Annotated in this window: 52 protein-coding genes (2 of these 52 only partly in view); 21 read left to right on the top strand and 31 right to left on the bottom strand. The window is 59.5% G+C overall.

Going from position 1 to position 57671, the window contains the following annotated elements; all coding sequences use genetic code 11:
• A protein-coding gene (locus KBP52_RS06000; RefSeq protein WP_212622353.1) for a DUF1624 domain-containing protein crosses the window boundary here: on the top strand, positions 1–440 show its 3' end. 730 nt of this gene lie to the left of the window's left edge; the window shows 440 of its 1170 coding nt (coding positions 731–1170); its start codon lies beyond the left edge, outside the window; its stop codon occupies positions 438–440.
• A 3-nt stretch (positions 441–443) separates the two neighbouring features.
• Here the strand turns inward: KBP52_RS06000 and KBP52_RS05995 are convergent, their stop codons facing one another.
• Positions 444–1334, bottom strand: coding sequence for a LysR family transcriptional regulator (locus KBP52_RS05995; RefSeq protein ID WP_212622352.1), 891 nt, complete (start codon positions 1332–1334; stop codon positions 444–446).
• A gap of 131 nt (positions 1335–1465) precedes the next feature.
• Here KBP52_RS05995 and KBP52_RS05990 point away from each other — a divergent pair, with 131 nt between their 5' ends.
• Together KBP52_RS05990 and KBP52_RS05985 are read left to right on the top strand one after the other, a co-directional pair.
• On the top strand, positions 1466–2296 hold the full coding sequence (locus tag KBP52_RS05990) for an oxidoreductase (protein ID WP_212622351.1): 831 nt from the start codon (positions 1466–1468) through the stop codon (positions 2294–2296).
• A gap of 132 nt (positions 2297–2428) precedes the next feature.
• Complete coding sequence (locus KBP52_RS05985) at positions 2429–3973, top strand: MFS transporter (RefSeq protein ID WP_212622350.1); 1545 nt, start codon at positions 2429–2431, stop codon at positions 3971–3973.
• Between the two features lie 79 nt (positions 3974–4052).
• On the opposite strand, the gene KBP52_RS05980 is transcribed toward KBP52_RS05985, so the two are convergent.
• Together KBP52_RS05980 and KBP52_RS05975 are read right to left on the bottom strand one after the other, a co-directional pair.
• A complete protein-coding gene (locus KBP52_RS05980) occupies positions 4053–5000 on the bottom strand; it encodes an IS110 family transposase (protein ID WP_212622349.1) in 948 nt (315 codons plus the stop codon).
• A 304-nt stretch (positions 5001–5304) separates the two neighbouring features.
• Positions 5305–6696 (bottom strand): aldehyde dehydrogenase family protein, encoded by a 1392-nt coding sequence (locus KBP52_RS05975; protein WP_212622348.1) that lies wholly within the window; start codon positions 6694–6696, stop codon positions 5305–5307.
• A gap of 103 nt (positions 6697–6799) precedes the next feature.
• On the opposite strand from KBP52_RS05975, the gene KBP52_RS05970 reads away from it, so the two are divergent.
• The 5 genes from KBP52_RS05970 to KBP52_RS05950 all read left to right on the top strand — a co-directional run bounded on the left by KBP52_RS05970 (position 6800) and on the right by KBP52_RS05950 (position 11350).
• The gene (locus KBP52_RS05970; RefSeq protein ID WP_212623109.1) at positions 6800–7687 is read left to right on the top strand and encodes a LysR family transcriptional regulator; all 888 of its coding nucleotides are present in this window, start codon (positions 6800–6802) and stop codon (positions 7685–7687) included.
• Positions 7688–7699: 12 nt separating this feature from the next.
• Positions 7700–8548: a hypothetical protein gene (locus KBP52_RS05965; RefSeq protein WP_212622347.1), complete on the top strand. Its 849-nt coding sequence runs from the start codon at positions 7700–7702 to the stop codon at positions 8546–8548.
• Entirely contained in the window at positions 8545–9192 is a 648-nt protein-coding gene (locus tag KBP52_RS05960; RefSeq protein WP_137218134.1) for a hypothetical protein, read from the top strand. Before KBP52_RS05965 ends, KBP52_RS05960 begins: the two co-directional genes overlap by 4 nt.
• 62 nt (positions 9193–9254) lie before the next feature.
• Entirely contained in the window at positions 9255–10571 is a 1317-nt protein-coding gene (locus KBP52_RS05955; protein ID WP_212622346.1) for a hypothetical protein, read from the top strand.
• A gap of 116 nt (positions 10572–10687) precedes the next feature.
• On the top strand, positions 10688–11350 hold the full coding sequence (locus KBP52_RS05950) for a M24 family metallopeptidase (RefSeq protein WP_212622345.1): 663 nt from the start codon (positions 10688–10690) through the stop codon (positions 11348–11350).
• Between the two features lie 141 nt (positions 11351–11491).
• On the opposite strand, the gene KBP52_RS05945 is transcribed toward KBP52_RS05950, so the two are convergent.
• On the bottom strand, positions 11492–13060 hold the full coding sequence (locus KBP52_RS05945) for an aldehyde dehydrogenase (NADP(+)) (RefSeq protein ID WP_212622344.1): 1569 nt from the start codon (positions 13058–13060) through the stop codon (positions 11492–11494).
• Positions 13057–13695 (bottom strand): isochorismatase family cysteine hydrolase, encoded by a 639-nt coding sequence (locus tag KBP52_RS05940; RefSeq protein WP_212622343.1) that lies wholly within the window; start codon positions 13693–13695, stop codon positions 13057–13059. The genes KBP52_RS05945 and KBP52_RS05940 overlap by 4 nt, the downstream gene beginning before the upstream one ends.
• Before the next feature lie 98 nt (positions 13696–13793).
• Between KBP52_RS05940 and KBP52_RS05935 the strand changes: the two genes are divergently transcribed.
• Positions 13794–14291, top strand: coding sequence for a helix-turn-helix domain-containing protein (locus tag KBP52_RS05935; protein ID WP_212622342.1), 498 nt, complete (start codon positions 13794–13796; stop codon positions 14289–14291).
• Positions 14292–14297: 6 nt separating this feature from the next.
• Here KBP52_RS05935 and KBP52_RS05930 read toward each other — a convergent pair whose 3' ends face one another.
• The gene (locus KBP52_RS05930; protein WP_212622341.1) at positions 14298–14921 is read right to left on the bottom strand and encodes a glutathione S-transferase; all 624 of its coding nucleotides are present in this window, start codon (positions 14919–14921) and stop codon (positions 14298–14300) included.
• Between the two features lie 100 nt (positions 14922–15021).
• Entirely contained in the window at positions 15022–16437 is a 1416-nt protein-coding gene (locus KBP52_RS05925) for a cytosine permease (RefSeq protein ID WP_134173764.1), read from the bottom strand.
• Between the two features lie 235 nt (positions 16438–16672).
• On the opposite strand from KBP52_RS05925, the gene KBP52_RS05920 reads away from it, so the two are divergent.
• Positions 16673–17584, top strand: coding sequence for a LysR family transcriptional regulator (locus tag KBP52_RS05920; protein WP_077573310.1), 912 nt, complete (start codon positions 16673–16675; stop codon positions 17582–17584).
• A gap of 18 nt (positions 17585–17602) precedes the next feature.
• Here KBP52_RS05920 and argE read toward each other — a convergent pair whose 3' ends face one another.
• The 5 genes from argE to KBP52_RS05895 all read right to left on the bottom strand — a co-directional run bounded on the left by argE (position 17603) and on the right by KBP52_RS05895 (position 22418).
• Positions 17603–18751: an acetylornithine deacetylase gene (gene argE / locus KBP52_RS05915; RefSeq protein ID WP_212622340.1), complete on the bottom strand. Its 1149-nt coding sequence runs from the start codon at positions 18749–18751 to the stop codon at positions 17603–17605.
• A complete protein-coding gene (locus KBP52_RS05910) occupies positions 18748–19425 on the bottom strand; it encodes a DUF1028 domain-containing protein (protein ID WP_095050052.1) in 678 nt (225 codons plus the stop codon). Before KBP52_RS05910 ends, argE begins: the two co-directional genes overlap by 4 nt.
• A 120-nt stretch (positions 19426–19545) precedes the next feature.
• Positions 19546–19962, bottom strand: a complete 417-nt coding sequence (locus KBP52_RS05905) for a RidA family protein (RefSeq protein ID WP_099758743.1) — start codon at positions 19960–19962, stop codon at positions 19546–19548.
• Between the two features lie 58 nt (positions 19963–20020).
• Positions 20021–21340 (bottom strand): NAD(P)/FAD-dependent oxidoreductase, encoded by a 1320-nt coding sequence (locus KBP52_RS05900; protein ID WP_212622339.1) that lies wholly within the window; start codon positions 21338–21340, stop codon positions 20021–20023.
• A gap of 259 nt (positions 21341–21599) precedes the next feature.
• Positions 21600–22418: an alpha/beta hydrolase gene (locus KBP52_RS05895; protein ID WP_212622338.1), complete on the bottom strand. Its 819-nt coding sequence runs from the start codon at positions 22416–22418 to the stop codon at positions 21600–21602.
• Positions 22419–22602: 184 nt separating this feature from the next.
• Here KBP52_RS05895 and KBP52_RS05890 point away from each other — a divergent pair, with 184 nt between their 5' ends.
• Both KBP52_RS05890 and KBP52_RS05885 read left to right on the top strand, forming a co-directional pair.
• On the top strand, positions 22603–23052 hold the full coding sequence (locus tag KBP52_RS05890) for a helix-turn-helix domain-containing protein (RefSeq protein WP_212622337.1): 450 nt from the start codon (positions 22603–22605) through the stop codon (positions 23050–23052).
• A gap of 376 nt (positions 23053–23428) precedes the next feature.
• Positions 23429–24436, top strand: a complete 1008-nt coding sequence (locus tag KBP52_RS05885) for a glycosyltransferase family 2 protein (protein ID WP_212622336.1) — start codon at positions 23429–23431, stop codon at positions 24434–24436.
• An 84-nt stretch (positions 24437–24520) separates the two neighbouring features.
• On the opposite strand, the gene KBP52_RS05880 is transcribed toward KBP52_RS05885, so the two are convergent.
• On the bottom strand, positions 24521–25564 hold the full coding sequence (locus tag KBP52_RS05880) for an LLM class flavin-dependent oxidoreductase (protein ID WP_212622335.1): 1044 nt from the start codon (positions 25562–25564) through the stop codon (positions 24521–24523).
• A 152-nt stretch (positions 25565–25716) separates the two neighbouring features.
• Positions 25717–26202, bottom strand: a complete 486-nt coding sequence (locus KBP52_RS05875) for a flavin reductase family protein (RefSeq protein WP_016987069.1) — start codon at positions 26200–26202, stop codon at positions 25717–25719.
• 324 nt (positions 26203–26526) lie between these two features.
• Here KBP52_RS05875 and KBP52_RS05870 point away from each other — a divergent pair, with 324 nt between their 5' ends.
• Both KBP52_RS05870 and KBP52_RS05865 read left to right on the top strand, forming a co-directional pair.
• Positions 26527–27933 carry a cytosine permease gene (locus tag KBP52_RS05870; protein ID WP_212622334.1) on the top strand — a complete coding sequence of 469 codons (1407 nt, stop codon included), beginning with the start codon at positions 26527–26529 and terminating at the stop codon, positions 27931–27933.
• A 249-nt stretch (positions 27934–28182) separates the two neighbouring features.
• Positions 28183–29283 (top strand): polyamine ABC transporter substrate-binding protein, encoded by a 1101-nt coding sequence (locus tag KBP52_RS05865; RefSeq protein WP_077573301.1) that lies wholly within the window; start codon positions 28183–28185, stop codon positions 29281–29283.
• A gap of 116 nt (positions 29284–29399) precedes the next feature.
• On the opposite strand, the gene KBP52_RS05860 is transcribed toward KBP52_RS05865, so the two are convergent.
• Positions 29400–30374 (bottom strand): TerC family protein, encoded by a 975-nt coding sequence (locus tag KBP52_RS05860; protein ID WP_212622333.1) that lies wholly within the window; start codon positions 30372–30374, stop codon positions 29400–29402.
• Between the two features lie 164 nt (positions 30375–30538).
• On the opposite strand from KBP52_RS05860, the gene KBP52_RS05855 reads away from it, so the two are divergent.
• The gene (locus KBP52_RS05855) at positions 30539–31483 is read left to right on the top strand and encodes a Dyp-type peroxidase (RefSeq protein ID WP_212622332.1); all 945 of its coding nucleotides are present in this window, start codon (positions 30539–30541) and stop codon (positions 31481–31483) included.
• Here KBP52_RS05855 and KBP52_RS05850 read toward each other — a convergent pair whose 3' ends face one another.
• Complete coding sequence (locus KBP52_RS05850) at positions 31484–32272, bottom strand: helix-turn-helix transcriptional regulator (protein ID WP_077573297.1); 789 nt, start codon at positions 32270–32272, stop codon at positions 31484–31486.
• An 84-nt stretch (positions 32273–32356) separates the two neighbouring features.
• On the opposite strand from KBP52_RS05850, the gene KBP52_RS05845 reads away from it, so the two are divergent.
• Entirely contained in the window at positions 32357–33355 is a 999-nt protein-coding gene (locus tag KBP52_RS05845) for a bile acid:sodium symporter family protein (RefSeq protein WP_064587897.1), read from the top strand.
• 10 nt (positions 33356–33365) lie between these two features.
• On the opposite strand, the gene KBP52_RS05840 is transcribed toward KBP52_RS05845, so the two are convergent.
• The 12 genes from KBP52_RS05840 to KBP52_RS05785 all read right to left on the bottom strand — a co-directional run bounded on the left by KBP52_RS05840 (position 33366) and on the right by KBP52_RS05785 (position 48491).
• Positions 33366–34121, bottom strand: a complete 756-nt coding sequence (locus KBP52_RS05840; protein ID WP_212622331.1) for an ABC transporter ATP-binding protein — start codon at positions 34119–34121, stop codon at positions 33366–33368.
• Entirely contained in the window at positions 34115–35176 is a 1062-nt protein-coding gene (locus KBP52_RS05835; RefSeq protein WP_077573294.1) for an iron ABC transporter permease, read from the bottom strand. The genes KBP52_RS05840 and KBP52_RS05835 overlap by 7 nt, the downstream gene beginning before the upstream one ends.
• On the bottom strand, positions 35173–36354 hold the full coding sequence (locus tag KBP52_RS05830) for an ABC transporter substrate-binding protein (protein ID WP_116029209.1): 1182 nt from the start codon (positions 36352–36354) through the stop codon (positions 35173–35175). The genes KBP52_RS05835 and KBP52_RS05830 overlap by 4 nt, the downstream gene beginning before the upstream one ends.
• A gap of 62 nt (positions 36355–36416) precedes the next feature.
• The gene (locus tag KBP52_RS05825; protein ID WP_212622330.1) at positions 36417–38831 is read right to left on the bottom strand and encodes a TonB-dependent receptor; all 2415 of its coding nucleotides are present in this window, start codon (positions 38829–38831) and stop codon (positions 36417–36419) included.
• Positions 38832–38928: 97 nt separating this feature from the next.
• The gene (locus KBP52_RS05820) at positions 38929–39906 is read right to left on the bottom strand and encodes a FecR domain-containing protein (RefSeq protein ID WP_212622329.1); all 978 of its coding nucleotides are present in this window, start codon (positions 39904–39906) and stop codon (positions 38929–38931) included.
• Positions 39907–40422 carry a sigma-70 family RNA polymerase sigma factor gene (locus KBP52_RS05815; protein ID WP_016987079.1) on the bottom strand — a complete coding sequence of 172 codons (516 nt, stop codon included), beginning with the start codon at positions 40420–40422 and terminating at the stop codon, positions 39907–39909.
• A gap of 85 nt (positions 40423–40507) precedes the next feature.
• On the bottom strand, positions 40508–41692 hold the full coding sequence (locus tag KBP52_RS05810; protein ID WP_212622328.1) for an aminotransferase class V-fold PLP-dependent enzyme: 1185 nt from the start codon (positions 41690–41692) through the stop codon (positions 40508–40510).
• Between the two features lie 15 nt (positions 41693–41707).
• The gene (locus KBP52_RS05805; protein ID WP_212622327.1) at positions 41708–42949 is read right to left on the bottom strand and encodes an MFS transporter; all 1242 of its coding nucleotides are present in this window, start codon (positions 42947–42949) and stop codon (positions 41708–41710) included.
• 13 nt (positions 42950–42962) lie between these two features.
• Positions 42963–44813: an IucA/IucC family siderophore biosynthesis protein gene (locus tag KBP52_RS05800; RefSeq protein WP_212622326.1), complete on the bottom strand. Its 1851-nt coding sequence runs from the start codon at positions 44811–44813 to the stop codon at positions 42963–42965.
• Between the two features lie 36 nt (positions 44814–44849).
• Complete coding sequence (locus KBP52_RS05795) at positions 44850–46010, bottom strand: NAD/NADP-dependent octopine/nopaline dehydrogenase family protein (protein WP_212622325.1); 1161 nt, start codon at positions 46008–46010, stop codon at positions 44850–44852.
• Between the two features lie 28 nt (positions 46011–46038).
• Positions 46039–47082, bottom strand: coding sequence for a cysteine synthase family protein (locus KBP52_RS05790; protein WP_212622324.1), 1044 nt, complete (start codon positions 47080–47082; stop codon positions 46039–46041).
• 14 nt (positions 47083–47096) lie between these two features.
• On the bottom strand, positions 47097–48491 hold the full coding sequence (locus tag KBP52_RS05785; protein ID WP_212622323.1) for a Y4yA family PLP-dependent enzyme: 1395 nt from the start codon (positions 48489–48491) through the stop codon (positions 47097–47099).
• Positions 48492–49106: 615 nt separating this feature from the next.
• Here KBP52_RS05785 and KBP52_RS05780 point away from each other — a divergent pair.
• From KBP52_RS05780 to KBP52_RS05765, 4 genes are all read left to right on the top strand, one after another.
• On the top strand, positions 49107–49997 hold the full coding sequence (locus KBP52_RS05780) for a CoA ester lyase (RefSeq protein WP_077573285.1): 891 nt from the start codon (positions 49107–49109) through the stop codon (positions 49995–49997).
• A 26-nt stretch (positions 49998–50023) separates the two neighbouring features.
• Positions 50024–50425, top strand: coding sequence for a ParB N-terminal domain-containing protein (locus tag KBP52_RS05775; protein WP_212622322.1), 402 nt, complete (start codon positions 50024–50026; stop codon positions 50423–50425).
• A 109-nt stretch (positions 50426–50534) separates the two neighbouring features.
• Positions 50535–52751 (top strand): TonB-dependent siderophore receptor, encoded by a 2217-nt coding sequence (locus KBP52_RS05770; protein WP_212622321.1) that lies wholly within the window; start codon positions 50535–50537, stop codon positions 52749–52751.
• A gap of 132 nt (positions 52752–52883) precedes the next feature.
• On the top strand, positions 52884–53264 hold the full coding sequence (locus KBP52_RS05765) for a fe2+ zn2+ uptake regulation protein (protein ID WP_212622320.1): 381 nt from the start codon (positions 52884–52886) through the stop codon (positions 53262–53264).
• A gap of 14 nt (positions 53265–53278) precedes the next feature.
• Here the strand turns inward: KBP52_RS05765 and KBP52_RS05760 are convergent, their stop codons facing one another.
• A complete protein-coding gene (locus KBP52_RS05760; protein ID WP_212622319.1) occupies positions 53279–53884 on the bottom strand; it encodes a response regulator transcription factor in 606 nt (201 codons plus the stop codon).
• 114 nt (positions 53885–53998) lie between these two features.
• Here KBP52_RS05760 and KBP52_RS05755 point away from each other — a divergent pair, with 114 nt between their 5' ends.
• Positions 53999–55621: a hybrid sensor histidine kinase/response regulator gene (locus KBP52_RS05755; protein WP_212622318.1), complete on the top strand. Its 1623-nt coding sequence runs from the start codon at positions 53999–54001 to the stop codon at positions 55619–55621.
• A 101-nt stretch (positions 55622–55722) separates the two neighbouring features.
• Here the strand turns inward: KBP52_RS05755 and yecR are convergent, their stop codons facing one another.
• Positions 55723–56031: a YecR family lipoprotein gene (yecR, locus tag KBP52_RS05750; RefSeq protein WP_008082757.1), complete on the bottom strand. Its 309-nt coding sequence runs from the start codon at positions 56029–56031 to the stop codon at positions 55723–55725.
• A 510-nt stretch (positions 56032–56541) separates the two neighbouring features.
• A protein-coding gene (locus KBP52_RS05745) for a cystathionine gamma-synthase (protein WP_137218167.1) crosses the window boundary here: on the bottom strand, positions 56542–57671 show its 3' portion. Its footprint extends 43 nt past the window's final position; 1130 of the gene's 1173 nt are visible here — the last part of the coding sequence; the start codon falls outside the window, past its right edge — the gene reads right to left on this strand; it ends in the stop codon at positions 56542–56544.

The following is a 57671-nucleotide window of genomic DNA, read 5'->3' as shown; positions in this document are numbered from 1 at the left end:
TTGTCGGACTGCGGCTGATCAACGGCTATGGCGAGAAACCATGGGCCGTGGGCGACACGTCGGTGCAAACCCTGATGAGCTTTTTCAACATCACCAAGTACCCGCCGTCGTTGCTGTTTATCGCGCTGACCGTGAGCGTCGGGCTGTTGCTGCTACTGGCCTTCGAGCGTGTACAGGATCGTCGCTGGATTCGCTGGTTGACCGTGTTCGGTTCGGCGCCGATGTTTTTCTACCTGCTGCACCTGTACACGTTGAAGGTGTTGTACCTGATCGGCGTGGCCTTGTTCGGGCTGAATCAGGACAGCTATTTCGGTTTTTCGTCCGTCTCGGCAATCTGGCTGGCCGCAGTCATTCTGGCGATTGCGCTGTTCCCGGCCGTACGCTGGTTCTCGGCATTGAAGGCCCGCCGCCGCGACATCGCCTGGCTGAAGTACCTGTAAGCGCTAGTGCCGGTTGCGCACGAAGTCGATAAACGCCTTCAGCGCTGCCGGCACATGACGCCGGCTCGGGTAGTACAAGTGCAGACCCGGATAGTACGGGCACCAGTCAGCCAGCACTTGCACAAGGCGCCCGCTGGCGAGGTGTTCGCTGACCATGTCTTCGAACACATAGGCCAGGCCCAGCCCTTGCAGCGCGGGCCCGATCATCAGGCTGACATCGCCAAGAGTCAGCGGGCCATTGACTTCGATTTCCTGGGCGATGCCGCCGCGCTCGAGCTCCCAGCGATACATCGAACCGCTGGGGTAACGGTGGCGGATGCACGGCAGTCCGTGCAGGTCCTCGGGCTTTTGCGGTGCCGCGTGGCGCTCGAAAAATGCCGGTGAACCGACCACCACCGAACGCATTGTCGGACCGATCGGCAGCGACACCATGTCGGCCTCCAGGCGATCGCCGAAGCGCACACCGGCATCGAAGCCGTTGGCGACGATGTCCAGCAGCGCATCGCTCTCGACCACTTCCAGACGAATGTCCGGGTACAGCTGCAAAAACTCACTGGCAATCGGCAGCAACACCAGTTCGCAGGCTTGCCGCCCCGAGGTGATGCGCAAGTTGCCCGAGGGTTTATCGCGGAAATGGTTGAGATCTTCCAGCGCATCGTCGATGTCGCGAAACGCCGGTTTCAATCGCGCGTACAGGCGTTCGCCAGCCTCGGTCAATGCCACGCTGCGGGTGGTGCGATTGAACAGGCGTACGCCTAGACGGTTTTCCAGCGCTTTGACCGAATGGCTCAGGGCCGAGGGCGTGAGGCCGAGTTCGATGGCCGCTTTGCTGAAGTTCAAGTGCTGCGCGGTGTACAGAAAGACCGACAGATCGGCTGCCGAAGGTGATTTCATCTGTGAATACCTTTCACAAAGTCATGCAAAATTGTTGGGATTATCACATCAGTAGCACGGCCTTAAAGTCGCATCAACTCATCAAGAAGACCTGGCACCCTCGCCAAAGGTCGCAGACAGGAGGAGTTGAAATGCGTACCTGGTTTATTACTGGCGCTTCCCGTGGTTTTGGCACCCTCATCGCAGAACGCGCCTTGCGTGCCGGTGACGCGGTGATCGCTACCGCGCGCAACCCGCAAGACATCACCGATCGTCTCGGCGAGCAACCGAACCTGCTGGCGGTGCGTCTCGACGTCACCCGTGAAGACGAAGCGCACCAAGCGGTTGCCGAAGGCATCAAGCGTTTTGGCCGTATCGATGTGCTGATCAACAACGCCGGGTTTGGCGTACTCGGCGCGGTGGAAGAAACCAGTGCCAGCGAGACCGAGCGCCTGTTCGCCACCAACGTGTTCGGCCTGCTCAACGTCACCCGCGCCGTGCTGCCACACATGCGTGCTCAACGCAGTGGCCGGGTGATCAACATCTCGTCGATCGGCGGCTACCAGGCTTATATGGGCTGGGGTGTTTACGGCTCGACCAAGTTCGCCGTCGAGGGCATTACCGAGGCATTGCATCAGGAACTGGCGCCGCTGGGCATTCAAGCCACGGTGGTCGAGCCGGGCTTCTTCCGCACCGATTTCCTTGATGAACAGTCGCTGATCAAAACCCGGCTTGAACTGGCGGACTATGACGAAACCGTTGGCAAGATGCGTGCATTCGCCGAGGCGGCCAACCATGCGCAACCGGGTGATCCGCAGAAGTTCGCCGAGGCGATGCTGACGCTGGTCAATGCGCCGAACCCGCCGCTGCGACTGGCATTGGGCAGTGACACGGTGGCGCGGATCGACGCGAAGAATCGGTTGGTGGCGCAGGAGTTGGCCGATTGGAATGAGCTGGCGCTGTCCACCGACTTCGCCAACTGAACGCCTGAGCTGTGAGAGCGAGGTTGCTCGCTCTCATCTTTTTCGTGCGCAAACTGCGGTGGATTTTTCTGTGTATTTCGCGCCTTATTCGCTGCGTGACGCAGCTTTGTGATTTCTCAAAGGATGGAACGAATGATTTCTTTGACTCAGCCGCACGGAACGCGCAACAAGTTGCTCATACTCGCGGCCGTTTGCCTCTCGGCACTGGTCTTGCCGTTAAGTTTTACTGGCGGCGCGGTAGCGACACCGGCCATCGGCCGTGACTTGGGCGGCAGTCCGGTGGCGCTGACCTGGATCACCAATGCGTTCATGTTGTCGTTCGGCAGTTTGCTGATGGCCGCCGGCGCATTGGCTGACGTGTACGGACGCAAACGCCTGTTCACCTACGGCATGTTGCTGTTTACCGCCGCCTCGATCGCGCAGAGCCTGGCGCCTTCGGTGTTCTGGCTGGATGTATTGCGCGCCGTTCAAGGTGTGGCGGGGGCAGCGGCGCTGGCCAGCGGTTCGGCGGCACTGGCGCAAGAGTTCGAGGGGCATGCCCGGACCCGCGCGTACAGCGTGCTTGGCACGACGTTCGGCATCGGTCTGGCATTCGGGCCTCTGGTAGCCGGGGCGCTGATAGAAGTCTTCAACTGGCGGACAATTTTTGTCTTCACCGCGTTGATTGGAATCATCGCGTTGGTTTTCGGGGTGCCGCGCATGCGCGAAACCCGCGACCCGCATGCCAAAGGGCTGGACTGGCCGGGCACGCTGCTGTTCAGCGCAATGCTGGCGCTGTTCACGTTTGGCCTGATCCAGGCACCGGACAGTGGTTGGGACAGTCCGCAGGTGATCGGTTTGCTGGGCGCTTCGGCCGTGTTGCTGGCAGCTTTCGTGATCGTCGAAATGCGTGTCGAGCGGCCGATGCTCGATCTGACCCTGTTCCGTTATCCGCGATTCATTGGCGTGCAGATGCTGCCGATCGGCACTTGTTTCTGCTACATCGTGCTGGTGGTGATGTTGCCGCTGCGCTTCATCGGCGTTGAGGGCTTGAGCGAGATCGATGCCGGTCTGCTGTTGCTGGCCTTGTCGGCGCCGATGCTGGTGGTGCCGATGCTGGCCGCGTCGCTGGCGCGCTTCGTTTCCCCCGGCATCTTGTCCGGTGCCGGTTTCCTGATTGCCGCTGTGGGCCTGCATTGGCTGAGTTTGTTCAACGTCGGTGACGCGAAATTTGCGCTGGTGGTGCCGATGTTGCTGATCGGTATTGGCGCCGGTTTGCCGTGGGGGCTGATGGATGGTTTGTCGGTCAGTGTCGTGCCGAAAGAGCGCGCAGGCATGGCGGCGGGCATCTTCAGCACTGTGCGAGTGGCGGGTGAGGGGATTGCCTTGGCGATTGTCGCGGCGGTGCTGGCGTCATTGCTGCACGCCGATCTGTCGAGTGCCGTGCATGTGGTGGTGGGTAGCGCCGAGGCCTCGTTGATTGCCGAGACCGCGCACCGGGTGACCACCGGCGATATGGCGCATGCGATCAACACCGTTCCGGGGCTGGCCAACGGACGTCTGGTAGAAGGGTACGCTGCGGCGTTTCAGTATCTGCTGCACATCCTGACGGTGATCACGCTGGTGTCGGCGGCGGTGGTGCTGGGGTTGTTGAGCAAGGATCGCAGCGTCGCAGCACCACAACAGGCTGCCGCATAAACCCACTGCGGGGGCGAGCCACCTATTTTCAATCTGTCCGCGAATCCCTGTGGGAGATTCTATGGTTCATGCCTAGCCCCTAAACGGCTTTAGGTGAGTATTCGCTCTGGTTTTTCAACAGAGCAAATACCACCCGGGCAAGCTTGCGGGCTAGTGCGACCAGTGCTTGGGTAGTGCTCAATCCGCGCTCTCTTAAAGCCTCATAAAACCCTTTCCACGCCGAGGTCCGGCTCGCTGCCATTGCAGCGTTGTGCAGCAGCCGACGCGCCTCTGAGTCGCCTCGTTTGGTCAGGCAGCGACGGCCTTTCTTTTTGCCTGAGTCCGATATGCGCAGATCCAGGCCTAGAAAAGCGATGAAAGCGTCGGCGTTTCTGAAGTCCCCACGCTGAAAGGATGCGAGCAAGCGGGCGCCGGTCAACGTACCGATGCCTTCTACCTTCATGCAACGCTTGAGCTGAGCGCCTAAACCGGCTTCGTCTATCTGCGCCAGGATCGTTTTCTCCAGCAGAATTTCCAGTCTTTGCATGGCGTTTATCTGATTTTTGAAAGCGGTTTTGAGCAATGGCTCATTCTCCCAGCTCTGCTTGAGGCTGACACGAGCCTGGACCAGAGCCGCACGGCGCCGGAAAAGACTGATGAGCCGGCAATACAAGGGCGACGGCGGTGTCCAAGGGCGTAAGTGGTCCCCTTCGTTTGTCAGATAACGGGCCAGTAATCGGGCATCCAGCGCATCAGTTTTGGCGCGAACGTTCACGCCTTTGCGGTAATGGCTGAGCTCATAACCGCCAACCATATAGATCACGCAACCATCGGCATACGCCAGATCAGCAAATTCCTGGTGATAGATATTGGTGGCTTCGATGGCGATTGCCACTGGCTTGGCTACAGTTTTGAGCCATTTTTTGATTGCTGCTTTGGTGTTAGAGATTGTCTCGAGCTGATCTGATTCGGTGCAATAAATCACCAGTTCATCCTTGGCGACATCAACCCCGATGATCGACTGAGTAGTAACGACGGGCATTGCCATGAGAAATCCTCCGGGCTAAGGTTTGAACACTTGAAGGGTTCACCCAGAGGCGCAGGCTTGTTCCTATCGTCGGTCTAGGCCAGATGCATTCTTTATCGGCGCTTGGGTGAAAGGAGGAGGGTGAAATCTCCCACGGTCTGTACTGCGCTAACAGTCAGAATCGAGCCTTGTCCCTCCTCCTCCCTTCAAGTCCTACCATACAAGCGAGCCTGCTCGCGAAAGCGGTGAGTCAGCAACGGATGTGTTGACTGACATTGCCTCTTCGCGAGCAGGCTCGCTCCCACAGGTTTTCCAAGTGTGTGGATTATTTGCGATCCAGCCACACGGTCTGGGCGTTGCAGAATTCGCGCACGCCGAAATGCGACAGCTCTCGGCCGAAGCCGCTCTTCTTCACACCACCAAAGGTCACGCGCGGGTCACTGGCGGAGTAGCCGTTGATGAACACGCCGCCGGTGTCCAGTTCGCTGGTCAGTTGCTGGGCCAGTGCGACGTTGGCGGTGTAAATGGTTGCGGTCAGACCGAACTCGCTGTCGTTGGCCAGGGCCACGGCATGCGCGCAATCGCGGGCGGTGATGATCGAGGCGACCGGGCCGAACAGCTCCTGTTTGAACGAGGTCATGCGGTCGGTGACATTGGCCAGTACGGTCGGCTCGTAATAGTTGCCCGGGCCTTCGGATTTGCCGCCGCCGAGCAACAGTGTGGCGCCTTCTTCCAGAGTGTCGCGCACTTGCTGGTCGAGCTCATCACGCAGGTCGAAGCGTGCCATCGGGCCGATGTAGGTCTCGGCAGACAGCGGATCTCCGACCTTCAATTTACGCGTGGCCTCGACGAATTTACGGGTGAACTCTTCGACCACGCCTTCTTCGATGATCAGGCGTTTCGCAGCGGCGCAAACCTGACCGGAGTTCTGATAGCGACCAATAACGGCGGCTTGCACCGCCTCATCCAGATCGGCGTCGTTGAGCACGATAAACGGATCGGAACCGCCCAGTTCCAGCACGCATTTCTTCAACGCGGCACCGGCCTGAGCACCGATGGCCATACCCGCACGTACGCTGCCGGTCAGCGTTACAGCGGCAATGCGCGGATCAGCGATGGCGGTGGAAACGCCTTCCGGGGTGACGTTGATCACTTCAAACACGCCATCGGCGAAACCGGCGCGGGTAAAGGCGTCGCGCAGCAGGTAGGCGCTGCCCATCACATTCGGCGCGTGCTTGAGCACGTAAGTGTTGCCGGCAATCAGCGCCGGCACGGCACCGCGCAATACCTGCCAGATCGGGAAGTTCCACGGCATGACCGCGAGAATCGGGCCGAGCGGACGGTACTCGATGCGCGCCTTGCCGCCTTCAACCTGGGTCGGTTCAGCGTCGAGCATGGCCGGGCCATTCTCTGCGTACCACTCGCAGAGCTTGGCGCATTTTTCGATTTCACCGCGAGCCTGGGCGATCGGCTTGCCCATTTCCAGGGTGATCATGGTGGCCATGGCATCGGCGGTTTCACGCAAGGCGCCAGCGAGGGCGCTCAACAAGCGCGAACGATCCTGCAGCGGCTTGCGCTTCCATTTGCCGAAGCCGTAGGCGGCGCGGGTCAGCGCGGCGTTGAGGGCAGTGGCGGATTCAAATGCGTAGTGACCGATCTGCTCGCCCGTGGCGGGGTTGATCGAGATGGCGTGGGTCTGGCTGGAAATCTGGCTCATGGCATCGTCCTGCAGGTTCGTCGGATGAGCCTAGAGTAGGGTGGTGTTTGTTTTCTGGAAACTGAATAATAAAGATCGTTTCTTTCACGATTGGAGAATGACTGTGGATCTGGTGCAGCTGGAAATATTCAAAGCCGTTGCCGAACACGGCAGCATCAGCGCCGCCGCCGCGCAGATCCATCGCGTGCCGTCGAACCTGACCACGCGGATCAAGCAACTTGAGCAGGACCTGGGCGTTGATCTGTTTATCCGCGAGAAAAGCCGTTTGCGTTTGTCCCCGGCGGGGTGGAGTTTTCTTGAATACGCGCGACGGATTCTCGATCTGGTGCAGGAGGCTCGGGCTACGGTGGCGGGGGAGGAACCGCAGGGCGCGTTTCCATTGGGTTCGCTGGAAAGTACGGCCGCGGTACGCATTCCCGAATTGCTCGCGGCGTACAACCAGTTGCACCCGAAAGTCGACCTCGACCTGTCCACCGGGCCGTCCGGCACGATGATCGACGGCGTGCTCTCCGGGCGCCTGGCCGCAGCGTTTGTCGACGGCCCGGTGCTGCATCCGACGCTGGAAGGTGTGCCGGCGTTTGAAGAGGAGATGGTCATTATCGCGCCGCTCAATCACGCGCCCGTAAAACGTGCAGCGGATGTGAATGGCGAGAATATCTACGCCTTCCGCTCCAACTGCTCCTATCGTCATCACTTCGAAAAATGGTTCAGCACCGACGCGGCGGTGCCGGGCAAGATCTTCGAAATGGAGTCCTACCACGGCATGCTCGCCTGCGTCAGCGCCGGTGCCGGACTGGCGCTGATGCCGCGAAAAATGCTGCAGAGCATGCCGGGCAGCGCCACCGTGAGTGTCTGGCCGCTGACGGCGGATTTTCGCTACCTGACCACTTGGCTGGTGTGGCGACGGGGCACGGTGTCGCGCAGTTTGAGCATGTTTGTGCGCTTGCTGGAAGAGCGCGGCGTGGTGCGGGCGGAGCGAGTACCTGTCTGACTCAGGCGTGTAATGCAGACGAGTCTGAATCGTGGATCGCTGGTAAAAAGTGGGGCGAAAGGCCATCATTCGGCTCTTATCAGGAACAGCGAAGCCAACGGAATGCTACATGCCTTTAATCATGGAAAAAGTCATCTGTACAGGCGCTATCTCGGTCATCGCGAACACGGTGAAAAACGTGTGTGCGAAGAGGATGAAATAACTGCACTGATCATGGGTCCGCTGGATTATCTGCCGGCCCCTGCTGTGGGACTGTTTTGGCAAGGCCTGTTGAGACGGGAGGGGCGCGTTATTCAGCCCGCGTTTCCGGATGCGCCTGTCAGCCATGCCCGCATGCGTTTTTGGCCGCGCCGTGGCGTCGAGCCAGATCTGGTTGTTGAACTCGGTTGGTCGTCCGGCGAGCGGCGCATTCTGCTGGTCGAGTTCAAGTGGAACGCGCCATTGAGTGGTGAGGACCAATTGCACCGTCAGTGGCATGAGTTTCTGACCGACACAGAGCGTAAGGACGCTTATCACCTGTTTATCGCGCCTGAAATCAGTTCGGGCCTTAACGCGATCAGTCGAGCCGACATCTGGCACGGACAACTGATTCTTCATTCCTGGATCAGTGTTCTGAATGTCGTGCGAGAGTTGCGAGTATCGGAGTTCACCGGACTTGAGAAGTGGAAGGAGCAGATGACCTGCTTTTTCGCCAGGTTGGGGGTTCTGCGGTTTCAGGGGTTTCTTTCGCTTTCCACGCCGTCGACGGTCAGCCGCACACCGGTGTTCTGGAGACCGGTGTGCGGCTTCTCTGAACTCGTAGCTCCCGCCGTTTCTTCGTTTGATCAACCGACAGCCTTTTTTGAGAGTACCGCGCCATGACCACGACTTCCCACATCGGTAAAGCTATTACCGAAAACATCCGATTTATCTCCAAAGTCGGTGCTGAGTGCGATCATCTGGCCAAGTTGATCAGAGAAGAGTTGAGTCGTTTGTTGTTGGTTCCTGAAGTCGCCCATCGTTATCGCGCAGGCGGACAGTGGATTCAAAATTTCAACAATGACGAACATGATTGGGTGAATACCGAGCTTGGCTTTTCGCTGCCTGTGGTGGTCAAACCCAAACGTTCTATCTGCGGTTATATCGTCGTGCAGATCAGTCTTACCGGCGAAGGCATAGACGTTGCAGACAATCATGAGCCGCTGGTGCATGTGGGGTGGTGGGGAGCACCCATCGATTTTGATCAGTTCCTGATGACCTTTCCCATCGAACTGGACAGCGATTTTGATCTCACGCTTGAAGCGGATCGGCTGTTCAAATGGAACCACTCGCATTTCGACGATGAGTGGTGCTACAGCCTCTATCTGACGGATATCAACAGCCCTGCAGATATTCAGGCGCTGATCGTCAAACCATTGCGCGCATTGTTGCTGGGCGTTGATGCCAATCGTGCTTTGTCGGGTACACGCGCCGTGAGGTACGAAAAAATGGACGGGGAGGGGCTGTTTCGGGCTCTTCCTCGTTGAAGCCGTAGTGAGCAGAAGCGCCTTCCCTCCACTTGATAAAGTCGCGCAAGGATCCTTACAGCATGCTTCGTAATCAGTATCTGGGGCTTGCCACGGTCAATGATTTCGTTGATTGGCTCGCAAGCAATCTTGGTCATCCGTCAATGTTTGCTCACTCATACTACGAGCGGCGCCGAAAGACGCCAGTAACGTTTTCGGACCTGTCGGACGCCAGTGTCCAATATTTTTGGAAACACAAAGGCGCTCTCGGGACTTCGGCGGGCACGTCTCTGACCAGCAGCCATACCGCGTTGGAGGCTTTGCGCGATGCCTTGCAAAAGGGCATCAATACGGCCAACGACACGACCACGCTGGACGCAAGCTTGCAAGTGATGACGTGGGGCGGCGTTCGTGCAGGCAACGTCCGCTGGCTGGTCGCCAACGCCGAGGGGCTGGTTCGCACGCTCGCGTCGACGATAGCGGCGCTGGCCAGCGGCAACCTCGCTCACCCGGCCCTGACCACTGACAGGGAGTTGCGTTTCAATGCAGGTATGACCAAGGTTTACTCACTTTTAGTCAATGACTTCATTATTTACGACAGTCGCGTAGCCGCAGCATTGGGTTGGATCGTGGTCAAGTATTGCCAACATAGAAAGGTATCCGTTTTACCTGGCGAACTTGCTTTTCCTTGGGCGCCAGCCAAAGGAACCGCCAACGCCTCGTTGCCGAAAAACCGCAATCCGAGCCAGGGTAACTATCACTTCCCACGTTTGATTGCGGGCCAACATCACGCCGCGTGGAATTTGAGGGCCAGTTGGATTCTGTCTGAGGTACTGGCCCGTGCGCCTAAAAGTCACTTCAACGGCATTTCGCCGATCCCGGGGTTGCGTTGCCTTGAAGCCGCGTTGTTCATGATTGGCTACGATTTGCCGTTGACGAGACCTTCAACGACCACCGCAGTGGCAACTGCTGCCGCCGATTGTGCCGAAGATGACTGGACAGAATGCTTTACGGCGGCAAAAGGCAAGCGCTTCCATTATCGGATTGAAGCGGGCGGTATTCGTCTGCATGACCGTCGTTTCTATCCGATCGCGATTATCAACGCCATGCTTAACATTCTCAGGGATCAGTTCGTGGATAAACCGTTTCCGTTGGCGAACAGTGCAACACTGAAAAACAGAGCGGGGATTGGCAGCGCCTATTTTCAGGCCACTGAGGAAAAAGGTAATCCCCCTGCAACCAGTGCGCTTGTGGCGGTTCTTCATGAGTTGAGCGCGCTTAATTACCAACCGGGCAGCCGAGAACCTTGGTCAATCAACGACAGCGAGTTTGCCGGTCAGGTTCGGATTGACGTGGCCCCGCTCTTTGCGCGTTTTCTTGAATTGGGCGAGAGCCTTTAACGAAGGGACTGGCGCAGAGTTTCATCGGTGGCATTTGCGGATTACGGGCAACGGATATTTTTTCTTTCAAATATCGCAATATATAAAAATATATAGCGCTGAAGACGAGATAAGTGATGACCATAGCTCTGAGCGGTAAAGAAGCGGTCGGCGAAGCTTTTGTATTGGAAACCATGCGCCACGCGCAACAGTTGACCTGGAATGCCGTCGACGCCATCGCCGAGGTGATCAAGCCCGGCATGCTCGAGTCCGAAGCGATGGCGCGGGGCAAGGAAATTCTTGCCGAACTGGGCATGGACCGGATTTGGCATCCGCTGCTGATCCGCTTCGGCGCCAATACGCTCAAGACCTTCAAGCAACGTTCCGATGGCGATCCGGTGCTGGGTGAGGACGATGTTTTCTTCATCGACATGGGCGTGGTCTGGCAGGGCCATGAAGGTGATGCGGGCGCGACTTACACCACCGGTTCCGACCCGGAAATGATCGCTTGCGCGGCGGCCTCCAAAGAACTGTTCGACCGGGTCGAGGCGTTCTGGCGCGAGGGTGTTTCCGGCATCGAGCTTTACCGCTACGCGACGGATCAGGCTGAGGCGATGGGCTGGGTGCTGAACCTGAATATCAAGGGCCATCGGGTCAGCGATTTTCCTCATGCGATTCACCGGGGCGGCGATCTGGGTGACTTCGATCAGGCGCCGCATGCCGGCGTATGGATTCTGGAAATCCAGATCGCCCATCCATCACGGCTGTTTGGCGCGTTTTATGAAGACCTGCTGATCTGAGCCGAGTTGGACCTGGCCAAAGGCGTCAGCGCGACGGCGGTGCTCAAGGCTTCGCACATCATTCTGGGTGTGCCGCCCTGAGTTGATTTTGCAGTAAACAATGCCGGGGTCCCGCATAAGAGCCCGGCATTTTTTTGCCTGTCAAAAAGCCCCGTCAATACTGCGCGGCAGATTCAGCAGATTGCCTTCGCGCAACACTTCTGGCAGCAACTCATCCGGAAACCCCTGATACGCCACGGGCCGCAAGAAGCGCTCAATCGAAGTCATGCCGACCGAAGTGAAGCGGCTGTCCGAAGTCGCCGGAAATGGCCCGCCGTGCACCGTGGCGTACGTCACTTCCTGTGGATGCGCGAAGGCGTTGACCACGATGCGTCCAGTGCGGCGTTCGAGAATCGGCAGCAGGCGCCGCGCGAGTTTCAGGTCCGCATCTTCAAGGTGGATGGCGGCGCTGAGCTGTCCCCTGAACGAGCGGGCGACCGCCAGCAGTTCCTCGGCATCACTGACCGCCACCAGCAGCGCCGACGGGCCGAACACTTCATGGGCCAGTGCCGGTTCGCCGAGCAACTGCTGCCCCTCGATTTCCAGCAAAGTCGCACGCCCGGCGTATGTGGCATCGGCCGGCGTGCCCACGGCGATCACCTGCGCGCCGGCACCTTCCATCGCCATCAGACCCTCGACGTAGGCACCATGAATGCCCGGCGTCAGCATTGTCCGCGCCGGTGCCTTGCTGACCCGTTTACGCATGGCGTTGCGCAGCTCATCAAACCCCGCACCGCGGATGGCGATCAGGATCGATGGGCACAAACAGGCCTGGCCGACGTTGACCAGCATCCGTTCGATAAAGCCGTCGCCGATTTCGGCGCCGCGAGCCGCCAGTGCCTCGGGCAGGATGAAGGTCGGGTTGACGCTGGTCATTTCGGTGAACACCGGGATCGGCTCGGGGCGCAATTGCGCGCGGCGGTAGAGCGCCATGCCACCTGGTTCGGAGCCGGTGAAGGTCACAGCCTTGATCAACGGATGATCGACCAGCGCTTCGCCAATGGCATTGCCGCCACCACGCACCATCGAGAAAACACCTTCGGGCAAACCCTGCGCCTGCACGGCTTTGCGAATGGCGCGGGCCTGGATTTCCGAGGCGCCGGGATGCGCGTTGTGCGCCTTGAGAATCACCGGCGCCCCGGCCGCCAGTGCCGACGCGGTATCGCCACCCGCCACCGAGTAGGAGATCGGGAAGTTGCTCGCGCCGAAAATCGCTACCGGACCGATGGCGATTTTTTGCAGGCGATGATCCATCCGTGGGCGCGGCTGACGCTGAGGTTGCGCCGGGTCGATCGCCAGTCGCAGAAAGCGGCCTCGGCGCACCACATCGGCGAACTGGCGGAACTGGGTCGCGGCTCTCGAAGCTTCGCCCTCAAGCTGAGCTTCGGGCAGTCCGGTTTCCAGTGCCGCGCGTGCCGCCAGTTCGCTGCGTACTTCATCGAGATTGTCAGCGATGCTCTCGAGAAACGCGGCACGCTCGGCCAGCGAGGTGTGGCTGTAGCGGTCGAACGCCGCGTCGGCGAGAGTGACTGCCTGATCAACCTGTGCCGCACCGCCGAAAGCGAAGTCCGGTTCTATCAGTTGATCGGTGGCCGGGTTCAGCGCTTTCATCGTGCCTTCGGTGGCGGCCACATCCGCCGCGCCAATCAGCAAATGGCCGGTCAGACTCATTGCGCTTCACCCTGTGATTTGAGGTTGGCAATCAGTTCGTCCGTGCTGGCAATCACGTGAGCGAATGTCGGGCCGTTGAGCTCGTGGGCGGCGTGCATCATTTCTGCTTTGAAGGCCGCTGTTGCATCGCGTACGAGGGTGACGTGGTAGCCCAGTTCCGCGGCATAGCGCGCGGTGGCTTCGATGCAGGTGTTGGCCAGCAGGCCGACGATGATCACGTGGGTGACGCCTTGCTGCTTCAGGCGAAAATCCAGGTCGGTGTTGGCGAAACCACTGGAACCCCAGTGTTCCTGAACCACGATATCGCCGTCCTTCGGCGCAAAATCCGGGTGCCATTCGCCGCCCCATTCGCCCCGGGCAAAATGATGCATGTGCATGATTTTGCATTGCGTCGGGGTCGGGTGATCCCAGGTCTCGTAGTCGCCTTTTTCCCAGCGGTGATGGGGTACGATGACCACCGGAATTTTCAAGTCGCGCACGGTGCGGTCGAGTTTGCGCAGGTTGTCGAGCAGGCCGTTCTGTTCGGCCATGGGTTTGATCAGAGGGAAAATCTTGCCGCCGTCCGACAGAAAATCGTTGTACGGATCGACCAGCAGGTAGGCGGTTCTGTCCAGTGGATAGAGGGTATTCGACATGGCGGCTTGCTCCGGCAATGGGATTATCGGTGCACAGGGCTTGTCCCGGCATCGTGTAGATATGATAATCATAGTAACTATGAAAGAGGCAAGCCCTGATGGCAGTAAACGATAGTCTTCCTGACACGCTGTGCCCGATCTCCCGGGCCGAGACGATCGTCGGCGACCGCTGGACGGTGCTGGTTTTGCGCGAGTTATTCATGGCCAATCATCGCTATGACGAGATCCAGGCGCAGACGGGCGGTACGCCGCAAATGGTCGCCGCGCGGCTGAAATGTCTGGAAGCGGATGGGCTGGTCGAACGACGCTTGTACAACGAGCGACCGAAACGCTACGAGTACCACCTCACCGCGAAAGGCGAGGCGTTCTACCCGGTAATCATTGCGCTGCGGGCGTGGGGAGAGACCTGGTGCAAAACACCGGAGGAGGGACTGGCGGTGAACATGGTCCATAAAAGCTGCAACCACAGCGCCGGTCTCGGGCCGCTGTGCGAGCACTGCGGTGAACTGTTGCGTCGGGAAGATCTGATCAGCCAGCCACAAGAAGCTTACGCCGCTGAGCGACAGGCGCGTCGTGAGGCGTTCAAAGGCAAATAACCTCGATCACGGCGTACCGTTTCGACCGTGCAGTACGTAGCCGGGGCGCAGGCTCAGGCGCTCGTAATAGGCGCTCACTGCCGGAAAATCCGGGTGAGCCAGTGGCGTTTCGAACCAGCGGTTTACCGACAGTCCGATGGGAATGTCCGCCAGTGAAAACGTCTCGCCGCTGACGTAGGCGCCGGTTCTCTCCAGTTGTCGGTCGAGGATGGCCATGTTCTTCGACCATTGCTCAATTCCGACGGCCAACGCCGCGCTGTCCTGATGCTCCGGCGACTGGCGCACCAGCGACAAAAACGCGTACGACCACGAGCGATTCAGCTCCGAAGCCTGCCAATCGATCCACTGATCAATCCGCGCCCGTGTTTGCGCGTCAGTCGGATAGAGGTGCGAACCGTCATAACGTGCGGCCAGATAACGAATGATCGTGTTCGATTCCCACAGCGTGAAATCACCGTCCTGAATCACCGGCACCATGGCACAGGGATTGAGCGCGAGAAACTCCGAATCGTTCGTCGATCTGAACCCCGATCCCCAGTCTTCACGCTCGAAAGGAATGCGCAATTCAGCGCAAGTCCACAGCACTTTGCGCACGTTGATCGATGAGGCTTTACCGAGTATTCGCAGCATTGGATGTCCCTTTCCTCAGAGTCTTCAGGCTTGAAGAAATACCATACCGAAATAAAGAAGGCCCGCACTAAGCGGGCCTTGGTTTTTCATTAAATCAATCTCACAGACTGCTCGCCAGTTTCCCGCCCATCATCCGCCGACGGTAGGATGTGTCCCGATTCGCCAGCCAGAAATACAGCGGCGAGGTGACCAGCAAGCCCACCAGCCACGACAGATCCGCGCCATTGATGTGCGCCGACACCGGGCCGACGTACAGCGGCGTGTTCATGAACGGGATCTGCACGGCGATGCCGATCGCGTAAGCCAGCAACGCCTGCGGGTTGTAGCGACCGTAGATGCCGCCGTCGACCTGGAAGATCGACTGGATGTCGTACTGGCCTTTGTGGATCGCGTAGAAGTCGATCAGGTTGATCGCTGTCCACGGCACCAGCACCACCAACAACACCAGCACCATGTCGACGAAGTGGCCAATGAAGTCTTTCGAGGCGCCAACGGCGGCAAAGCAGCAGGCCAGCAAGACGATGATCGAGATCACTGCGCGGCTCTTGGCGGTAGGAATCCAGCGGTAGGCGAAGGTCTGCACCAAAGTGATCAGCGACAGCACCGCGCCGTACAGGTTGAGGGCGTTGTGGCTGATCACGCTGAGCAGGAACAGCACCAGCATCAGCGGGCCGATGGAGCCGGTGGCGAGTTTCACCGCGTCCATGGTGTCCATGCCCACCGGTGTCGCCAGCACGGCGACGGCACCGAAGATGAACGCCAGACTCGACCCCAGCGCCGACCCCAGGTACGTGGTCCAGAACGTCGACGAGACTTTCACGTCCGCCGGCAGGTAACGCGAATAATCAGACACGTAAGGCGCAAACGCGATCTGCCACAACGCCGCCAACGACACAGTGGCCAGCCAGCCGGACAGGTTGAAGCTGCCGCGAGTGAGGAAATCATCGGTTTGAATGTGGGTAAAGATGTAGCCGAAACCGACAACGATGCCGATCCCCAACACCCAGGTGCCGATGCGGTTGAGTACATGGATAAAGCGGTAGCCAATGATGCCGATGATTCCCGAACCGACTGCGCCAATGACGATGCCGACCGGTACTGGAACGCTGTCGACCACGCCGTGCAATGACTTGCCGGCGAGCACGATGTTGGAGGCGAAGAAGCCGATGTACATGACGCCGGCAATCAACACCACCAGCAACGCGCCAAGAGAGCCGAACTGCGCGCGGCTCTGGATCATTTGCGGGATGCCCATCTGCGGGCCTTGCGCTGAGTGCAGTGCCATCAGCACACCACCGACCAGATGGCCGACCAGAATCGCGACGATGCCCCAGAGCAGATTCAAGTGAAACAACTGCACGCCCAGCGCACCGGTGACGATGGGCAACGGCGCGATGTTGCCGCCGAACCAGAGCGTGAACAGATCCCTGACCTTTCCGTGGCGATCTTCGGGGGGCACGTATCCTATCGTGTGTTTTTCAATCAGCGGAGCGGAGGATGCTGTTGGGGTAGCCATGACGAACTCCAAGGCAAGGATGAGTACGTGGACGTACTTCGGCAAGCGCCGGCACGGGCGGCGCATTTCTTGTTGAAGTGATCATGTGCAAAGCGTCGGGATAGATAAATTAGTAAGTTTGTTGCTTCAGACCTTAAAAAAAATATGCTTCGGCTGGCGCCTGCGTCCGGTATGTTCAAGCTTGATCGTGCGCCAGGGAAACAGGGCGAACACTCGCGCTCTTCGGGAGACTCACATGGCCGCCTATAACCTGCGCCAGCTCAAGTATTTCGTCACCACCGCCGACTGCGGCAGCGTCGCCGAGGCCTCGCGCAAGCTGTACATCGCGCAGCCGTCGGTCTCCACCGCTATCAAGCATTTGGAAGAAAGCTTCGGTGTGCAGCTGTTCATCCGCCATCACGCTCAAGGCGTCTCTCTGACGCCCAGCGGTTCGCGCTTTTATCGCAAGGCGCTGGAGCTGCTGCGCGTGGCCCACGAGTTCGAACAGAACGCGCTGGCTGACAATGATGTGGTGGCGGGGCAGATCGATATCGGCTGTTTCGAAACCGTCGCGCCGCTGTACCTGCCGCGTCTGATCGCCGGCTTCAAGGCGCGTTGGCCGGGCGTGGAAATCCGCATTCGTGATGGCGAGCAACAAGAACTGGTGCAGGCGCTGACCGCCGGCAGCATCGACGTGGCGATGCTGTTCGAGCACGATCTGGACAGCACCATCGAAACCGCACCGCTGATGCCACCGCAACAGCCTTATGCGTTGTTGCCGGCCAGCCACCGTTTCGCACAACAGGCCAAGGTCTCGCTGGATGATCTGGTGCTGGAACCGATGATCCTGCTCGACGTGGTGCCGAGCCGCACCTATTTCGTGAGCATCTTCGAAGAGCGTGGACTGACGCCGAACATCGTCTTCAGCTCACCGTCGATCGAAATGGTGCGCGGCATGGTCGGCAACGGTTTCGGCTTTTCGATTCTGGTGACCAAACCGTTCAGCGACTACACCTACGACGGTCAGCAAGTCGTCTGTGTGCCGCTGGCGGAAAACGTCACCGGATCGGGATTGTCGGCGGCTTGGTTGCGCCGGGTGCAACTGACCAAACCGGCGCAGTTGTTTGTCGATCATTGCCGCGAAGAGTTGGCCCGACTGCACCCGTGAGTGCCGTCGGGCCGATAGTCAGAGGCTGATAAACGCCAGCATTCGCTGCAGCATGGCATCGCACGCCTGCAACTGTTCGAGGCTGACAAACTCATCGGGTTTATGGCCCTGGTCCATACTGCCGGGACCGCAAACCACCGTGGGAATGCCCACCGCGTCAAACAGTCCACCTTCTGTACCAAACGCTACAGTGCCGAAATCCTTTGAGCCGCAGAAGGCGGAAATCAATTCCGCCGCCTGGCTTTGCGCATCGGTGGCCAGCCCCGGATACGCCGACAAGGCGCTGAAGCGAATATCACTCTGCGCACTGACCGCGCGCATGCGTGGCAGCACTTCGCGTTCGGCATAGGCTTTCAGCGCCTCGGCAACCAGCGCCGGATCCTGTGAGGGCAGGGCGCGGATTTCGAAGTCGAATCGGCAATCGGCCGGGACGATATTCAAGGCTTTGCCGCCGCTGATCACGCCGGTCTGCACCGTGCTGTAGGGCGGATCGAAGCGCGCATCGTGATGCTCCGGCGCTTTCAGTTGCTGGCCGAGACGACCCAGTTCAGCGATCAGTTCGGCGGCGTATTCAATCGCGTTGACGCCGAGCGGCGCATAGGCAGAATGGCACGGATGGCCCTGCACATCGCAGCGCATCGCCAGTTTGCCCTTATGGCCGAGCACCGGTTTCAGTTCGGTCGGTTCGCCGATGATGCACAGCAGCGGTTTGATCGGACGTTGCTGCAAGACCTTGAGCAGCGAGCGCACGCCGAGGCAGCCGACTTCTTCGTCATAGGACAAGGCAATGTGCACCGGCATGCGTAGCGGCGTTTCAACCAGTGACGGCACCAAGGCCAGCACGCAGGCGATGTAGCCCTTCATGTCCGCCGTGCCACGGCCGAACAGTTTGCCGTCGCGTTCGCTCAGTTCGAACGGCGGCAGCGTCCACGGCTGGCCATCGACCGGCACCACATCGGTATGCCCGGACAGCACAATGCCCGGTTGATCCACCGGGCCGATCGTGGCGAACAGGTTGGCTTTGCTGCGCTCATCGTTATAGATCAGCGCACACGGCACGTCGAAACCCGCGAGGTAGTCGCGGACGAATTCGATCAGTTGCAGGTTGGATTCACGGCTGGTGGTATCGAACCCCACCAGCGCCCTGAGCAACTCGACGCTGTTCATCGATCATCCCCGGCCACGCCATAACCCGGCGCCTTGGCCGGATCGAGGGCGCGGTCGATGTAGTCCTGAAGCTGCGGCTCGTAAGCGTTCCAGAGCTTTTGCAACTGACCGATCGGGTCTTCATCGGCCCAATCCACGCGCAGGTTGACGATCGGCCAAGTCTGCTCGCCGACCACCACGACAGCGGCCGAATGCACCGGCCCGGCTTCGCCACCGAGAGCTTGTGCGGCGTGCAGCGCTTTGAGCAGACGATCAGCGAGTTGACCTTCACCATCCTCAAAGGCGCTGACCATGGCTTCGATCACCGAACGCCCGGCGAGCATGTTGCCGGCGGCGACGCATTGTTCGCCGCTCACGGCGTTGTGCACGCCAAGGGTTTGCGCACCGCTGAAATGCGCGGTCTGGCCGAGGTGGTTGATCGCCGTGATCTGCCGGTACTGGCTGTAGCCGTTGCGCGTGAGGACTTTGTCCAGCGCATCGTCCGGCGCCAAACCTTGTTCCATCAGCGCGAGGACTTCCGGGCCGAGGGACGGCAGGGTGATGTTCTGGCTCGACACCGCGCCAACGCCCGGCAGCAGCCACGGGCAACGGGCGCCGACGGCGATGCTGGAGGAACTGATAGCGACACCGAACTGGCCGGTTTCGGCGCAACGGGCTGTGATTGAAAAGGTCATCTCATGAACTCCTTGTGTGTCTGGACTGGCCTCTTCGCGAGCAAGCTCACTCCTACAGGGGAATGCATTTCAAATGTAGGAGTGAGCCTGCTCGCGATTGCCACAACTCGGTTTCCTGACTTACTCAGGAATCACCGCAATCACATCAATCTCCATTAACCACTGCGGCTGCCCCAGTGCCGACACCACCAACCCGGTGGAAATCGGGAATACGCCTTTAAGCCACTTGCCGACTTCGCCATACACCGCCTCGCGATAACGCGGGTCGATCAGGTACGTGGTGGTCTTGACGATGTGGCTCATGTCGCTGCCGGCTTCTTCGAGCAGTTGCTTGACGTTGCGCATCGCTTGTTCAGCCTGCGCACGCGGATCACCCAGACCGATCAGATTGCCGTCGAAATCCGTGCCGACCTGCCCACGGACATACACGGTGTTGCCTGCACGCACGGCCTGGCACAGGTCGTTGTCCAGCGTCTGGTTCGGGTAAGTGTCTTTGGTGTTGAACATGCGGATGCGAGTGTGGGTTGGCTGGCTCATGTGCAGCTCCTGAAAGAGGGGTTGCCCGGCGCAATCGGCGCCGGAGCGAAAAAGGACATCAAGCGTCGACGGTGTCAGCGGCCTTGTTGTGGGCGTTCGAATGCAGTGCGGCTTCACGCTGCTCGGCATCGCGGTAGTCCAGATACTTGCGCTGGGTGGCGATGTGATCGGCGACGTGCTTGGCGTCGTGCCACACGCCCCAGATGAACGACGAACCGCGACGCGACTGCCACGGCAAACCAAGGAAATACACCCCCGGCTCACTCGACACACCGCGCTGATGCACAGGCTTGCCCTTGTCATCGAACGCCGCGACTTGCAGCCACGAGTAATCCACGGCAAACCCGGTGGCCCAGATGATCGAGGTGATGCCAGCCTTGGTAAGGTCGAGATCGGCCAGTGGGTTTTTCACGCATTCAGGCTCAGGGTAGGTTTCGCGCGCTTCCGGTTCCTCCGGCAGATCGAGGCCGTTGCGCTCGATGTAGGCATCGGCGGCATCCAGCAGCGCCAGATAGTTTTCGTCGCCGCGATTGAGGTTGCCGACCAGGTCTTGCTTGAAGGTCACCACGCCGTTATTGAACGACTCGGTAACGCCGACCAGGGTCATGCCGCGATGGGCCAGACCACGAAAATCAATGGTGCGACCGCCATGGGCGCCGCTGACCGCAATGGTCACGTGCTCGCGTCCCGGTTTCATCGCCGCTTGATCCCACTCGCCGAGCACGCCCAGCCACCAGCAGAAATCGCGGTTGCGATAAGCGCGAGGCGGGCGGTCGTGAGCGCCGACCGACAGGTAAACCTGCTTGCCGGAGCGTTGCAGTTCATCGGCGATCTGCACGCCGGAAGAACCGGCACCGACCACCAGCACCGCGCCTGCCGGCAGTTGCTGCGGATTGCGATAGTCGGCGGAGTGGATCTGCAGCAGGCGTTCGTCTTGCGGGGCAATCGCCGGGATCACCGGTTTTTGAAACGGCCCGGTGGCGGCGACCACGCGGTTGGCTTCGATCACGCCTTCGGAGGTCTCGACGGTGAAACCCGGGCGACCGACATTGCGCACCACGCTTTTCACCTCAACGCCGGTGCGGATCGGCGCATTGAATTTCTTCGCATAGGCTTCGAAGTAATCGGCTACGCGCTCTTTCGGGGCGAAACCGTCGGGATCGACGTCATCGAATTCCAGGCCGGGGAAGCGGTCGTGCCACGCCGGGCCGTTGGCCACCAGCGAGTCCCAGCGTCCGGTGCGCCAGCGTTCGGCAATGCGATTACGCTCCAGTACGAGGTGCGGCACACCGAGTTTGCTCAGGTGCTCGCTCATGGCCACGCCCGCTTGGCCGGCACCCACGATCAGCGTGTCTGTTTTTATTATTTCAGGGGTCATCTCTACATCCTTCCTAGCAAGGCAGTGGGATTCGGGCCGCTGTTGGCTTGTCCGTTTGGCTTGAGGTCAGACTAGGGAGGAGGGGGGTATCGGTAAAATATTATTAAGCTGGGATGTGAAGATAAAATTCTGATGCAGCGCCGGGAAACCCTTGAAACACGGGGTTTTCAGATAGTCGCTGCGGGGTTGGGAGGTAAAAAACCGGTTGGCCTGACGTGCAGTGGTGAGCAGAATCTCCGCGCTCACCACTGCGCCGGTTTCAGCGATTGAGAAATGCCAGCAGATCCTCATTCAAGGCCTGCGCATGCGTCACCGCAAAACCGTGCGGCGCCCCGGCGTAAACCTTCAGTTCAGCGCCCTTGATCTGCGCTGCCGCCTGTTTGCCGGTGGTTTCGAATGGCACGATCTGGTCGTCGTCGCCATGGATCACCAGCGTCGGCACGTCGATTTTGGCCATGTCCGGGCGGAAGTCGGTTTCCGAGAACGCCGTGACGCAATCCACCGTGCCTTTGAGCGAGGCCATCAGAGCGATATTCAACGTTTGCGTGAGCACGCCGTCGGAGACTTTCTGGCCCTGATTGGTGCCATAGAACGGCGCGGCGAAATCGGCGATGAACTGCGCGCGATCCTTCAGCAGGCCGGACTTGATCCCGTCGAATACCGAGCTGTCGACGCCCTGCGGGAAATCGGCTTTTTTACCGAACAGTGGCGTCACGGCGCCCAACAGCACCAGACCGGCAACCCGCTCGCTGCCATGGCGGGCGATGTAGCGGCTGACGTCGCCACCACCCATGGAAAAGCCCACCAGCGTCACATCGCGCAGGTCGAGATGGTTGATCAGTTGCGCGATGTCATCGGCAAAAGTGTCGTAGTCATAACCGGTCCACGGCTGATCTGAGCGGCCGAAACCGCGACGATCAAACGCAATGGTGCGATAGCCTCGGCTGCTCAGGTATTCCATCTGGTATTCCCACATGTCGGCATCCAATGGCCAGCCATGGCTGAACAGCACGGGTTTACCGCTGCCCCAGTCCTTGTAGTAAATCTCGGTACCGTCTTGCGTAGTGAAGGTGCTCATGGAAACTCCTGCTTCAGGGTTCGCGGTAGTGCCGGAATGGCGGCATTCACTATCAGCGCAAAGCGATCCGGCTACTTGTATGCAGGTGCTGGTTTTGCGCAGTTCAGTCGTGGATCCGCTCCAGAGTTGTATGATGCAACCCAAAGCAGCATCGCCGACTGATGAATCGAGGGAGTACGTTCAAGTGAAACGCAAAAGCCTGCAGGGCAATGCCTGCCCGGTCGCCCGCACGCTGGACCTGATTGGCGACTGGTGGTCGCTGCTGATCATTCGTGATGCGCTGGATGGCATCCGGCGTTTCAATGATTTCCAGAAGAGTCTGGATATCGCCAAGAACATGCTCAGCGCGCGCCTCAAGGGGCTGGTGGAGCAGGGGATTCTGCAGGCGATGCCAGCCGCCGACGGCGGGGCTTATAAGGAATACGTGCTGACAGAGCGTGGCAAAGCCTTGCAGACCGTGATCGTCGCGCTGTCGCAGTGGGGCGGTGAATTCATGTATGCGCCGGGTGAGCCAGGGTCGGTGATGGTTGATGCAAAGGATCGTCAGCCAATTCGCAAGCTGCAATTGACGGCGGCCGATGGTCGGTCGCTGGCTCCGGAGGACGTTGCGACGCGACTGGGTGTTGAACACTGAAGGGCAATGCTGTTTCAACATGAGTCATGGTGGTTAACCGGCTTTCTTCTCTCTGTGGTTCGGGGGTCGTTGTAATGCGAAGCCGATCCGGGAGGACCGTTACAGGCTCTGCGCCTGATGATTCACCTCATCACGCAGAGCTTTCGCCAGACTTTCCCGGTAATGCTGTTCCCCGTAGATGACGATTAAGTCATGGCTGCAATACAGCCGGCCTCGTTCTTTGACGCCCCAACCGTTGGCCATTTATCATGCGAAAGCATAACGGCATCACTGTGTCGTGAATCATTCGAGTACGTGCCTTCCTTCGGCCGCGCACGTCAACCCTGCCTCACCAATCCCGTATCGGCCCAGGCCGTCATTTCAGGTGCTCAACAACGTGTCTGTCCCGAAAATTTCCGTCGTCATCCCCACGTACAACGTTGAGTCCTACATCGCTGAAACCCTCGATTCGCTGATCAATCAAGCCGTGCCGTTGCATGAAATCATCTTGATCAACGACGGCTCGACCGATGGCACGCTCGCGGTGATTGAAGCCGGTTTTGGCCATCGCCCGGAAGTCAAAGTGGTCACCCAGGTCAATCAGGGCGTTGGCGCTGCCCGGCGCAATGGTCTGGCGTTGGCGAGCGGCGAGTATGTGTTCTTTTGCGACCCGGACGATGTGGTCAGCCCGGAGTTGTTTTCGACGCTGGTGGAGCAGGTGCAGGCCAACGCCGCGCTTGAGTTGTTTTATTTTTCCAAGCGTTCCTACACCGAAGTGGACGGCGAGAAGCAACTGTTGCGACGTAACACCGCTGCCAGTCGCAATGGCTGGTTCGAGGCGGGGCGCGACTTGCTGCAGGATCTGATTTTGTCCGGCAAGTACCACGCGGCGACGTGGCAATACATTTTCAAGCGTTCGGTGTGCGAGCGTTTTGTGGTCCGGCTGGAAGGGCGGGCGCATGAAGATCATGTGTTCAGCATGAATATTTACCTGCACAGCCAGGCCACTTTTGCCACGGCAGCGGACTATTACTTTCAACGGGTCAGGAGCGGTTCGCTGACGCAGAGCCACAAGGACGTTGAGTACGTGATGGGCAGTTATGCCGCGTATCGCGACACGCTGGCAGCGTTGAAAAAGCACATTGCTGCGTTCAGTGCCGGGCGCGAAGTTGCGCTGAATTTCATGGAGCGCAATGTCGACGCACTGATCACCAAGTGCATCAAGTATGGTGTGCCCTTGCCACAGCAGATCACCTCGATGACGCGGCAAGACAGCCGTGATTGCGGGGTGATGTTGCACACTCGCTGGACGCTGTGGTTTCCGCGCATCGTTCATGGGGTGCGCAAGCTGCGTTTCAATCTCAAGCAGTCGCGCCGGAGTCGAAAGACCGCCGCTCAGGGGTAGCGTTCACCTGCCGACAAGCGAAAAAAGGGGCGAATTCATATCGATGAATTCGCCCCTTTTTATTGCTGTTCAATTACGCGGTTCTCAGCGAAACGCTGGCACCACATGCTTGATAAACAGCTCCAGCGATTTCTTCTTCTCTTCATGCGGCAAGCTGTTGTCACACCAGAAACTGAACTCATCCACGCCCAGTTCCTGGTAGTACTTGATCCGCGGAATGATCTCTTCCGGCGTTCCGATCATCGCCGTCTTGTGCAGACTCTCCAGTTCAAACTCCGGACGGCCGGCGAACTTCTCTTCCGGGCTTGGCGCGAGGAAGCCGTTGACCGGGGTTTGCTTGTTGCCGAACCACGCATCGAAGGTGCGATAGAAACGTGAGATGGCTTTTGCGCCGACTTTCCAGCCATCCGGATTGTCAGCGGTGTGCACGTGGGTATGGCGCAGCACCATCAATTGCGGACGCGGCACGTCTGGGTTGTTGTCCCGCGCAGCCTGGAATTTGTTCTTCAGGTCGAGGACTTCTTCGTCGCCCTTCATCAGCGGTGTGACCATCACGTTGCAGCCGTTGGCCACGGCGAAATTGTGCGAATCCGGGTCGCGGGCGGCGATCCACATTGGCGGGTTGGGCTTTTGAATTGGTTTTGGCACGCTGGTGGACGTGGGGAATTTCCAGATGTCGCCGTCGTGGGCGTAGTCGCCTTGCCACAGGGCGCGGACCACCGGGACCATTTCGCGCAATGCCTGGCCGCCGCTGGAGGCAGGCATGCCGCCGGCCATACGATCGAATTCAACCTGATAGGCGCCACGGGCCAGGCCGACTTCCATGCGACCGTTGCTGATCACGTCGAGCAGCGCACATTCACCGGCGACCCGCAGCGGATGCCAGAACGGCGCGATGATGGTGCCGGCGCCGAGGTGGATGGTGGTGGTTTTCGCGGCGAGGTAGGCGAGCAATGGCATCGGGCTCGGCGAGATGGTGTATTCCATCGCGTGGTGTTCGCCGATCCACACGGTGCTGAAACCGCCGGCCTCGGCCATCAGGGTCAGTTCGGTGAGGTCTTCGAACAGTTGGCGGTGGCTGACGCTTTCGTCCCAGCGTTCCATGTGGATGAACAGGGAAAATTTCATGACGCTTCCTCGGATTTTTTGTTGTTGAGGCTACAAAACTTGTAGGAGTGAGCCTGCTCGCGATGGCGGTGTGTCAGAAAAAACATCGACATCGGATAAATCGCTATCGCGAGCAGGCTCACTCCTACAGTTGATTTGTGCGGATCTGACGATCAGGCCAGGACGGGCAGGGCGCCCATCTTGCCGTGGCAATACACCAGCGGCCCGGCGATTTGCTCGGGAACGATCAGATTCTTCACCGCGCCGACCATGATGGCGTGGTCGCCGCCTTCGTATTCGCGCCACAGCTCACATTCGATGATAGCCGTCGCGTTGGCGAGGATCGGGTTACCCAGTTCGCTCAAGGTCCACTCGATGCCTTGGGCCTTGTCTTTGCCTTTGCGGGCGAAGGCGTAGGCTTCGCTTTGCTGGCCGCCGGACAGAACGTGGATGGCAAAGCGTTTGTTCTTGATCAACACCGGATAGGAATCGGAGCTGTAGTTGGGGCAGAACAGCACCAGCGCCGGGTCCATCGACAGCGAGCTGAACGCGCTGGCGGTCAGGCCGACGATCTGACCGTCATCGTCCAGAGTGGTGATGACGGTTACGCCGGACGGGAACGAGCCCATGACTTGTTTGTAGATGGCGGCATCGATCATTGGTCGGTCCTCGGGTGATGTGTTGCTGTTTTTATGTGTTTGTTGGTCTGATGGTATACCAGTATTCGATCTTTGCAAGGCCTTTTAAGCTGAACCGATAAACGTGCCGCGTTCGTCGGATACTCAGTATTTACGGGGCTTTCGGCTGGTCTGCAGGCCACGGTTTCAGCGAGGATGGCGTATCAGTTGGCGCCGCAAACTACGGATCAGTCTTGTGAATTGTTTGGAATACCATAATATGGTCTGCATCTGAGGGGCGGCCAGAGAGTCCCCCCGGTTTGGCTTCATACAACGATAAGAACAGACAAACTCGAGTTCATGCATATGTCCCAGATGTCCCGGCAAGATCCGTTGATCGAGAACCATACGGTCGACTACGTCCCACTCGCGGAACGCCACGGGAAGGCCCGCGACCTATTCACCCTTTGGTTCAGCACCAACATTGCGCCACTGCCCATCGTCACCGGCGCCATGGTGGTTCAAGTGTTCCATCTCGATTTGCTCTGGGGGCTGCTGGCGATTGCGCTGGGGCACATGATCGGCGGCGTGGTGATTGCCCTGGCGTCGGCGCAAGGCCCGCGCATGGGCATTCCGCAAATGGTCCAGAGTCGCGGCCAGTTCGGCCGTTATGGCGCGCTGTTGATCGTGTTTTTTGCGGCGATCATCTACATCGGTTTCTTCATTTCCAACATCGTGCTGGCCGGTAAATCCATCGTCGGCATTGCGCCGTCGGTGCCGGCGCCGCTGAGCATTCTGATCGGTGCACTGGCAGCTACGGCGATCGGTGTGATCGGCTACAACTTCATCCACACGCTGAACCGCATTGGCACCTGGGTGATGGGCAGCGCGTTGCTGGCCGGGTTCATCTATATCTTTGCCCATGACTTGCCGACGGACTTTCTCACTCGCGGCAGTTTCAACCTGTCCGGTTGGCTGGCGACGGTGTCGCTGGGGATTATCTGGCAGATCAGTTTTTCGCCGTACGTCTCCGATTACTCGCGTTACTTGCCTGCGGATATCGGCATTGCCAAGCCGTTTTGGGCGACCTATCTGGGCGCGACGCTGGGCACGATTCTGTCGTTCAGCTTTGGCGCCGTGGCGGTGCTGGCGACCCCGGAAGGCACTGAAGCGATGGTCGCGGTCAAGCAGTCGACCGGTTGGCTCGGGCCGATTCTGATGGTGCTGTTCCTGCTCAATATCATCAGCCACAACGCGCTGAATCTGTATGGCGCGGTGCTCTCGATCATCACCTCGATACAGACTTTCGCCAGCCAATGGACGCCGAGTATCAAGGTGCGCGTAGTGTTGTCGAGCGTAGTACTGGCGGGCTGCTGCGTGGTTGCGCTGGGTGCGTCGGCGGATTTCATTTCCGAGTTCATCGGTTTGATTCTGGCACTGCTGCTGGTGCTGGTGCCGTGGGCGTCGATCAACCTGATCGACTTCTACCTGATCAAGCGCGGCTGCTACGACATCACCTCGATCTTCCGCGCCGACGGCGGGGTTTACGGGCGCTTCAACCTGCACGCGATCATTGCCTACTTCATCGGCATTATTGTGCAGTTGCCGTTCGCCAACACCTCGCTATACGTCGGGCCCTACGCCAATCTGGTCGAGGGTGCGGACTTGTCCTGGCTGGTGGGCCTGGTTGTCACCGTGCCGTTGTATTACTGCTTGGCAACACGCAGCCAGACACAGCAGAGCAGGGCGGCGAGATTGGGTTACACCGACTGAGCTGATCCGTTACTCGACAATGCCCGGCCAAGTGCCGGGCATTGTTGTTTCCGCATCCCGGCGGTCAATCAAATTGGCCACATCGATCCCCTTTTGGCCCATCCCCCACTGTGCTCCAGCTACGCTGTCAGCAAGAATCAAAACCATAACCAGACGCTGAACCTTTTTTACCCTTGGCTACCTTTACAGCCGCTGCCGTGTACAGAACATAAAAACCATCGAACTCACGCTGCCTTTTGGGGAACAACCATGGTCACGATGAAACGCATTCTGGGTGCCACTGTGTGTGGGCTGACGCTGTTGGCCGGGGCCGTCCAGGCTGAGCAACGCGAACTGCGCGTGTACAACTGGGCGGACTACATCCTGCCGTCCGTGCCCAAGGATTTCGCCGCCAAAAGCGGCATCAAAGTGACTTGGGATACCTTCGACACCAACGAATCCCTGGAAGCCAAACTGCTGACCGGCAACTCCGGTTACGACCTGGTGGTGCCGTCGAACCAGTTCCTCGAAACGCAGATCAAGGCTGGCGTGTTTCAGAAACTGGATAAATCGAAACTGCCGAACTGGAGCCACCAGGACCCGGAACTGTTGAAACTGCTGGGCAAGAACGATCCGGGCAACCAGTACGGCGTCCCCTACATGGTCGGCACCGTGCTGATCGGCTTCAACCCGGCCAAGGTCAAGGCTGCATTGGGCGACAACGCGCCGGTGGACAGCTGGGATCTGGTGTTCAAACCGGAGAACATGGAAAAGCTCAAATCCTGCGGCGTGGCGATGCTCGATTCGCCGACGGAAATCCTGCCGCTGGCCCTGCATTATCTGGGCCTCGACCCGAACAGCCAGAACCCCGCCGATTATGAAAAAGCCAAGGAGTTGATGCTCAAGGTTCGTCCGTACGTGACCTACTTCAACTCGGCCAAGTACATGACCGACATCGCCAACGGTGACATCTGCGTGGCCATCGGTTACTCCGGCAGCTTCTACCAGTTCGGCAACCGCGCCAAAGAGGCGGGCAACGGTGTGGTGGTCGACTGGCGCTTGCCGAAGGAAGGCGCGCCGATCTGGTTCGACACCTTCGCCATTCCGAAAAGCGCGAAGAACGTCACCGAGGCGCATGAATTCCTCAACAACCTGCTCGACCCGAAGGTGATCGCGCCGATCAGCGACTTCCTCGGCTACCCGAATGCGAACAAAGATTCGATGCCGCTGATCAACAAGGAAATCACCGACAACCCGAACCTGACGCCGACCCCGGAAGCGCTGAAAAACCTCTACGTCGTGCAACCGTTGCCGCAGAAACTTGAGCGCGTGCGTACTCGCGTATGGACCAGTATCAAATCTGACAAATAACACCGCTCCCCCTGTAGGAGTGAGCCTGCTCGCGATAGCGCCAGATCAGTCAACATCGCGTCGTTTGACACACCGCTATCGCGAGCAGGCTCGCTCCCACAGTGTTTTGTGGTGTGTCATTCGGTGCTGCGTTCAGCATTTCGGGTGATGACAAGGCTCAGCAAAACCGAGCCGAGGATCACCCCACCCACCACCGCCAACGACCACTCCACCGGCATGTGCAGCCACGGCATCAACACCATCTTTCCACCGATAAACACCAGCACAATCGCCAGCCCATACTTGAGCAAGTGAAAGCGGTCAGCCATGTCCGCCAGCAGAAAATACAGCGCGCGTAATCCCATGATCGCGAAGATATTCGACGTGAAGACAATGAACGGGTCAGTCGTCACGGCGAAGATCGCCGGGATGCTGTCGACCGCGAACATCAGGTCACTGGCCTCGATCAGCACCAGCACCAGAAACATCGGCGTGGCCCAGCGCACGCCGTTTTGCAGGACGAAAAACCGTTCGCCATGAAACCCGCTGGTGATGCGCATATGCCCGCGCACCCAGCGCAGCAACGGATTCTTGTCCAGGTCCGGCTGGTGGTCGGCAAACACCAGCATCTTGATCCCGGTGAAGATCAGGAACACGCCGAACGCATACAGCAGCCATTCAAACTGCGACACCAGCCACACCCCGGCAAAAATCATCACCGCGCGCATTACGATCGCCCCGAGCACGCCGTACAGCAGCACTCGCCGCTGCAATTCGGGCGGTACGGCGAAGTAGCTGAAGATCATCACGAAGACGAACATGTTGTCGATCGACAGCGATTGCTCGATCAGATAACCGGTGAGGAATTCGAGGGTTTTTTCCCGGGCGATCTCGGCACCGAACGCACCGTGCAGATACCACCAGAGCAGGGCGGCGAAACTCAGCGCCAACAGGCACCAGGCGATGACCCAGGACAAGGCTTCGCGCACTGACACCCGATGCGCCTTGCGTCCACCGAAGACGAACAGGTCCAATGCCAGCATGGCAAGCACGAAGACGATGAAGGCGCCCCACATCCACGGTTCGCCGATATTGATGTTTGTGGCTGGCATGTCACGCTCCCTGTCTATTCTTGGATTGGGGTCAGACGAGGCCATGCTAGCGACGACTTTGCGGCAAAGAAAAATCGTTTATTTCTGCGCAACAGTTCGATAAAAACGAACTATCCGCCCTCGTTGACAGCTCGGGCACTTTTTACGGAGCAATGTTTTCAACGATGAATACCGACATTCTCGAACCTCAAGCGGTGTGCAGTCCGATCACCAGCAGCGCGATTTTCATCGTCGCGACGCTGAATGCGGGGGCTGAAGCGGCGCAAACCGTGAAAGACTGGTGCGGCGATGTCGCCGGGCTGGTGCGTTCGGTCGGCAAGCGCGTACCGACCGGCAATCTGACCTGCATCTGCGGCTTTTCCTCGAACGCCTGGGATCGCCTGTTCGGCCATCCACGACCAGCGTCACTGCATGGTTTCCGTGAGTTTGGCGGGGAAGGGCGGCACGCTCCGGCAACCCCGGGTGACCTCTTGCTACACATTCGCGCCGATCAAATGGACCTGTGTTTTGAACTGGCCACGCAAATCATGGCGGTTCTCGGCGATGCGGTGACGGTGGTCGACGAAGTGCAAGGTTTCCGCTATTTCGACATGCGCAGCATCATCGGTTTTGTCGACGGCACGGAAAACCCGGTCGGGCGCAAAGCGCTCAACTTCACCATCGTCGGTGACGAAGATCCGGGTTTCAGCGGCGGCAGTTACGTGTTGGTGCAGAAATACCTGCACAACATGACCGCGTGGAACGGTTTGAGCGTTGAAGCTCAGGAACGCGTGATTGGTCGCACCAAGCTGTCCGATATTGAACTGGATGACGCGGTCAAACCGAGCAACTCGCACAGTGCGCTGACCACCATCACCAACGCTGCCGGCGAGGAAGTGAAAATCCTCCGTGACAACATGCCGTTCGGCCGGCCAGGAGCAGGGGAGTTCGGCACCTTCTTCATCGGCTACGCACGCTCGCCGGAGCCGATGGAGCAGATGCTGGAAAACATGTTCGTCGGCAAGCCACCGGGTAATTACGACAAGTTGCTGGATTTCAGCACGGCCGTGACTGGTAGCCTGTATTTCGTGCCGTCAGCGGACTTGCTGGAAGAACTGGCGGATCGCTGATCAGCGAAAAAACTCTCCCGGCGTTTCACCAAACTGCTGACGAAACGCCGCGATAAACGCCGACGTCGAGTCGTAACCACAGGCCAGCGCAACATCGGTGACGCGTTCACCTTTCTCCAACGGTGTCAGCGCACCGAGCAGGCGCAAGCGCTGGCGCCAGGCGCGGAAGGTCAGGCCGGTGTCGCGCAGAAACAGGCGGGTGAGGGTCTTTTCGGTGACGCCGAACTTTTCGCTCCAGTGGCTCAGCGTGGTTTGCTGTTCCGGATGGTGTTCCAGGCTCTGGTAGATCTGCTTTAAGCGCACGTCTTGCGGCAACGGCAGCATCAAGTCGATCTGCGGCGCTTCGGCCAGTTGATCGAGGATGACCTGGGCGAGGCGGCCATGCGGGCCGCTCTGGTCGTATTCCACCGGAACCTGACTGAACGCGCGGATCAGTTCCCTGAGCAGATCGCTGACGCCGAGCACATGACAACGCTCAAGCGCCCATCCGGCGACGCTGCAATCGATGTACAGGCTGCGCATTTCCGTGTGTGGGGAGCTGAATACCCTATGCGGCACACCGGCCGGGATCCACACGGCGCGCTCCGGCGGGGCGACGAAACGGCCGACGCTGGTCTGGATTTCCAGCACACCCTGAATCGCGTAGGACAACTGCACCCACGGGTGACTATGGCGCCGGGTCAGGGCGCGATTGGGCAGCGATTCGGTGCGCCCGTAGAGTGGGCGCGGCAGGCTGGGCAGCCCGGGAATGCTGCGCCGCACGCTTTTGTCATGTCCTTTAGGCGGCATCTTGTGGCCCTTCGGCGTTAGTCGGTAATTGGCAGTCACGTTAGAGTCGTCGGCACGCACTGGCAACCCCCGGATGAACCGACCATGACTCGCCCCCGCTTTTTGCCCGACAACTTTACCCTGACGCTGATCGGCGTCGTGCTGCTGGCCAGTTTCCTGCCGGCCAGCGGCCAGGTCGCGGTCGGCTTCGGCTGGCTGACCAACATCGCCATCGCGCTGCTGTTTTTCCTGCATGGCGCCAAACTGTCTCGTGAGTCGATCATCGCCGGCGCCGGCCACTGGCGCCTGCATTTGCTGGTGTTCGGCCTGACGTTTGTCCTTTTCCCGTTACTGGGCCTGGCGCTGAAACCGCTGCTGTCACCGCTGATCGGCGACAAGCTGTACATGGGCATGCTCTACCTGTGCGCACTGCCGGCCACGGTGCAGTCGGCGATTGCTTTCACCTCGCTGGCGCGCGGCAATATCCCGGCGGCGATCTGCAGCGCGGCGGCATCGAGCCTGTTCGGGATTTTCCTCACGCCGCTGTTGGTGACGCTGCTGCTCAACGTCCACGGTGATGGTGGTTCGACGCTGGATGCGATCCTGAAAATCAGCGTGCAATTGCTCCTGCCATTCATTGCCGGGCAGATCGCTCGGCGCTGGATCGGCGCGTGGGTCGGGCGCAACAAGAACTGGCTGAAGTTCGTTGATCAGGGGTCGATTTTGCTGGTGGTCTACGGCGCATTCAGCGAGGCCGTCAACGAAGGTATCTGGCATCAGATTCCGGTCGTTGATCTGCTGGGATTGGTGGTGGTCTGCTGCATTCTGCTGGCGCTGGTGCTGTTGGCGTCGACGTTGCTCGGCAAGGCCTTTGGCTTCAGCCAGGAAGACCGCATCACCATTTTGTTCTGCGGTTCGAAAAAGAGCCTGGCCACCGGCGTGCCGATGGCGCAGGTGTTGTTTGCCGGCAGCACCATCGGCGTGCTGATTCTGCCGCTGATGCTGTTCCATCAGATTCAGTTGATGGTCTGTGCGGTGCTCGCTCAGCGCTATGCCAAGCGCCCGGAATCGGTGCCAGAGCTGATGGCGCAAGTCGATCCGTGATTGCCGCAGATCAAACGATATCGTCGATGAGAATATGCTGCAGCCCCCGGCTGCACTGCTCGATCCGCGCCTCGACCTTGTAGACATCGCGCAGCATCTGTTCGGTGATCACTTCACTGCTCGGGCCGCTGCCCTGACTGGTGCCATCAGCAATCACCAGCACCTGATCGGCGAAGCGCAACGCCTGATTCAGATCATGGATGGCAATGAACACAATCACCTCGCGTTTGCGCGCGAGGCTGCGCATGAAGTTCAGCACTTGCACTTGTCGATGCATGTCGAGGGCGCTGGTCGGTTCGTCCATCAGCAGGATTTCCGGTTCGCGCACCAGCGTCTGGGCGATGGAGACCAACTGCTGCTGACCGCCGCTGAGTTCACCAAGGTTACGAAACGACAGCCCGGTGATGCCCAGCGCGGCGAGAATTTCGTCGACCAGTTTCAGCTCATCATCATGGACCACCCAGCCCGGCGTCAGTTGCTTGCGTGCCAGCAGCACCGATTCGTACACCGTCAAACGCGCACTGGCGTTCAGGCCCTGCGGCATGTAGCTGATACCCGTCGGGCCTTTTTTCGAGTCCTGCAAAATCACCTGACCGGGGCCTTCGATCAGCCCGGCCATGCGTTTGAACAACGTCGATTTGCCGGCCGCATTGGGCCCGACCACGGCAACCACCTGACCGCCAGAAAACGTTGCCGTCGAGACACCACGAATGATCTCGCGCTGGCCGTAGCGGGCGCCGAGATTGTCCAGTTGCAGCGTCACCATGAGTTTTTCTTCCCGCCGAGAATCAGTGAAATGAAGAACGGCACGCCGATCAGCGAGGTGACCACGCCGATGGGGAAAATCGCGCCGGGGATCAGGGTTTTGCTGACCACCGAACTGGCCGAGAGAATCAACGAACCGGTGAGCAAGGAGGCCGGCAAAAAGAAGCGCTGATCTTCACCGATCAGCATGCGCGCGATGTGCGGGCCGACCAGTCCGATAAAGCCGATGGTGCCGACGAAGGCCACGGGGAACGAGGCGAGCAGGCTGACCATGATCAGCGTCTGAAAGCGCAAGCTGCGCACGTTGATGCCGAAACTGGCAGCCTTGTCGTCGCCCAGACGCAGGGCGGTCAAGGCCCAGGCGCGTTTGGCGAAAATCGGCAGGGTGATCAGGATCACCAGGCAGATCACCCCGAGTTTCGGCCAGGTGGCTTTGGTCAGGCTGCCCATGGTCCAGAACACCACGGCAGCGACGGCTTGTTCGGTGGCGAAGAACTGCACCAGCGCCAGCAGCGCATTGAAGGTGAACACCAATGCGATGCCGAGTAGCACGATGGTTTCGGCAGTGACGCCACGGCGCATGCTCAGGAAGTGAATCAACAGCGCCGAGAGCATGGCCATGATGAAGGCGTTGAGCGGCACCATGAACTGCGCGGCCAGCGGGAACAACGCCACACCGAAGGCCAGGCCCAGCGCCGCGCCGAAACTGGCGGCGGCGGAAATGCCCAAGGTGAACGGACTGGCCAGCGGGTTGTTGAGGATGGTCTGCATCTGCGCGCCGGCCAGCGATAACGCCGCGCCAACGGCCACCGCCATCAGTGCCACCGGCAGACGAATGTCCCACATCACCACGCGCACTTGTGGCGAAGCACTGTCCGGCGAAAACAGGGCGCCGAGCACTTCGCTGAAACTGTAACTCGCCGGGCCCAGTGCCAGATCGAGCAGCACACTGCACAGCAACAGAACCACCAGCCCGGCGAGGATCAGGCGTTTACGCAGCACCAGTCGACGGTAGGTTTCGCGCTGCACCTCGACGGTGTCGGTCAACGAACTCATGGTTTGACCTCAGTATTGCGCAGGCTGACGAAGTAGCCCGACTCATACGGCACGGGCAGAAAACGCTCGTGCAGTTCGCGGAAGGAGGCGTCCGGGTCGAGATCGGCGAACAGCTCCGGGTGAAACCATTTGGCCAATTGCTGAATGGCCACGAACTGGTAGGGGCTGTTGTAGAACTGATGCCAGATGGCGTGGAAGGCTTGTGTCTCCTGAGCCTTGATCCCGGCGTAGGCCGGACGCTGCGTATACCACGCGAGTTTTTTTCGCGCCTGGTTCATGTCGGCGCCTGGCCCGACACCGACCCAATGACCGCCGGGTGCAAAGGCTTCCCAGTTGGCCGTGGTGACCACCACGTGCGCCGGATTGGCGACGATGACCTGCTCGGGATTCAACTGGCCGAACGTGGTCGGGATGATCCCCCGGGCGATGTTGTTGCCGCCGGCCATGTCGACAAACAGGCCAAAATTCTCGTTGCCGAAACTCAGGCAGCAATCATCGGTGTAGCCGCCGATGCGCTCGATGAACACGCTTGGACGCGGTGGGTGCTGTTTCTCGATCACGTCGGTGACGCGGTGAATCTGCTGGTTGCGAAAATCAATGAAGGCTTCGGCGCGTTGCTCTTTACCGAACAGTTTGCCGAACAGGCGCATGGTCGGTTCGGTGTTCTGCATCGGGTTGTTGCGAAAGTCGACGTACACCACCGGGATGCCCAAAGCGTCGAGCTTCTCGATGTAGCGCGCATCTTCGGTGGCGTGCTGCGCTTCGATATTGAGGATGATCACATCCGGGCGCTGCGAGATCGCTTGTTCGATATCAAAGGTGCCGTCTTCAAAGCCGCCGAAGGTGGGGATTTTGGCAATGCCGGGGAATTTGCGCAGGTAGGCATTGTAGGTGTCCGGGTCGGACTGGATCAGGTCCTTGCGCCAGCCGACGATGCGTTCGATCGGATTCTGTGTGTCCAGCGCGGCGAGCAGATACAACTGCCGGCCTTCACCGAGGATGACCCGTCTGACCGGCAGATGCACCTTGACCTTGCGCCCGAGCAGATCGGTCACTTCGGTGCGCGCCGTATCCGCTTCGCTGGCGTTTGCGTTGCGCGGCGCCAGCGCAGACAGGCTCAGCAGTCCTGCCAGTAACAGCGCAGCCATCGCGAGGCTGCGTCGATCGAAAATCACCATGGTCAAAGCCTTTGCAAAGGTCAGTTCGGCCAACGGCTCACACCGCTGGCCGGCTGAACGTTTCAGAAATCGACAGTCGCCGACAGTAATAAGGTGCGCGGTGAGCCTTGGGAGAACGCGCCGTAGGAAGCGACGCCCGACCAGTACTCGTGATCGAACACGTTCTGCACGGTGGCGCGAAACGTGGTCGGTCGATCATCGATGCGCGTGCTGTAGCGGGCGCCGACATCGAAGCGCGTCCAGTCATCGAGTTTTTGTGTGTTGGCCTGGTTTACGTACTGGCTGCCGGTGTGGATCGCGCCACCGGTCAGCGTCAGGCCATCGAGCCATGAGGTGTCCCATTCGGCCCAGAGGTTGGCCTGAACCTCGGGCACGCCGACCGGTTTGTTGCCGCGGTTGGCGGCCACGCCGGTTTTCGTCAGTTCGGCATTGAGCAGGGTCACGCCGCCGAGCAGGCGAGTGCCCGGCGTGACTTCGCCGAACACGTTCAGCTCCAGCCCGCGATTGCGTTGTTCGCCCTGCACCGAGAACACTCCGGAGGCCAGTTCGCCGCTGGGTTTGGTGATCTGAAACAGGCTGATGGTGGAGGTGAACGTGCCGTAGTCGGCTTTGACTCCGAGTTCATGCTGGCGGGAAACATAAGGGGCAAAGATCTCGCCGGCGTTGGACGCGGTGGAAGGCGCGATGTCGCCCTTGCTCAGCCCTTCGAGGTAGTTGTAGTAGAACGAAACGTGATCCCAAGGCTTGATCACCGCGCCGAACAACGGGGTCGTCCGGCCGTCGTCGTAGGACGTGGTCACCACGCCGGCGGCGTTGTAGTTGTCGGATTTGATGTTCTGTTTGCGCAAGCCGAGGGTTACCTGCGCGCGGTCATCGAGAATCGACAGCGTGTCGGCAAGCGCCACGCCAGTCAGTTCGCTCTGCGAGACCTTCGGCGTATCCGGCTTGGGAATGTAAGGTTGCGGGCGATCCACCGGGTGATAAATGTTCGACAGAATCGGTGCGCCGGAAATGATCCCGCGCGACAACACATCGCGATAGCGACTGACCTGCACGGTGGTGCGGTGACTGATCGGCCCGGTATCGAAGCGCAGCCGCGCACCGGCATCAACGGTGTAACGCTCGACTTCGAACTTGTAGTAACCGGGGATCGACGAGGTGTCGCCAGCGGCATTGATAATGGTCGGCGTCTGGTCGGACATTCGTGCCACATCGGATTTGCCGCCGCCGGCATGGGCGAACACCGTCAATGCGTCGCTGAGGTCATATTCGCCGCTGAGCAGCGCCGATTTGTCACGGGTTTTCGACCAGCCCCAATCCTGACTGACGTTGCTGCGACCGTTGGCGGCGGAAGGAATGTCCACGCCCGGAGCAATCAGGAACGGCCGCGAAGCGGCGTCGAAGCTTTCTTTCTGGTTGAGCCAGTCGAAGGTCGTGCGCAGGCGTTCGCCCTGATAGTCGAGGGAAATCGCGCCGATGTCGACGTGGCGCGATTGATCGTCGATCGCCGTGTTGCCCAGTTGCGTACTGCCGTTGAAGCGCACGCCAAAACGGCGCTCTTCACCGAAGCGCCGACTGACATCGAGATGGCCACCGGCCTGAGCATCCATGGCGTAACTGGCGGTGAAACGGGTCAGGTCTTCATCGAGGGAGCGTTTCGGCACCACGTTGATCACGCCACCCACCGCGTTGTTGGGTGACATGCCATAGAGCAGGGCGCCGGGGCCTTTGACCAGTTCGATGCGCTCGGCGTATTCGGTGAAAACCCGATAGTTGGGCGCCACACCGTAAACGCCGTCGAAGGCCAGTTCACCGAGGTTGCCTTCGCCGACGGGAAAGCCACGGATGAAGAACGAGTCGACAATCCCTCCGGTCTGCCCGGTGGAGCGCACCGAAGAATCACGTTCCAGCACATCGCCGACGGTGACGGCCTGTTGATCCTTGATCAGCGCCGAGGTGTAGGTGCTGATACTGAAGGGGGCGTCCATGACATCCGTATTGCCAAGAATGCCCAGGCGCCCGCCGTTGGCCACCTGGCCACCTACATACACTTCTGGCAGGGAATCGGCGCGCTTTTCGGTGCCGATGATCGATGTTTCATCCAGCGTCACCCGGCGCGGCACCAGCGTGTAGCTGCCGTCACTGCGCAAGACCATGTCCAGGCCACTGCCAGCCAGCAAGCGATTGACCGCCTCCTGCGTCGAGTAATTACCGATCAGCGCAGGGCTGGTCAGGCCTTCGGCCAGCGAGGGCTCGAACGACAGGGCAATGTTGGCGTCCACGGCGAAGCTCGACAGGGTCGCACCCAGCGGCCCGGCGGGAATGTTGTAGGCACGAACCGCGACAGCGTCCAGTTGCACCGGCACGGCGGCCAAGGCAAACGGGCAAACGGCACCGATCAGGACAAGGCTTAGCAACGCACTGCGAACAACGGGTTTGAGCTGACGTTCCGGGCGCAGGTGGCGTGCGGCAAGCATGGATGAATGAGCCTATGAACAGGACGAAAAGGTGCTTCTCCCCAATAGCCAGTCGAGATCGAAAAAAGTATCACCGCAGCGGCAATTATTTTTTCACTCAGGCCGGGGAAAGCATGACCCAGTAGCCATTCAAATGGCCGCTGACGAGGATCGGGTAGGTTTGCGCCAGCATGTTCAGGGTGCGCTGGCTGTCGCTGATCGGGTAGGCGCCGGAAATGCGCAGATCGGCAAGCGCCGGATCGAGGCGTACGAAACCGCGGCGATAGCGTGTCAGTTCCTCGACGAAGTCGGCCAGGCGCATCTTGTCGGCCATCAGCATGCCTTGCGTCCAGGCACCGACATAACGGTCGGCAACGCTGAGCTGGCCAAAGGTGTGGGACGAGAAGTCGGTGCGTTGACCGGCGTTGACGATCAGCGGCGTGGTCTGGCGATTGTCCGCGAGCTCGACTTTGACCGCGCCTTCCAGCACGGCGAGGTGGGTGCGCGGTTGCAGTTCGCGCACGGTGAAACGCGTGCCCAGCGCCTGCATCCGACCTTGACGGGTGCTGACCAGAAACGGTCGCGCCAACGGTGAAATGTCCGGCGCGGTCTGCACCAGTATTTCGCCTTCACGCAGGTGAATGAGGCGTTGATTGGCGTCGAACAGCACGTCGATGGCGGTGTCGGTGTTCAGGGTGATTTTCGAGCCGTCGGCCAGGGTCAGCTCGCGTTGCTGGCCGATCGCAGTGCGGTAGTCGGCTGACCATTGCTGCGACTCTGCCAGCTTCCAGCTGCCCCAACCGGCCGGCAGGATGGCCAGAATCATCGCCAGTTTGCCCAGCGCCGCACGGCGCTCCGGGCTGCTCGGGCGATCGAGTGCGGACATCGCCAAGGATGGTGGCAGGCCGCCGAGTTTGCTCTGCAACAACTGCGCCCGCGCCCAGGCACGACCGCGCTCGGGGGTGCTGGCTTTCCAGTATTCCCATTCGCCGCGCTCGCTGTCGCTGAGTTCGCCTTCACTCATGCGGATCAACCAGTCGGCGGCTTCTTCCAGGGCCTGGTGATCGAGGTGCGGCTCATGGCGGCGGCTGAGCATTCACTCCACCAGCAACAGGCACTGCACGAAGGCTTGCTTCATGTAGCGTTTGACGGTGATCAGCGACACGCCCAGCTGCTCGGCAATGTCGTCGTATTTCAGCCCGCTGATCTGCGACAACAGAAAGGCGCGTTTGACCAGCGGCGGCAGGGCATCGAGCATTGCGTCGATTTCGTGCAGGGTTTCCAGCACCATGAAACGCAATTCCGGCGAAGGCACTTCCGGCGCCGGCACATGGGCGAGGGCGTCCAGGTAGGCACGTTCCAGCGCCTTGCGTTGATACCAGTTGACCAGAATGCCTTTGGCCACGCAGCTCAGATACGCGCGCGGCTGCTCAATGACGGTGACCTGGGAGGCAAGGATGCGCGTGAAGGTGTCCTGCGCCAGATCCGCCGCATCCATGGCGTTTCCCAGTTTTTTTCTCAGCGTCGCGTACAGCCAGCCGTGATGGCCGCTGTACAGGGCTTCGATCGCGCGCAGGTGATTGGCATTATTCGCGGGAAGGGTTTCGCTCATGGCTGCAGATTTTCATGCAATTGAGAAGTATTCCCAATGCTAGTTTACAAAGCCGCTGCGACGCAAGCGCCGATTGTTTTCCGCTTCAGACTCTCGGCAGACGGCTCAGCGCAGCAATCATCGTGTCGATTTCCGCCTCGGTGTTGTACGCATGCAACGAGGCACGGCTGACTTCCGGCAAGTCCCTGTGCTGCATGTCGAGCAAAGTCGAGTGCAAGGTCGATGTGCTGACGTTGATGCGCTTTTCCTGGCCGGCCAGCCACTGCTGAACGTGTGCGGCGCTGCTGTCGCGATGCGTAAACGTGACGATGCCGGACTTCTGCACTCCGAGGTCTCGCGGCGTGATACCAGGAATATCTGCCAGTTGTCGGCGCAGGTAATCTGCCAGTTGCTGAATCCGCAGCCACATCGGTTCGATGCCTTGCGCCAGCGCGTATTCCACTGCCGCACCGAGACCGAGTTTGGCGGCGACGTTGCATTCCCAGTTCTCGAAGCGTCGGGCATCGGCGCGGATTTCGAACGTCTCGGCGTCCTGCAATGAGGCAGCATGCAAGTCGAGAAACGCCGGCTCAAGGTTCTGGCACAGAGACTTTTCGACATACAAAAAACCCATCCCGCGCGGTCCACGCAGGTATTTGCGGCTGGTGGCAGCGAGCATGTGGCAGCCGATTTTCTGCACGTCGATCGGCATCTGCCCGACACCCTGACAGGCATCGAGCAGAAACAGCACGCCAGCCGCACGGGCGAGAGCGCCAATCTGCTCGATGGGCTGCACCGGGCCGCCATTGGTGGCTATCACCGGCAGCGAGATCAGCGCGACCCGATCATCCTCGAGCATGGTCGTTAGTGCCGACAGGGAAACCTGGCCGTGTTCATCGTTAGGAATGACCCGAATCTCGATACCGCGCCGCTGCTTCATTTGCAGATAAGGAATGTAGTTGCCGGCGTATTCGGTGGTCGATGTCAGCACCACATCGCCGGGTTGCAGCGGTAACGAATAGAACGCCATGTCCCAAGCGCGGGTCGCGTTCTCGATCACCGCAATTTCGTCAGGCTGAGCGTTGATCAATTGCCCGATAGCGGCGTAGACATTTTCCACTTCAGCCGATTGTTGCCCGGCGGCTTCGTAGCCGCCCAAAGTCGCTTCAAGCTGAATATGACGGGTCATCGTTTCGATCACCGGCGCGGGCATCAGCGCCGCGCCGGCATTGTTGAAGTGGATCAGTTGCGCGACGGCAGGAGTGTCGGCGCGCAGTTGTTCAATGTTCAAAAGCAGACTCCTTGATCATTCCCCGTCCGGGGCAGGGCTTGCTTGCATCGCCGCCGGCCAGTAGCGCAACGCGACGATCGGGATCAGTGCGACGACGTAAGCGAGGCAAACAAACAGATAGGTGTACTGCAAACCGTAGACCTGACTGAGCAGGCCGCCGGCGGAAATCCCCGCAATCGAAGCGAATTGCGCAGTGCCCTGAGCGATGCCCAGTACATGACCCTGTTGCGAGCTATCGGCGGTCTTCGAGATCAGCGCCATCAACACCGGTGTGGTTGCACCCAGCAGTACGCCCCAGATGAAGTAGGCAATGACGAACACCACCGGGTTGTGGGTGACGCCTGCCACCGCAGTGAGGACGATGCAGCCGATGACCACGTAAGTCATGCGCTGCAAGGTGTCCTGCTGACCACGCTGTTCGAAATAACGCGACCACGCCGTTGCCGACAGAATGAAGCCCAGCGCCAGCAAGCCGTAGCAGAGGCCGACCACCGAATTGCTGACCTCGAACACCGAGCTGACATACAGCGAAAACGAGGTCTGCGGCAGCATCCGCGCCAGCAACAGAATGCCCATCACACCGAGCAGCGACAGCAATGGCGAGCCTTGCCAGAGGCTGCCGGAACGCGCCGGCGCAGTTTTGTCGACGACCACGGCTTTCTTCACCGGCGGCACGTCCGGCAAGGTCACGGCGGCGATCACGGTACACACCGCACACAGCGCCGAAGCGATGATGTTGATCCAGAAGAACGTCGCGTAATCGAGGATCAAGCCGCCGACCACCGCACCCAGCAGCGAGCCGACATTGGTCGAGATTTGCAGAATGGCGAACAGCCGTGCGCGCCGCGACGGCGCTTCAATGCTGACGCCATAGGCCTGTGCCGGCGCGATATAGCCGGCAAACGCGCCTTGCAGAAAACGCAGGATCAGAATGATCCAGATATCACTGAACAGGGCCAGCCCAAGCTGGGTCAACGACAAGCCGGCGAGGGCGCGGATCATCATCAACTTGTGGCCGTAGCGATCGCCGATCCGGCCCCAGAATGCACTGGTGAGAATAATGCCCAGCATCGGCCCGACGTACACGGCGATGCTGGCGAAGCTGAAAAGCGACTCGGAGGTCGTCAGCCCACGCAGGTGGACAGGCCAGAACGGCCCGCTCATTTCCATCGCGCCCATCGATACCAACTGGATCGCAAATAGAAGATAAATCAGGATTCTTACTCTCGAACCCTGGATGGCACCTGCTTGGGACATGAGTCAGCCTCGGTTAAACGCTAGCGAGCGGGTTGGTCAGGGTGTGTTGCAAACGATAGTTGCTGTATTGCATCAAGTGCATGCGCAACAGCGAACGGGTTGGCCATGGCTCTTCGACGAACGCCTTGTGCTCGGTTTCCCACACGTCTGCCGCGACGCGGTCACGCACCGCTTCGAAGGCGAGGTCGGTTTCTTCGCGCAAGATTTGCCATAGCCGTGTGTTGTTGAAAGCGTATTCCTTGGTCAGCCACAGGGCCATTTCATGCAGGTGCGTGAGGAACGCCGCGTCGAGCACAAACATGCGCACCGGCTCGATATCACCGGAGAACACTGTCGGCAGAATACCCGGCTGCACGTGTGGTTGCAGGCTGTAACCACGGCCCTCGAGCAACGGCGCGTAAGTGCGGCCATCACCGAAATCGCGGATCAGCAGACTACGTGCTTTGCCGTCCGGGGAGAACAGCACCATGGTGTTTTGCTGGTGCGCCTCAAGGCCGATGCCGTACATCAAGTAGATCGCCACCACCGGGTGAGTCACCACCTTCGCGTACTCGCGGAACCAGTTCTCGACCTGCGCAGCATTGGCGCGCACACCGTCACGTTCAATCAGATCGGTGAACAGCGGACGACCGCTGCCGGGCAAACGGGTGAACAGTGAAGCCACGGTTATCGGCAGGCACTCATCGTTGCGTTCGAATGCAGGCGCACTGGCGCGATACACCACGGACAGATGACGGCCCGGGTGATCGTCCTGCGTCACCGCGTTTTTGTAACGCACGCCGATTTCTTCCGGGAAGATTTCCAGGCGCTGATCGAAGCCGTTTTCCGTCTCGAGAATCTTGCTGATCACCGTGCTGATGCGCGGGCCCATGTGAATCGACTTGGCTTGCAGGCTGCGCAGTTCGCTGGTCATCCACACAGCGATGGGCAGTTTGATCAGCGGTGCGGATTCGTCCAGTACCGGCATCATTGTGCGATAGGACATGGTCGGCAGGGTTGGCAGGTCCGGGCCATCGGTGATCAGAATGCCGTCGGCGATTTCCTGCGCGAAGGTTTCCAGCACGTAGGCTTGTAAATGCCAGCTGTGGATCGGCAAGGGCAGCCATTGGTTTTCGTCCAGCCCCTTGCTGTTGAGCGAGGCTTTCCATTGCGCCCATTGCGTCGGGAAATGCTCGGCGAACCAGGCGCGGTAATCGATCACGTGCGGCATGCTTTCGCTTTTCGCGTTGTCGGCGCGCAGTGCGGCGATGCGCAGGGGCACCTGTGCGTTGAACTCGGGCGACAGTTGCTCGACCTCTTCATCGGTCAGGCCCGGGCGGGCTTTCCAGGTCGGGTAATACGGGTGACCTTCCAGTGAACCCCACTGGTCGAGCAGGATCGCGGCGTCCTTGGTTTTGGCGTGCTGGCGCAAGTAATCAGTGAAGCTGTGCAGTCCTTGATCCTTGGCGGCTTGTGCCAGTCGGGCGTTCCAATGCTGGCGATGCTGACGGGCGTGGGCGTCGTTGCTCAGGCTGTTTTCCATGTCGGACTTGAGCCCGGCCACGCCTTCGTCGGTCGGGGCGAAGTCGAAACTGTCGCGCAGCACATCGAGCATGTCCTGGTGGCTGGTGATCACCTGGCGCACGCCTTCATCGGTGACCAACACCACGTCGCCGTCGTTGACCACGGTATCGGCCGGGCCTTTGGCGATGTCGGAAAAAGCCAGGTGGGCGCGGCCGCCCTTGAGCGGATACGTGGCCTGGTTGCCCTCGACGGAAAAGCTCAGGGCCGAACGGTCGAGGATGTTTTCCGCAAACAGGCAGCGCACCAGACGGCGCATGGCGTTTTTGCGGGAGTAGGCGATCAGTGTCTTGAGGTCATCCATATCAGCGGTCTGCTCGTCGAAAATTGAGTAAGAAGATCAAGCGGCGGCGCTTGTCGTGTGCGGCCATTGGCGCGGGAAATAGTCGAGTGCCGAGCCGCGCAGGCCTTTCATGTAGGCCACGCTCCACTGCAGGACTTCCTCGATGTAAGGCACCTTGAGGTCGAAGCGTTTGGCCATTTCCACCAGCAGCACCAGGCCGTAGGCGACGTCTTCGTTGAAGGCGCGGCTCTCGCGCTCGATCACGTAACCGGCGCGGTTGTCGGCAGCCGGCACCATCGGCGCAAGGATGTCGTTGTAGGCCTGATTGGTGCGCAGGATCGACAGCATGCTGCTCGGGTCGCGAATCTGCTCGCCGTAGGCCTCGACGATTTCCTGTTTCAGCGATTTCACCGAAGACAGGTCGATGCCCAGGCGCTGGCTGATCACCGCGCACAGTTGCTGGCTTTCCTGATCCATGCGTTCAAGGAAATAGGCGCCGAGTTCCGGGCATTCGGTCCACCAGCACATGCGCTGCGGGAAGATCTTGCGGTGCCACTGGCCGTAGGGGCCGATGAGGCCGTAGATCACCGAGCTGTGCATGATCGGGTTGCCCGGCGTCAGGGTGATTTCCAGAAAGTGCTCGAGCATCGTCACGCACGGGCCGTACAGCCGCGTGAGTATTTTTTCCAATTGGCGGCGCGCGGTTTGTGGCTCCCGGGCGTGGGTCGCGACGTACAACTGGCTTTTGCCGCCGCCCATTTTGATCGAGCGTCCCGGGGTCAATTCGAACGCCGTGTGCGGCACATCTTTCATGCCCCAGATCACCACATTCGGCCGGTCGGGCAGGGTGGCTTCGGCCAGCCAGTCGAAACCGCAGAAGCCTGGAATAGCGCCGATGAACACCGGTTTGCTGGTGGTCAGATGCGGCGCGATATCTTTCAATGTTTGCGGGCGCGCATGGGCCGGCACAGTGATGATGACGATGTCGGCATCTTCCACCGCGGCTTTCGCGTCGCTGGTCACCCGATCGAGTCGGGCGCTCAGCGACGAGCCGTCCGGCAACAAGGCCTGCATCGGCGTCTGGCGAGCGTGTTGTTCGATGACCTCCTGATTATGGGTGTGCATCGAAACCTGAACATTGGGTAGCTGCTTGAACAGGATGGCGTTGAGATGGCCGGTCCTGCCGCCACCACAGATGGCGACTTTCAACAGATTCATCGAGAGGCGTTCCTGTGTGAAGGGTGGGTCATGCGACGCTCAGTTGCAGCGGCGCGGAAACAGAGTCCAGCCAGTGGGTCTTGCCCAGCCAGGCATCCAGTTGCGGGGCGATGCTCGGGTCGATCAGATCGCGCTCCTGCAGCCATTGGTCGTCGAACACGGTGTGCAGGTATTTCTCGCCGCCGTCGGCGATCGGCACCACGACGTTGCCGGTCAGCACGCCTTTGTGGATCAGCTCCAGTGCCTTGAAAATCGCACCACCGGTCGAGCCGCCGACCAGCAGGGCGAAGTTGCGCGCGATGTAGCGGGCGGTTTCGAATGCCTGCGAATCGGTGACTTGCACGCCCAGATCGATGCAGCTGTAGTCGAGCACCAGACCCACGGTGTCGCCGGCCGGCGTACCGGTGCCGGATTGGTAGTACGGGTAGCCGGGGTGGCCGAAGACAATCGAACCGGCCGGTTCCACCGCGACGGTGACGGTGTCCGGGTTGTGCACTTTCAAGCCGCGTGCGATGCCGGTCATCGAACCGCCGGTGCCGACGCAACCGACGTAAGCGCCGACCACGCCTTCAGCCTGCGCGATGGTTTCGCGGACGAAATCGCTGTAGCCGCCGGCATTGGCCGCATTGTCGGACTGGTTCATGAACACCGCGCCGGGAATCTCGCTCGCCAGTTCGGCGGCCATCTGTTGCCGCTCGACCACCGCGACTTCATCTTCGCGATAAGTGCCTTTGACGAAACGAATGTCGGCACCGAGGGCCTTCATCACGGCGATCTTGTCTTGCGCGGCGTGGTGATCGACCACGGCGATGAAATGCAGACCAAACTCGACCGCCGCCATGGCCAGGCCAATCCCGGTATTGCCCGACGATGACTCAACCACCACGCCGCCGGGTTTCAAGCGACCGGACTTGAGCGCGGCCAGCACCATGTTGCGCGCCATGCGGTCTTTGATGCTGCCGCCGGGATTGTTCTTTTCAATCTTCAACAACAAACGCGCGTTGGTATCCGGAACATCGATGCCCAACATCGGTGTATTACCGATAAGGTCAGAGACTTTATTCAAGATCATTGCAATTGTTCCCTTTAGTAGTCAGGTGAAAACGCATAGTTACCTTCCGTACAACAGGTCGCCATCAGCCGCCGGGGCAGGGGATGGCGATGAAACTCGTTTTCCAGCAAGTCCATCTGGTAACCGGCGGTGTTGATATAAATCAATAAGTCACCGGCTTGCGGTGCCGTTGCAAAGTTGATCAGGCGATGGGTGATGACGTCATCGTCCAGGCAACTATGGCCGGCGATATAAGCCTGAGTCGGGGTGTTTGGCTGTTGTTTGGTGCTGACAAGTATTGGATCTAGCAGATATTCCGAGGCAAACCAGGTTTCGCAAGCGCTGAAACTGCTGCCCTCAACGAAGATTACAGTTTTATTGTCAGCCAATTGTTTGCTGCGCGTGACGCGAAAGATTGAAATGGCGGCTTGATCGACCAGGCTTCGGCCCGGCTCGAGTGCCAGTGTTATTTGCTGGGTCTTCAAGTAATTGGCAATCGACAAGCCGTGAGAATGCTCGGCTTCGAGTAATAACGTCAGCCATTGTGTCGCGGTCAGTTCACTGCCGTAAGGATAATAAGTGGCGGGAACTTTCTGGTTGTCATAGTGGCTCGGGTTATTGTCATTTTGCAGGAACTGAGCGTAGGTCTCAGGTTCGACATAGCGAATCGGCAAGCCGCCACCGATGTCGATCATCTGCGGATTCAAGCCCATTTCCCTGGCCGCCTCGATAAATCCGCTGACCTCACGAAAGGCCTGTGCGCGGGATTCGAATCCATAGCCGCCGAGGTGAAAATGGAAACCTTCAAAATGAAAAAGTTCAGGTTTTTCTGCCAACCGTTGCAGGCATTGCAGCAGGTCTTTCGAACCCATTCCGAATCGGCTGTTCTGACTGCTTTTTGGTCTGTAACGCAGTAAAACTCTGGTTTTCGTCGGACCTGGTTGTGGTGGGAGCACGCAATGCAGGTGATCGAATTCCTCCAGCGAATCCACACAAATCAATGAACCGGCGCTGATCAGCGCTTGATGGAAAACGGCTGTTTTGGCCGGTCCTGTGGCGCAGATTCTGGTGCCCGGCACACCTGCGCGCAGGGCAGCATTCAACTCGTGGATGCTCGACACATCGACGCCGATCCCCGAATTCGCTGCAGCGCCGAGCATACTTTGCGACTTGTTGGCCTTGGCCCCGTAGAAAATGGCATGGGGAACCTGGTATTGCTTCAACACGTTCAGCAGCGCTTGCGTGTTTAATTCAAACGCATGGGGCCAGACCAGATTTAACGGCGAGCCCTGTTGTTCCACCAAGTCTGCAAGTTTGTTCGGGAACTTGTTGATAAACGTGGCAATAACCGGGTCGATCAGCGGCGTTAACATTTCCGGGTGATGAACTTTATACGGCTGTTCAACAGCAGATTTATTTGTTGTAGGCATAGTTAACCCATAGCGTCGAAAGTTGCGTCGCCATTGATAGTCCGATCATCGATCGTTATCGATGCGGGTCGTCTTTTTTTGCTCGTCAGCGTCGAGGCTTTAAACAACCGGGAGGCGGGTGCCAAGTGAAATCCGCTATTGGATCTGTAGCAATGATCGTAATAAATGGTTCACAAAATAATTGCATGAGAACCCCATTCCATAAGGTTTGTGCGGATGTATTGAATGGCCATTAGTTGCTGGCCATTGCCCTGTAGCAGCCTGTAGCTGATGTTTAAGTGATATCACTGACAGGTACTTTTGCAGATACCGATGACTTGCTTTGAAACGAGAATAGTTCCTCTTGGCGGCGTGAACAATATTGCGAACAGGAACGATTATCAAGTAAGGTTTTCAAATATTTTTCAATAAAGACCTGTTTCAGGCGAATCCATGAACGTGCATTTACACGCTCAAGGACTCGTTCGTCCCGAGATTAAAAAGTCTCTTAATTGCTTGATCAATAAGGCGTTAAGGGCTGTTGCGATAAGCCCCGGCACGGCAGGCAAATCTGCCGTTGAACGGGCCTGAAAATTTTCAAAAACCACGACGGGTTCACGTCAAAGGAGCAACGCCATGCAATCCGATCGACTCAGCCGCAAAGCGCCACTCGCGATCAGCTACCTGTTCGTGCCGGGCAACCGTCCCGAGCGTTTTTCCAAAGCCTGCGAAGCGGGCCCGGACGCGATCATTCTCGACCTCGAAGACGCCGTACATCCGGACAGCAAAGTCGCCGCCCGTGACGCCATCCAGGCGTGGCAGGAGAAAACGCCGAGCGTTGCTTGTGAGCGTTACATCCGCCTCAACAGCGTCAGCAGTTCGCTGTTTCGCCAGGACCTGAGCTGGCTCAGCGACCTGCGTTACCCCGAGCGTTGCAGCGGGATTTTCCTGCCCAAGGCCGAATGTCCCGAGACGCTGGCGCGGGCGGTCGAGCGCTTGCTGGAGTGGCAACCGAGGCTGGCGATCGTCGCGATCATCGAGACCGCCAAAGGCCTGCAGCAGGTCGAGTCGATCGCTGCGATTGCGGGCGTGGCGCGGCTGGCGTTTGGCTCGCTGGATTTCTCGCTCGATATCAACTGCAGCCAGGTGCCCGAGGCGTTTCTGTTTGCCCGCAACCGCATCGTGCTGGCGTCGCGCACGGCGGATCTGCCGTCGCCGATCGATGGCGTGACGCCGGCGATCAGCGACTTGGCGGTGGTTGCCCAAGACGCGCAATACGCGCGTTCGCTGGGCTTCGGCGCCAAGCTGTGCATCCATCCCGGGCAACTCGCCACGGTGCAGCGCGCCTTCCTGCCGGATTCGCGCCAACTGGCGTGGGCCGACCGCGTGATGCGAGCGGTGGCCACGGGCAGCCATGCGGTGCAAGTGGACGGCGAGATGGTCGACTTGCCGCTGATCGAACACGCCCAGCGCCTGCTCGATGTGGCCAGTCAGCATGCGCCGGTTGCCCGCGCCGATGCCTGCTGAAATCCCCGGCGAATCAGGAGATCACCATGGACCACGGTTATCAGATTGCGCTGCGACCACTGTGCGAAGTGTTGCAGTCGGAGCAGGTTGATCCGGCCAACGTGACGCTGCTGCGCGAGTCGATTGTCCGCGCCGGGCATTGGCTGGAACCGATCATCGTCGAGCGTTCGCGCGGCATCGTGATGGACGGCAATCACCGTTTCACCGCGGCGTTGCAGTTGGGCTTGAGACGGGTGCCGTGCATCCAGCTCGACTACTCCGATCCGCGCGTCTGTGTGCGGCATTGGCAGACCGGGCAGGCGTTCGAGGTGGCGCGGATTTTCACCACCATCGCCTGCGGCGAGATTTTTCCGTACAAGACCACCCGGCACGCGTTTGACCCCGCGCTGCCGGTGGTCGCGATTCCGCTGGAGCGCCTCTACGCCTGACCCTGATCAGGCGACGGAAAAAAACTTTACTGCGGGTGATACTTTTTCGCAGATCGACTGGCAATAGGAGTGATTACCATTTTCCCTCGATGAAAAGGATCCTCACGTCATGCCTGTTGTCAGTCGTCCTTGCGGTGAGCGGGTGTTAACACTCGCCGTGCGTACCGCCATGCTGAATTTCGTTTTGGTCGCAGGAAGCGCCAACGCTTGGGCCGCCAGCCCCGAGCAAACAGGCGTTGCCGCCGACCCGACTGCGAACGCCGCGCCGGACGCGCTGACCCTCGACACCACCAACGTCAACGCCCGTTACAACGGCGCGACCGCGTTGCCGGAAACCCTCGCCGGTGGTCAGGTGGCGCGCGGCGCACGGCTGGGCATGCTGGGCAACAAAGACGTGATGGACACGCCGTTCAGCGTCACCAGTTACACCGCCAAAACCCTCGCCGATCTGCAAACCGTGACCGTCGCCGATGCGCTGGAACGTGATCCCTCAGTACGCTCGACCGGGCAGACTGGTGGTATCGTCGACTCGTTTTTCATCCGTGGCTTCCCGATTGGCGAAGGCAACCTTGGTGAGCTGGCGTTCGACGGCGTCTACGGTGTCGCGCCGAATTATCGGGTGTTCACCGACTACGCCGAGCGCGTTGAAGTGCTCAAGGGGCCGGGCGCGCTGATGTACGGCATCTCGCCGAACAGCGGCGTCGGCGGCGTGATCAACATCGTGCCCAAGCGTCCGCTGGATGAAGACCTGACCCGGTTCACCGGCACCTATGCCTCGGACTCGCAGGTGGGCGGGCATCTGGACCTGAGCCGGCGCTTCGGTTCGGAGAACCAGTTCGGCGTGCGTTTCAACGGCAACCTGCAGGGTGGCGATACCGCCGTCGATGATCAGCATCGCGACCTCGGTGTCGGCGCGATCGCCCTGGATTATCGCGGCGAGCGTCTGCGCCTGAACCTCGATTACATCAGCCAGAAAGAAAGCTGGGAGGGCGCTTCGCGGCCCTTCACCATCGCGCCGGGCGTTGATGTGCCGTCTGCGCCGAACGGCCGCACCAATCACTCGCAGGACTGGGGCTGGTCGGACACCAAAGAGCAGTCGGCGTTGCTCGGTGGCGAATATGACCTGACCGACAACGTCACCGTGTTCGCTCATGCCGGTGGTGGCAAGTCCGACGTCAAGCGCCTGTCCGACCAGGTGCCGAGAATCCTCAACGACGCCGGTGATACCAGCAACATTCCCGGCTACTACAAATTCAACGTTGATCGCTCGACGGCTGACGTCGGTATGCGTGGTGTGTTTGCCACTGGCCCGATCACTCACACCACCACGGTCATGGCGACCCGTTATCAGGATGAGCTGTCACGCGGCATCAACAACGGCACGGCCATCCTGTCGAATATCTACCACCCGATCGACAGGCCGCAGCAGTACATCAACTCGCCAAAGGTGTTGCGCGTTTCCGAATCGGAGCTGTCCGGCGTGGCGTTGACCGACACAATGTCGATGCTCGATGACCGCTTCCAGTTGACCCTCGGCGTGCGTCGTCAGGACATCGAATCGCGTAACTACAACGCGGCCGGTGCGGTCAGTTCGAAATACAAGGACAACGCCACGAGCCCGCTGGTTGGCGTGGTGGTCAAGCCTTGGCAAGACGTTTCGCTCTACTACAATTATGTCGAAGGCTTGAGCAAGGGCGACATCGCCCCGGGCACGGCGGCCAACGCCGGCGAAACCTTTGCCCCGTACGAATCCAAGCAGCATGAGATTGGCGTCAAGTACGAGCACGGTACGTTCATGACCACTCTGGCGTTGTTCCAGATCGAGAAGCCGAGCGGTGAAGTCGGTGCCGACAACGTGTTCTCAGTGCAGGCCGAACAACGCAACCGTGGTGTCGAGTTGAGCATGTTCGGCGAAGTGGCCCCGGGCACTCGCCTGATGGGTGGCGTGACCGTGCTCGACGGCGAGCTGACCGATTCGGCGACCAAGGCCAACCGTGGCAACAAACCGGTTGGCGTGCCGGACGTGCAAGCCAACGTATGGGCCGAATGGGACACGCCATGGCTTGAAGGCTTCACCCTCACCGGCGGGGCGATCTACACCGACAGCCAGTACGTCAACCAGGCCAACACTCAGGAGCTGGATGCCTGGACCCGCGTCGACGCTGGCGCGCGTTATGCGACCAAAATCGAAGGCCGGCCAACGACGTTCCGCGCCACCGTGCAGAACGTCTTCGATCGTGAGTACTGGTCGGGCGTGGCGTCCTACGGCGCGTTCTCTCCGGGTTATCCACGGACCTTGCAGCTGTCGGCCACGGTCGATTTCTGACGGGGCGGGAAGGGCGGCGCTGTCGTCACCTTCTATATAGAAAGTCACGATCACGTTGCCTGTCCGACATGTGGTCGGCAGGCGGGAAGCAGCTGCAACCCGCCTGAACATTTCAGAAAGGGAGTATTCGCCATGTTTAACCACCCAGGCGTTGGCGCTGTAAACGCACCTTCAGCGTTTCGGGCAGCGAACAACCCATTGGCCTTTGAGTTTGATCGCAGCGCCAATACGCATATTCGCGAACTGCTGCGCCACTTCGGACTGCGCACCAGCCTGATCCGCTTCAAAGTCATCAATGCACTGGTGGTGGCCGGTCGCGACGGACATGGGATCGGGGTCAATGGTGTGCATGCGTTTGTCGAGTCTTCATCGCCCGAGCTTTCATTCGTCAGTGTGCGTGAAGTGCTCAAGCGTCTGGGGGAAGAGGGGCTGATCGTGCTCGGGAGTGACAAGACCTACCGATTTTCCTCTGCGGCCATGGAATTGCTGCAGCAACACACAGATCATCTGTAGGTGCTGCCGAGCGCCTACAGAGTCCCCGTGTATTTCACGGCGGCGGCCGCTCGCGAGGGCACGTTCAGCGTACGCAATAAAGAAGACACATGAATGCGCACCGTGAACGGTGATATCTCCAGTTCGCGGGCGATTTCCTTGTTGGTCTTGCCTTGGGCGATCAAGCGCAGTACGTCTTGCTGACGAGGCGTGAGAGCGGCGCCGGTTTCCAGCGGCAGCAGGCCTGACGGCGCGAACTTCACCAGTACTTCACCTTCGCGAATTGCCAGAATTGCCTGACCGATTTCGTCCGGAGCGATGTTTTTGCCGATAAAACCGTCGATACCGGCGGCCATGACTTCGCTGATCAGCGACTCATCATCGACCATCGACACCACAATCAGCGTGGTACGCGGCAGGCGCCGACGCAGTTCGGCGAGCTGGCTGATACAGGTGAGCCCGGGGAAACGCAGGTCGAGAATCAATGTGTCCGGCTCATCACCTAACGGCAGCAGCGCCAGCACGGCGTCGAGATCGCCGGCTTCGTTGATAACGGCTTCGGGCAGCAAACGCTGTACCGTGCGCAGCATCGCTTCGCGAAACAGCGGGTGATCGTCGGCTATGATAATTCGGCAGGTCATGGCATGACCCTCCCTGGGTCAGGCGTTGCTCAAGGCTTGCACCTTAGCACCGGGCGCGAAGGTTGCCTGTAGGCTGATTCGGAATCTGACGATTGCCGCACAAGGACGTTTACCATGAAGTTCGAGAAAAACACTGAACTCGATCAGGCCAATCTGCGCATTATCATCGCCAGCATTGCCGTGGTTTACATGCTCATACTGGGTTTTTTGCCAGGCCAGCGCCTCGATACCTATCTGCCCGTTGTCACCTACATCATCCTGTTTTTGCTGGCCTCGATCGGCTTGCGTCAGGCGATTGCACGCTGGCCGGGGCATTACCCGGCGCGGCGGATTTTTTCCATGGTCCACGATTACACCGGCACCTGTTTTGGCCTGGTGGTCGGTGGCGAGGCAGCGTTGCCGCTGTATGCGGTGATCATCTGGGTCAACCTTGGTAACGGCATGCGCTATGGCTCGCGTTATCTGGCGATTGCCACGGTGCTGGCCTTGCTGGCGTTGCTGTGTGTTTATCGCCTGACCCCGGTGTGGCAGGCACAACCGTTTATGGTGTTGATGCTGATGCTCACCAGCACGGTGATCCCGTTCTATGCGCATCTGCTGTTGGAGCGCACACGTAAAGCCTCCGAAGAAGCAGTCGCAGCGAATCAGGAAAAGTCGCGGTTTCTCGCCCAGGCCAGTCATGATCTGCGCCAGCCGATTCACTCCATCGGTCTGTTTACCGCGTGCCTGCGGGAATCGCGGTTGGGCGATGAGGAGCGGCGTCTGGTCGATAACATCGACCGATCGCTGCTCAACGTTTCGCAACTGTTCCGCTCGATTCTCGATCTGTACACCCTCGATAACGGCCGGGTTCTGCCCAAACTGCAAACCTTCAATTTAGGTGAATGGCTCACAGATCTGATTCGCCAGAACGCCGAAGCGGCACGTTGGGCTGGAGTGGAGTTGCGTTTTCGCCCCTGTGAGTATTGGGTGCAAACCGATCCGGCGTTGCTGGCGACCATGGTGCAGAACGTGCTTTCCAACTGCTTCAAATATGGTGCGCATCGGCCGGTGCTGATCGGTGTGCGCCGGCACGGGGCAGGGCTGGCCATCGTGATTTATGACCGCGGCAACGGTATCGCCGAAGAACATCTGGCCAAGGTGTTCGAGGAGTTTTATCGGGTGCGCCAAGTACGCGACAAGGATGTCGAAGGCGTCGGGTTGGGGCTGTCGATCGTCAAGCGACTGGGCGAGTTGATCGGTGTCGGCGTTGCCCTGCGTTCGCAGCTTGGACGGGGCACGGCGGTGACTTTGTACGGCTTGCCGATCACCGCGCCGCCGCAAGTAACGGTCAATCGTGATGAAGCACGTCAGGTCGGTTTGCTGACCGGGTTGAAGGTGTGTCTGGTGGAGGATGATCGCAACGTATTGCTCGCGACTTCGGCGTTATTGGAGCGTTGGGGCTGTGTGGTTCAGGCCGAGTTGACGGCTCAGGACCTGGTCACCGATTGCGACATCATCGTCGCCGACTATGACCTCGGCACCCACGCCACTGGCATCGAATGCATCGACGATGTGCGTCAACAGCGGGGCTGGGCAGTGCCGGCAATGATCATCACTGGACATGACGTCGAAAAAATCCAGGCCGCCCTGCATGACCGCCACATCGCGATCTTGTCCAAGCCGGTGCGCCCGGCCGAACTGCGCGCGACGTTGCGAACCTTGCGCGACCGCCGACCGCAAATCCAACCCCTGTAGGAACTGCGGCACGCTGCGATCTTTTGATCTTCATTTTCAGGATCAGGATCAAAAGATCGCAGCCTCGTTGCACTCGACAGCTCCTACAAGTTAATGCGTGCTCAGCGCTTGCACAGGTAATCCTGAGTGATGGTGGTTTGCAGGCAGTTGTACTGGCCCATGGTGCGGCAGATGTTTTTCTCGGAACCAGTGACTTCGGCGTTTTTGTAGCCCCAGGTCTTGCAGCGTTGCGCGGCGACGGTCAGGCCTTGTTCGGCGCTGGTCTGGCCGCTTTCGAACTGGCCCAGTTCATAGGAAACCTGGACGACGCCATCGTTTTTGCTGCCGCCGGTGGCTTCCCATTGTTTCGGCGTGGCGCAGCCAGTGAGGAACAGGGCGCTGAGGGTGAGTGTTGCGATCAGGGATTTCATGGTGTTTCTTCCTTGGTGTTGTTCTGATTTCCAGGCACAACGATCCCGCACGCTGCGAACAGGCAACGTTGAGGAACATCGAGGGGTGCGGGGGAATATAGCGCCAGCGGACAGGGCGGTCGATTAGCACAAATGTGCTAGTGCAGTGGGGGGGGGGACGGCCGTTAGGCGCTTCTCTTCCTGCCCGATTCGGGCAAAGCTCGAATCAGTCTAAAAACACTGAACCGCGTCGGCGAGCCTTTGCTAGGCTCAAAGATGTAGGCGAAGACGCAGACTGATGCGCAATCGGATAGCAAGGGGGCGTGGGGCGCGCTCCGAAAGGTACACGGTTAGAAAGATCTCCGCGCTGAGATCCAGCCCTTATGCCGTGTGAAGCAGCCGAGGCCGTACCTTTTCAATTTGGCCCGGTACTGTGGGAAGCCCGATAAACCTTGTAAGCCAGAGACCAGCACTGGCCGCCTGCTCGAACATCAAAGCCCGCTTTATGCGGGCTTTGTCGTTCCTGCAAGGTCAGATCGATTGCAGCGCCTGCGCCAGATCGGCGCGCAGGTCTTCGACGTCTTCAACGCCAACCGACAGGCGCACCAGACCATCGCCAATGCCCAGTTTCGCCCGGGTATCAGCCGGAATGGTCGCGTGGGTCATGATCGCCGGATGCTCGATCAGGCTTTCCACGCCGCCGAGACTTTCCGCCAATGCGAAGATCTTCACGTTCTCAAGGAAGCGCCGCGCGCCCGCCAGATCACTGTTCAGATCGACGGAAATCATCCCGCCGAAACCGCGCATCTGGCGCTTGGCCAACTCATGCTGCGGATGCGAAGCCAGCCCCGGATAGTAGACGCGTTTGACCTGCGGCTGCTGCTCCAGCCACTGCGCCAGATCCAGTGCGTTGCTGCAATGACGCTCCATGCGCAGCGCCAAAGTCTTCACCCCGCGCAGGGTGAGAAACGCATCGAACGGCCCGGCAATCGCACCGACGGCGTTCTGCAAGAAGCCCAGCTTCTCGGCCAGTTCTTCGTTCTGGCCGACCACGGCGATGCCGCCGATCACGTCGGAGTGACCGTTGAGATATTTGGTGGTCGAGTGCAGCACGATGTCGAAACCCAACTCCAGCGGCCGCTGGATATACGGACTGGCAAAGGTGTTGTCGGCCACGCTGATGATCCCGCGAGCGCGGCAGATACGGGCGATAGCGGCGAGGTCCGACAGGCTCAACAGCGGGTTGGTCGGTGACTCGACAATCACCAGGCGTGTATCGTCCTGCAGCGCCGCTTCGAACGCCGCCAGGTCAGTCAAATCGACGTAGCTGAAACGGTGTCCGGCACTGCGCTGACGAACCTTGTCGAACAGGCGGAACGTGCCGCCGTACAAGTCATTGCCGGAGATCACGTGCGAACCGGCATCGATCAGTTCGAGCACCGTGGAAATCGTCGCCAGCCCGGAAGCGAACGCGAATGCGCGGGTGCCACCTTCCAGATCCGCCACGCAGCGCTCCAAGGCAAAACGCGTCGGGTTGTGCGAGCGCCCGTAATCAAAACCCTTGTGCACGCCGGGGCTGTCTTGCAGGTACGTGGAGTTGGCGTAGATCGGCGGCATCAGCGCGCCGGTGGTCGGGTCTGGCGTCTGCCCGGCGTGGATCA

The organism is Pseudomonas sp. SCA2728.1_7 (assembly GCF_018138145.1).
GTDB classification, from domain to species: domain Bacteria; phylum Pseudomonadota; class Gammaproteobacteria; order Pseudomonadales; family Pseudomonadaceae; genus Aquipseudomonas; species Aquipseudomonas koreensis_A.
The sequence above is the reverse complement of the archived record's forward strand: the minus strand, read 5'-3'. Positions and strand labels throughout refer to the sequence as shown.

Bases quoted from the DNA above. Each gene is read 5' to 3' on its own strand.
- KBP52_RS05760 (WP_212622319.1), bottom strand. From the start codon at position 53,884: ATGACCTGCCGAATTATCATAGCCGACGATCACCCGCTGTTTCGCGAA.
- KBP52_RS05965 (WP_212622347.1), top strand. From the start codon at position 7,700: ATGCAGACGAGTCTGAATCGTGGATCGCTGGTAAAAAGTGGGGCGAAA.
- KBP52_RS05910 (WP_095050052.1), bottom strand. From the start codon at position 19,425: ATGACCTTTTCAATCACAGCCCGTTGCGCCGAAACCGGCCAGTTCGGT.
- KBP52_RS05780 (WP_077573285.1), top strand. From the start codon at position 49,107: ATGCAATCCGATCGACTCAGCCGCAAAGCGCCACTCGCGATCAGCTAC.
- KBP52_RS05895 (WP_212622338.1), bottom strand. From the start codon at position 22,418: ATGAGCACCTTCACTACGCAAGACGGTACCGAGATTTACTACAAGGAC.
- KBP52_RS05920 (WP_077573310.1), top strand. From the start codon at position 16,673: ATGGCCGCCTATAACCTGCGCCAGCTCAAGTATTTCGTCACCACCGCC.
- KBP52_RS05855 (WP_212622332.1), top strand. From the start codon at position 30,539: ATGAATACCGACATTCTCGAACCTCAAGCGGTGTGCAGTCCGATCACC.
- KBP52_RS05980 (WP_212622349.1), bottom strand. From the start codon at position 5,000: ATGGCAATGCCCGTCGTTACTACTCAGTCGATCATCGGGGTTGATGTC.
- KBP52_RS05995 (WP_212622352.1), bottom strand. From the start codon at position 1,334: ATGAAATCACCTTCGGCAGCCGATCTGTCGGTCTTTCTGTACACCGCG.
- KBP52_RS05955 (WP_212622346.1), top strand. From the start codon at position 9,255: ATGCTTCGTAATCAGTATCTGGGGCTTGCCACGGTCAATGATTTCGTT.
- KBP52_RS05975 (WP_212622348.1), bottom strand. From the start codon at position 6,696: ATGAGCCAGATTTCCAGCCAGACCCACGCCATCTCGATCAACCCCGCC.
- KBP52_RS05790 (WP_212622324.1), bottom strand. From the start codon at position 47,082: ATGATCTTGAATAAAGTCTCTGACCTTATCGGTAATACACCGATGTTG.
- KBP52_RS05840 (WP_212622331.1), bottom strand. From the start codon at position 34,121: ATGGTGACGCTGCAACTGGACAATCTCGGCGCCCGCTACGGCCAGCGC.
- KBP52_RS05940 (WP_212622343.1), bottom strand. From the start codon at position 13,695: ATGTCGAATACCCTCTATCCACTGGACAGAACCGCCTACCTGCTGGTC.
- KBP52_RS05950 (WP_212622345.1), top strand. From the start codon at position 10,688: ATGACCATAGCTCTGAGCGGTAAAGAAGCGGTCGGCGAAGCTTTTGTA.
- KBP52_RS05845 (WP_064587897.1), top strand. From the start codon at position 32,357: ATGACTCGCCCCCGCTTTTTGCCCGACAACTTTACCCTGACGCTGATC.
- KBP52_RS05865 (WP_077573301.1), top strand. From the start codon at position 28,183: ATGGTCACGATGAAACGCATTCTGGGTGCCACTGTGTGTGGGCTGACG.
- KBP52_RS05925 (WP_134173764.1), bottom strand. From the start codon at position 16,437: ATGGCTACCCCAACAGCATCCTCCGCTCCGCTGATTGAAAAACACACG.
- KBP52_RS05990 (WP_212622351.1), top strand. From the start codon at position 1,466: ATGCGTACCTGGTTTATTACTGGCGCTTCCCGTGGTTTTGGCACCCTC.
- KBP52_RS05805 (WP_212622327.1), bottom strand. From the start codon at position 42,949: ATGTCCCAAGCAGGTGCCATCCAGGGTTCGAGAGTAAGAATCCTGATT.
- KBP52_RS05785 (WP_212622323.1), bottom strand. From the start codon at position 48,491: ATGCCTACAACAAATAAATCTGCTGTTGAACAGCCGTATAAAGTTCAT.
- KBP52_RS05850 (WP_077573297.1), bottom strand. From the start codon at position 32,272: ATGCCGCCTAAAGGACATGACAAAAGCGTGCGGCGCAGCATTCCCGGG.
- KBP52_RS05905 (WP_099758743.1), bottom strand. From the start codon at position 19,962: ATGAGCCAGCCAACCCACACTCGCATCCGCATGTTCAACACCAAAGAC.
- KBP52_RS05945 (WP_212622344.1), bottom strand. From the start codon at position 13,060: ATGAGTCTGACCGGCCATTTGCTGATTGGCGCGGCGGATGTGGCCGCC.
- KBP52_RS05985 (WP_212622350.1), top strand. From the start codon at position 2,429: ATGATTTCTTTGACTCAGCCGCACGGAACGCGCAACAAGTTGCTCATA.
- KBP52_RS05765 (WP_212622320.1), top strand. From the start codon at position 52,884: ATGTTTAACCACCCAGGCGTTGGCGCTGTAAACGCACCTTCAGCGTTT.
- KBP52_RS05795 (WP_212622325.1), bottom strand. From the start codon at position 46,010: ATGAATCTGTTGAAAGTCGCCATCTGTGGTGGCGGCAGGACCGGCCAT.
- argE (WP_212622340.1), bottom strand. From the start codon at position 18,751: ATGAACAGCGTCGAGTTGCTCAGGGCGCTGGTGGGGTTCGATACCACC.
- KBP52_RS05960 (WP_137218134.1), top strand. From the start codon at position 8,545: ATGACCACGACTTCCCACATCGGTAAAGCTATTACCGAAAACATCCGA.
- KBP52_RS05835 (WP_077573294.1), bottom strand. From the start codon at position 35,176: ATGAGTTCGTTGACCGACACCGTCGAGGTGCAGCGCGAAACCTACCGT.
- KBP52_RS05870 (WP_212622334.1), top strand. From the start codon at position 26,527: ATGTCCCAGATGTCCCGGCAAGATCCGTTGATCGAGAACCATACGGTC.
- KBP52_RS05800 (WP_212622326.1), bottom strand. From the start codon at position 44,813: ATGGATGACCTCAAGACACTGATCGCCTACTCCCGCAAAAACGCCATG.
- KBP52_RS05900 (WP_212622339.1), bottom strand. From the start codon at position 21,340: ATGACCCCTGAAATAATAAAAACAGACACGCTGATCGTGGGTGCCGGC.
- KBP52_RS05815 (WP_016987079.1), bottom strand. From the start codon at position 40,422: ATGAGCGAAACCCTTCCCGCGAATAATGCCAATCACCTGCGCGCGATC.
- KBP52_RS05770 (WP_212622321.1), top strand. From the start codon at position 50,535: ATGCCTGTTGTCAGTCGTCCTTGCGGTGAGCGGGTGTTAACACTCGCC.
- yecR (WP_008082757.1), bottom strand. From the start codon at position 56,031: ATGAAATCCCTGATCGCAACACTCACCCTCAGCGCCCTGTTCCTCACT.
- KBP52_RS05825 (WP_212622330.1), bottom strand. From the start codon at position 38,831: ATGCTTGCCGCACGCCACCTGCGCCCGGAACGTCAGCTCAAACCCGTT.
- KBP52_RS05935 (WP_212622342.1), top strand. From the start codon at position 13,794: ATGGCAGTAAACGATAGTCTTCCTGACACGCTGTGCCCGATCTCCCGG.
- KBP52_RS05830 (WP_116029209.1), bottom strand. From the start codon at position 36,354: ATGGTGATTTTCGATCGACGCAGCCTCGCGATGGCTGCGCTGTTACTG.
- KBP52_RS05860 (WP_212622333.1), bottom strand. From the start codon at position 30,374: ATGCCAGCCACAAACATCAATATCGGCGAACCGTGGATGTGGGGCGCC.
- KBP52_RS05930 (WP_212622341.1), bottom strand. From the start codon at position 14,921: ATGCTGCGAATACTCGGTAAAGCCTCATCGATCAACGTGCGCAAAGTG.
- KBP52_RS05755 (WP_212622318.1), top strand. From the start codon at position 53,999: ATGAAGTTCGAGAAAAACACTGAACTCGATCAGGCCAATCTGCGCATT.
- KBP52_RS05880 (WP_212622335.1), bottom strand. From the start codon at position 25,564: ATGAAATTTTCCCTGTTCATCCACATGGAACGCTGGGACGAAAGCGTC.
- KBP52_RS05820 (WP_212622329.1), bottom strand. From the start codon at position 39,906: ATGCTCAGCCGCCGCCATGAGCCGCACCTCGATCACCAGGCCCTGGAA.
- KBP52_RS05875 (WP_016987069.1), bottom strand. From the start codon at position 26,202: ATGATCGATGCCGCCATCTACAAACAAGTCATGGGCTCGTTCCCGTCC.
- KBP52_RS05775 (WP_212622322.1), top strand. From the start codon at position 50,024: ATGGACCACGGTTATCAGATTGCGCTGCGACCACTGTGCGAAGTGTTG.